General features: G+C 71.7%; 49 protein-coding genes and 5 pseudogenes (2 of these 54 running past the window's edge). 26 read left to right on the top strand and 28 right to left on the bottom strand.

Features of this window, described 5'->3' with window-relative positions:
* The 5 genes from AB0J21_RS15450 to AB0J21_RS15430 all read left to right on the top strand — a co-directional run.
* A protein-coding gene (locus AB0J21_RS15450) for an antibiotic biosynthesis monooxygenase family protein (RefSeq protein ID WP_363146435.1) crosses the window boundary here: on the top strand, window positions 1-242 show its 3' portion. The gene continues 136 nt to the left of window position 1, outside the view; 242 of the gene's 378 nt are visible here — the last part of the coding sequence; the start codon falls outside the window, past its left edge; the stop codon is at window positions 240-242.
* Window positions 243-246: 4 nt separating this feature from the next.
* Window positions 247-1,674: an FAD-dependent monooxygenase gene (locus tag AB0J21_RS15445; RefSeq protein WP_363146434.1), complete on the top strand. Its 1,428-nt coding sequence runs from the start codon at window positions 247-249 to the stop codon at window positions 1,672-1,674.
* 107 nt (window positions 1,675-1,781) lie between these two features.
* Entirely contained in the window at window positions 1,782-2,180 is a 399-nt protein-coding gene (locus AB0J21_RS15440) for a nuclear transport factor 2 family protein (RefSeq protein ID WP_363146433.1), read from the top strand.
* A gap of 66 nt (window positions 2,181-2,246) precedes the next feature.
* Complete coding sequence (locus AB0J21_RS15435; RefSeq protein WP_363146432.1) at window positions 2,247-3,425, top strand: hypothetical protein; 1,179 nt, start codon at window positions 2,247-2,249, stop codon at window positions 3,423-3,425.
* A 120-nt stretch (window positions 3,426-3,545) separates the two neighbouring features.
* A complete protein-coding gene (locus AB0J21_RS15430; protein ID WP_363146431.1) occupies window positions 3,546-4,592 on the top strand; it encodes a methyltransferase in 1,047 nt (348 codons plus the stop codon).
* A gap of 93 nt (window positions 4,593-4,685) precedes the next feature.
* Here AB0J21_RS15430 and AB0J21_RS15425 read toward each other — a convergent pair whose 3' ends face one another.
* Window positions 4,686-5,495, bottom strand: a complete 810-nt coding sequence (locus AB0J21_RS15425) for an SDR family oxidoreductase (RefSeq protein ID WP_363146430.1) — start codon at window positions 5,493-5,495, stop codon at window positions 4,686-4,688.
* A 120-nt stretch (window positions 5,496-5,615) separates the two neighbouring features.
* On the opposite strand from AB0J21_RS15425, the gene AB0J21_RS15420 reads away from it, so the two are divergent.
* The 6 genes from AB0J21_RS15420 to AB0J21_RS15395 all read left to right on the top strand — a co-directional run bounded on the left by AB0J21_RS15420 (window position 5,616) and on the right by AB0J21_RS15395 (window position 12,079).
* Window positions 5,616-7,205 (top strand): MDR family MFS transporter, encoded by a 1,590-nt coding sequence (locus tag AB0J21_RS15420; protein WP_363146429.1) that lies wholly within the window; start codon window positions 5,616-5,618, stop codon window positions 7,203-7,205.
* A gap of 211 nt (window positions 7,206-7,416) precedes the next feature.
* Window positions 7,417-8,343, top strand: a complete 927-nt coding sequence (locus AB0J21_RS15415; protein ID WP_363146428.1) for an NAD(P)-dependent oxidoreductase — start codon at window positions 7,417-7,419, stop codon at window positions 8,341-8,343.
* Window positions 8,344-8,453: 110 nt separating this feature from the next.
* Window positions 8,454-10,082 carry a PQQ-binding-like beta-propeller repeat protein gene (locus tag AB0J21_RS15410; RefSeq protein ID WP_363146426.1) on the top strand — a complete coding sequence of 543 codons (1,629 nt, stop codon included), beginning with the start codon at window positions 8,454-8,456 and terminating at the stop codon, window positions 10,080-10,082.
* 77 nt (window positions 10,083-10,159) lie between these two features.
* Window positions 10,160-10,789, top strand: a complete 630-nt coding sequence (locus tag AB0J21_RS15405; protein WP_363146425.1) for an NAD(P)-binding oxidoreductase — start codon at window positions 10,160-10,162, stop codon at window positions 10,787-10,789.
* A 31-nt stretch (window positions 10,790-10,820) separates the two neighbouring features.
* Complete coding sequence (locus tag AB0J21_RS15400; protein ID WP_363146424.1) at window positions 10,821-11,459, top strand: NAD(P)H-binding protein; 639 nt, start codon at window positions 10,821-10,823, stop codon at window positions 11,457-11,459.
* A gap of 41 nt (window positions 11,460-11,500) precedes the next feature.
* Window positions 11,501-12,079: a DUF2269 domain-containing protein gene (locus tag AB0J21_RS15395; RefSeq protein ID WP_363146423.1), complete on the top strand. Its 579-nt coding sequence runs from the start codon at window positions 11,501-11,503 to the stop codon at window positions 12,077-12,079.
* A gap of 100 nt (window positions 12,080-12,179) precedes the next feature.
* Here AB0J21_RS15395 and AB0J21_RS15390 read toward each other — a convergent pair.
* A pseudogene (locus tag AB0J21_RS15390) lies at window positions 12,180-12,266 on the bottom strand (DUF4389 domain-containing protein); the annotation flags it as partial.
* Window positions 12,267-12,595: 329 nt separating this feature from the next.
* Here AB0J21_RS15390 and AB0J21_RS15385 point away from each other — a divergent pair.
* Window positions 12,596-13,045 (top strand): ATP-binding protein, encoded by a 450-nt coding sequence (locus AB0J21_RS15385; RefSeq protein WP_363146422.1) that lies wholly within the window; start codon window positions 12,596-12,598, stop codon window positions 13,043-13,045.
* A gap of 72 nt (window positions 13,046-13,117) precedes the next feature.
* Here AB0J21_RS15385 and argF read toward each other — a convergent pair whose 3' ends face one another.
* The 3 genes and pseudogenes from argF to AB0J21_RS15370 form a co-directional block, all read right to left on the bottom strand.
* Window positions 13,118-14,161, bottom strand: a complete 1,044-nt coding sequence (argF, locus tag AB0J21_RS15380; protein WP_363146421.1) for an ornithine carbamoyltransferase — start codon at window positions 14,159-14,161, stop codon at window positions 13,118-13,120.
* Between the two features lie 264 nt (window positions 14,162-14,425).
* Window positions 14,426-15,658: an arginine deiminase gene (locus AB0J21_RS15375; RefSeq protein ID WP_363146420.1), complete on the bottom strand. Its 1,233-nt coding sequence runs from the start codon at window positions 15,656-15,658 to the stop codon at window positions 14,426-14,428.
* 244 nt (window positions 15,659-15,902) lie between these two features.
* A pseudogene (locus tag AB0J21_RS15370) lies at window positions 15,903-16,013 on the bottom strand (HAD family phosphatase); the annotation flags it as partial.
* 84 nt (window positions 16,014-16,097) lie between these two features.
* On the opposite strand from AB0J21_RS15370, the pseudogene AB0J21_RS15365 reads away from it, so the two are divergent.
* Window positions 16,098-16,466: pseudogene (locus tag AB0J21_RS15365) on the top strand (HAD-IA family hydrolase); the annotation flags it as partial.
* A gap of 282 nt (window positions 16,467-16,748) precedes the next feature.
* On the opposite strand, the gene AB0J21_RS15360 reads toward AB0J21_RS15365, so the two are convergent.
* Complete coding sequence (locus AB0J21_RS15360; protein ID WP_363146419.1) at window positions 16,749-17,546, bottom strand: SDR family oxidoreductase; 798 nt, start codon at window positions 17,544-17,546, stop codon at window positions 16,749-16,751.
* Between the two features lie 120 nt (window positions 17,547-17,666).
* Here AB0J21_RS15360 and AB0J21_RS15355 point away from each other — a divergent pair, with 120 nt between their 5' ends.
* A complete protein-coding gene (locus AB0J21_RS15355) occupies window positions 17,667-18,584 on the top strand; it encodes an AraC family transcriptional regulator (RefSeq protein ID WP_363146418.1) in 918 nt (305 codons plus the stop codon).
* Between the two features lie 36 nt (window positions 18,585-18,620).
* Here AB0J21_RS15355 and AB0J21_RS15350 read toward each other — a convergent pair whose 3' ends face one another.
* The 5 genes and pseudogenes from AB0J21_RS15350 to AB0J21_RS15330 form a co-directional block, all read right to left on the bottom strand.
* The gene (locus AB0J21_RS15350) at window positions 18,621-19,544 is read right to left on the bottom strand and encodes an LLM class F420-dependent oxidoreductase (RefSeq protein WP_363146417.1); all 924 of its coding nucleotides are present in this window, start codon (window positions 19,542-19,544) and stop codon (window positions 18,621-18,623) included.
* A 189-nt stretch (window positions 19,545-19,733) separates the two neighbouring features.
* Complete coding sequence (locus tag AB0J21_RS15345) at window positions 19,734-20,228, bottom strand: DUF6099 family protein (RefSeq protein WP_363146416.1); 495 nt, start codon at window positions 20,226-20,228, stop codon at window positions 19,734-19,736.
* Window positions 20,229-20,542: 314 nt separating this feature from the next.
* Window positions 20,543-20,857 carry a nucleotide pyrophosphohydrolase gene (locus AB0J21_RS15340; protein WP_363146727.1) on the bottom strand — a complete coding sequence of 105 codons (315 nt, stop codon included), beginning with the start codon at window positions 20,855-20,857 and terminating at the stop codon, window positions 20,543-20,545.
* A 657-nt stretch (window positions 20,858-21,514) separates the two neighbouring features.
* Window positions 21,515-22,663 (bottom strand): annotated as a pseudogene (locus AB0J21_RS15335) (hypothetical protein); the annotation flags it as partial.
* A gap of 139 nt (window positions 22,664-22,802) precedes the next feature.
* Window positions 22,803-23,207, bottom strand: coding sequence for a cell division protein SepF (locus AB0J21_RS15330; RefSeq protein WP_363146415.1), 405 nt, complete (start codon window positions 23,205-23,207; stop codon window positions 22,803-22,805).
* An 897-nt stretch (window positions 23,208-24,104) separates the two neighbouring features.
* Between AB0J21_RS15330 and AB0J21_RS15325 the strand changes: the two genes are divergently transcribed.
* The 7 genes from AB0J21_RS15325 to AB0J21_RS15295 all read left to right on the top strand — a co-directional run bounded on the left by AB0J21_RS15325 (window position 24,105) and on the right by AB0J21_RS15295 (window position 32,948).
* Window positions 24,105-24,983, top strand: coding sequence for a SigB/SigF/SigG family RNA polymerase sigma factor (locus AB0J21_RS15325; protein WP_363146726.1), 879 nt, complete (start codon window positions 24,105-24,107; stop codon window positions 24,981-24,983).
* Between the two features lie 265 nt (window positions 24,984-25,248).
* Window positions 25,249-26,025, top strand: a complete 777-nt coding sequence (locus AB0J21_RS15320; RefSeq protein WP_363146414.1) for an SDR family NAD(P)-dependent oxidoreductase — start codon at window positions 25,249-25,251, stop codon at window positions 26,023-26,025.
* A 61-nt stretch (window positions 26,026-26,086) separates the two neighbouring features.
* The gene (locus AB0J21_RS15315) at window positions 26,087-27,328 is read left to right on the top strand and encodes an NUDIX domain-containing protein (protein WP_363146413.1); all 1,242 of its coding nucleotides are present in this window, start codon (window positions 26,087-26,089) and stop codon (window positions 27,326-27,328) included.
* 220 nt (window positions 27,329-27,548) lie between these two features.
* Window positions 27,549-27,797, top strand: coding sequence for a hypothetical protein (locus AB0J21_RS15310; protein ID WP_363146412.1), 249 nt, complete (start codon window positions 27,549-27,551; stop codon window positions 27,795-27,797).
* A 337-nt stretch (window positions 27,798-28,134) separates the two neighbouring features.
* A complete protein-coding gene (locus tag AB0J21_RS15305; RefSeq protein ID WP_363146411.1) occupies window positions 28,135-31,104 on the top strand; it encodes a GH92 family glycosyl hydrolase in 2,970 nt (989 codons plus the stop codon).
* Between the two features lie 234 nt (window positions 31,105-31,338).
* Window positions 31,339-32,250: a zinc metalloprotease HtpX gene (gene htpX / locus AB0J21_RS15300; protein WP_363146410.1), complete on the top strand. Its 912-nt coding sequence runs from the start codon at window positions 31,339-31,341 to the stop codon at window positions 32,248-32,250.
* A gap of 113 nt (window positions 32,251-32,363) precedes the next feature.
* Window positions 32,364-32,948: a hypothetical protein gene (locus tag AB0J21_RS15295; protein ID WP_363146409.1), complete on the top strand. Its 585-nt coding sequence runs from the start codon at window positions 32,364-32,366 to the stop codon at window positions 32,946-32,948.
* Window positions 32,949-32,978: 30 nt separating this feature from the next.
* Here AB0J21_RS15295 and AB0J21_RS15290 read toward each other — a convergent pair whose 3' ends face one another.
* Window positions 32,979-33,650, bottom strand: a complete 672-nt coding sequence (locus AB0J21_RS15290) for a TetR-like C-terminal domain-containing protein (protein ID WP_363146408.1) — start codon at window positions 33,648-33,650, stop codon at window positions 32,979-32,981.
* 255 nt (window positions 33,651-33,905) lie between these two features.
* Here AB0J21_RS15290 and AB0J21_RS15285 point away from each other — a divergent pair, with 255 nt between their 5' ends.
* Window positions 33,906-34,994, top strand: coding sequence for an amidohydrolase family protein (locus AB0J21_RS15285; RefSeq protein ID WP_363146407.1), 1,089 nt, complete (start codon window positions 33,906-33,908; stop codon window positions 34,992-34,994).
* Between the two features lie 64 nt (window positions 34,995-35,058).
* Window positions 35,059-35,817, top strand: a complete 759-nt coding sequence (locus tag AB0J21_RS15280) for an SDR family NAD(P)-dependent oxidoreductase (protein WP_363146406.1) — start codon at window positions 35,059-35,061, stop codon at window positions 35,815-35,817.
* 56 nt (window positions 35,818-35,873) lie between these two features.
* Here AB0J21_RS15280 and AB0J21_RS15275 read toward each other — a convergent pair whose 3' ends face one another.
* The 3 genes from AB0J21_RS15275 to AB0J21_RS15265 all read right to left on the bottom strand — a co-directional run bounded on the left by AB0J21_RS15275 (window position 35,874) and on the right by AB0J21_RS15265 (window position 38,609).
* A complete protein-coding gene (locus AB0J21_RS15275) occupies window positions 35,874-36,563 on the bottom strand; it encodes a TetR family transcriptional regulator (protein ID WP_363146405.1) in 690 nt (229 codons plus the stop codon).
* Window positions 36,564-36,654: 91 nt separating this feature from the next.
* On the bottom strand, window positions 36,655-37,473 hold the full coding sequence (locus tag AB0J21_RS15270; RefSeq protein WP_363146404.1) for an oxidoreductase: 819 nt from the start codon (window positions 37,471-37,473) through the stop codon (window positions 36,655-36,657).
* A 62-nt stretch (window positions 37,474-37,535) separates the two neighbouring features.
* Window positions 37,536-38,609 carry an aldo/keto reductase gene (locus AB0J21_RS15265; RefSeq protein ID WP_363146403.1) on the bottom strand — a complete coding sequence of 358 codons (1,074 nt, stop codon included), beginning with the start codon at window positions 38,607-38,609 and terminating at the stop codon, window positions 37,536-37,538.
* Window positions 38,610-38,870: 261 nt separating this feature from the next.
* Here AB0J21_RS15265 and AB0J21_RS15260 point away from each other — a divergent pair, with 261 nt between their 5' ends.
* Window positions 38,871-39,959, top strand: a complete 1,089-nt coding sequence (locus AB0J21_RS15260; RefSeq protein ID WP_363146402.1) for an alanine racemase — start codon at window positions 38,871-38,873, stop codon at window positions 39,957-39,959.
* A gap of 90 nt (window positions 39,960-40,049) precedes the next feature.
* Here the strand turns inward: AB0J21_RS15260 and AB0J21_RS15255 are convergent, their stop codons facing one another.
* The 4 genes from AB0J21_RS15255 to AB0J21_RS15240 all read right to left on the bottom strand — a co-directional run bounded on the left by AB0J21_RS15255 (window position 40,050) and on the right by AB0J21_RS15240 (window position 44,618).
* A complete protein-coding gene (locus AB0J21_RS15255) occupies window positions 40,050-41,471 on the bottom strand; it encodes a lectin (protein ID WP_363146401.1) in 1,422 nt (473 codons plus the stop codon).
* On the bottom strand, window positions 41,468-42,736 hold the full coding sequence (locus AB0J21_RS15250; RefSeq protein ID WP_363146400.1) for a family 16 glycosylhydrolase: 1,269 nt from the start codon (window positions 42,734-42,736) through the stop codon (window positions 41,468-41,470). The genes AB0J21_RS15255 and AB0J21_RS15250 overlap by 4 nt, the downstream gene beginning before the upstream one ends.
* 238 nt (window positions 42,737-42,974) lie before the next feature.
* Window positions 42,975-44,150: a spore photoproduct lyase family protein gene (locus AB0J21_RS15245; RefSeq protein ID WP_363146399.1), complete on the bottom strand. Its 1,176-nt coding sequence runs from the start codon at window positions 44,148-44,150 to the stop codon at window positions 42,975-42,977.
* Window positions 44,151-44,276: 126 nt separating this feature from the next.
* A complete protein-coding gene (locus AB0J21_RS15240) occupies window positions 44,277-44,618 on the bottom strand; it encodes a DUF3140 domain-containing protein (protein WP_363146398.1) in 342 nt (113 codons plus the stop codon).
* Window positions 44,619-44,860: 242 nt separating this feature from the next.
* On the opposite strand from AB0J21_RS15240, the gene AB0J21_RS15235 reads away from it, so the two are divergent.
* A complete protein-coding gene (locus AB0J21_RS15235; RefSeq protein WP_363146397.1) occupies window positions 44,861-45,148 on the top strand; it encodes a hypothetical protein in 288 nt (95 codons plus the stop codon).
* Between the two features lie 150 nt (window positions 45,149-45,298).
* Here AB0J21_RS15235 and AB0J21_RS15230 read toward each other — a convergent pair whose 3' ends face one another.
* From AB0J21_RS15230 to AB0J21_RS15220, 3 genes are all read right to left on the bottom strand, one after another.
* Window positions 45,299-46,135, bottom strand: a complete 837-nt coding sequence (locus AB0J21_RS15230; RefSeq protein ID WP_363146396.1) for a hypothetical protein — start codon at window positions 46,133-46,135, stop codon at window positions 45,299-45,301.
* An 80-nt stretch (window positions 46,136-46,215) separates the two neighbouring features.
* Window positions 46,216-46,860: a sigma-70 family RNA polymerase sigma factor gene (locus AB0J21_RS15225; RefSeq protein ID WP_363146395.1), complete on the bottom strand. Its 645-nt coding sequence runs from the start codon at window positions 46,858-46,860 to the stop codon at window positions 46,216-46,218.
* Window positions 46,851-47,087, bottom strand: a complete 237-nt coding sequence (locus AB0J21_RS15220; RefSeq protein ID WP_363146743.1) for a hypothetical protein — start codon at window positions 47,085-47,087, stop codon at window positions 46,851-46,853. Before AB0J21_RS15220 ends, AB0J21_RS15225 begins: the two co-directional genes overlap by 10 nt.
* Here AB0J21_RS15220 and AB0J21_RS15215 point away from each other — a divergent pair.
* Window positions 47,080-47,423 (top strand): annotated as a pseudogene (locus AB0J21_RS15215) (transposase); the annotation flags it as partial. The gene AB0J21_RS15220 and the pseudogene AB0J21_RS15215 overlap by 8 nt on opposite strands.
* A 211-nt stretch (window positions 47,424-47,634) precedes the next feature.
* Here the strand turns inward: AB0J21_RS15215 and AB0J21_RS15210 are convergent.
* The 6 genes from AB0J21_RS15210 to AB0J21_RS15185 form a co-directional block, all read right to left on the bottom strand.
* Window positions 47,635-48,903, bottom strand: a complete 1,269-nt coding sequence (locus tag AB0J21_RS15210; protein ID WP_363146394.1) for a TIGR02679 family protein — start codon at window positions 48,901-48,903, stop codon at window positions 47,635-47,637.
* Complete coding sequence (locus AB0J21_RS15205) at window positions 48,894-53,009, bottom strand: TIGR02680 family protein (RefSeq protein WP_363146393.1); 4,116 nt, start codon at window positions 53,007-53,009, stop codon at window positions 48,894-48,896. Before AB0J21_RS15205 ends, AB0J21_RS15210 begins: the two co-directional genes overlap by 10 nt.
* A complete protein-coding gene (locus AB0J21_RS15200) occupies window positions 53,006-54,238 on the bottom strand; it encodes a TIGR02678 family protein (protein ID WP_363146391.1) in 1,233 nt (410 codons plus the stop codon). Before AB0J21_RS15200 ends, AB0J21_RS15205 begins: the two co-directional genes overlap by 4 nt.
* On the bottom strand, window positions 54,235-55,863 hold the full coding sequence (locus AB0J21_RS15195) for a TIGR02677 family protein (protein WP_363146390.1): 1,629 nt from the start codon (window positions 55,861-55,863) through the stop codon (window positions 54,235-54,237). Before AB0J21_RS15195 ends, AB0J21_RS15200 begins: the two co-directional genes overlap by 4 nt.
* A gap of 411 nt (window positions 55,864-56,274) precedes the next feature.
* Window positions 56,275-56,478 (bottom strand): DUF397 domain-containing protein, encoded by a 204-nt coding sequence (locus tag AB0J21_RS15190; RefSeq protein WP_363146389.1) that lies wholly within the window; start codon window positions 56,476-56,478, stop codon window positions 56,275-56,277.
* Window positions 56,475-56,479, bottom strand: partial view of a DUF5753 domain-containing protein gene (locus AB0J21_RS15185; protein WP_363146725.1) — the 3' end only. The gene runs 646 nt beyond the window's last position; 5 of the gene's 651 nt are visible here — the last part of the coding sequence; the start codon falls outside the window, past its right edge — the gene reads right to left on this strand; the stop codon is at window positions 56,475-56,477. Before AB0J21_RS15185 ends, AB0J21_RS15190 begins: the two co-directional genes overlap by 4 nt.

Below are 56,479 nucleotides of genomic sequence, written 5' to 3'. Positions count from 1 at the left end.
ACCAGGTGTGCCAGTCGGCCACCGATCGCGAGCAGTGGCTGATCACCAGTGAGTGGGAGTCTCTGGACGACTTCGAGGCATGGGAGCACACCCCGGAACACCGGGACCTGGTGCGGCCGATGCGTGAGTGCTTCTTCGAGGCGAGGTCGCTGCGGTTCAGCATCCTGGCCGAGACCTCACGGTCCACCGCCCCCTCTGCGGAGCCCGTCACCGCCCAAGCCACCATTTCCGACACAAGGTGAGGTCATGACCAGAACACTGATTATCGGAGGGAGCGTCGCCGGTCTGGTCGCGGCGCTGGCACTGGCGGACATCGGCCACGAGATCGTCGTCCTCGAGCGCGACGCTCAAGAGACGCCCGCCTCGGTCGACGCCGCGCACGAGTCGTGGCGCCGGCCCACGGTCCCCCAACTGCACCAGTCCCACGCCTTCGGCTCGCTGGGCACCAATCTGCTGCGTGACAGGCTGCCCGGCACCTACCGTGCCCTGGTGCAGGCAGGTGCCAGGGAGATCTCCCTCGGCGCCAATCTGCCTCCAGGCCTGAAAGACCGCACGCCGCACGCCGAGGACGCAGAACTGCGCATGCTCGGTAGCCGCCGCTCGGCATTCGAGCTGGTCCTGCGGCAGGAGGCCGCCCGCCGCCCCACCATCAGCTTCCTGGGCGGCGTCACCGCGCGCGGCTTGGAGCTGAGCCGGCACCCGGACATCCGCGTGACCGGCGTGACCACCGAGGAGGGGCGCACACTCACGGCCGATCTGGTCATCGACGCCTCCGGCCGTCGATCGCAGACCGCCGACTGGCTCGCCACGGCCGGCGCCCCGCAGCCGACCCAGACCAGCAGCAGCGCCGACATCGCCTACTACACCCGCTACTACCGGGCACGCTCCCCGCGACCGGCCGGGCCGCTCAACCGCGGATTCGGCGCCGGCGGCCTGTGGGACTTCTATACCGGCGTGATGTTCCTCGGCGACAGGGACACGTACAGCATCTCCCTGGGGGTGCTGCCCGACGACACGGAACTGAAGGCCCTGCGCAGGCCGGAGGTGTTCACCGCCGCCGTCCGGGCCACTGCGCTGCTGGCACCGTGGGTCTCGCCGGACGCCGCCGAGCCGATCTCACCGGTCCACCCGATGGGCGGCCTGGACAACTCCATCCGTCGGTGGGGGCAGGAGGACCCCCCGGTCCTGGGCTTCTTCCCCGTCGGCGACGCGGTGTGCACCACCAACCCGGCCTACGGGCGCGGCGTCTCGCTCGCCATCTCTCACGTCTTCGGCCTCGCCGACCTGCTGCGCGTCCACCCTCGGGTGGACGTCGAGCAGGCGCGCCGGGCGGCGAACCTGTCGGACACCACTTATTCGCCCTGGTTCGAAGACGCCGTCCGCAACGACACCGGCCGGGCCCGGATGTGGGGTGCCACGGTGGCCGGCCGGACACTTCCGCCGCCGCCTGCGGACGTCATCACCTTCGGCACGGTGGCCGAGGCCGCCGCGACCGATCCAGTGGTCTGGCGACGTCTGGTGCGCACCATGATGTCGCTGGACGATCCGGCCGCCCTCTACGAGGACGAGGACATCAGGCTGCGCGTCAAGCAGGCCGCAGCGAGCGCGCCCCCGCCCTTCCCGGCCCCCGCCCGCGCCGCATTCCTGGACGCGGTGCATCAGGCCGACCGCTGAATCCCGCCCCGGGCCCGGGCCGACCCGGCCCCGCCTCCGACCGCCCCGATCGCGCACCGCGGGTCCGCTCTGCTCCCACGCCCAACCTGTTCACAGATGGAGACGACATGAAGGTCCTCGACCACGCAAACGCCCGCCTCATGGAGGAGGTGTACGCCGCCTTCACCGTCGGCGACGTGCAGAAGGCCGCCGGCTACTGGACTCAGGACTGCGTCCACTACTACCCCGGCAAGAGCCGGCTGGCCGGCGCCCACGCAGGGATCGAGTCGGCGCTGGCCTTCGCCGGCGAGATGTTCGAGATCTGCCAGGGGCGCATCCAGATGGAGATCACAGAGATCGGCGCCAGCGAGAACTTGGCCTTCGCCACCGTGCTCACGCGCTACGAGCGCGAGGACCGGAAGCTGGAGATGCCGTTCATCAACGTGGCCCGCATCGAGAACGGTCTCATCGCGGAGTTCTGGACCTACCCCGACGACCAAGCCGCGGTCGACGACTTCTGGGCCTGATGCCCCATCACCGGCCATACCGGGCCGACCGGCCCGGGCAACGCACTGCACAGGGAGAAGAAGCAGATGACTGTCACAGTCAGCAGTTGGGGTGACAACGCCAACGGGCAGCTCGGCGACGGCACCACGATCAGCCGGTTCCCCTCCCAGGAGGTGAAGGGGCTGGACGCCGTGGTACGGCTGGCGGCCGGGTGCGGCCAGGTGCTGGCGGTCACCGGGGACGGGGCCCTGTGGGGATGGGGCCGCAATGCCTTCGGCCAGGTCGGCGACGGCACCACGGAAAACCCGTCCATGCCGGTGCGGGTGGCCGGGTTGCCCGGCCGGGTCCGCTCGGTCGGCGCCGGCGGCGGACACACCGTGGCCCTGCTGGAGGACGGCACCGTCTGGGCCTGGGGTGCGGGATTCTTCTGCGCCCTGGGGGAGAGCAACTTTGGAGTCCAGCCGACTCCGATCCGCGTGGACGGGCTGGAAGATGTCGTCGATATCGCCGTCGGTGGGGCGCACACGCTGGCCCTCAAGGCGGACGGCTCGGTGTGGTCCTGGGGCCGCGACGACCGCGGGCAGCTCGGTGACGGCACCGACAGCACGGTTCCAGGCCGGATCGAGCGGGCCTACATGGGCATCTCGTTCGCCTGCCGACCGCGCCCGGCCCAGGTCCGCGGCCTTGAACCTGCGGTCAAGGTCAGCGCCGGCGGCGGGCACAGCATGGTGGTGCACGCCGACGGCTCAGCCAGCGTCTGGGGATTCAACGACCGCGGCCAGCTCGGCGACGGCACCACCACCGACCGGCACGCCCCGCAGGCGGTCCCCGGTCTGACCGGCATCAGCCAGTTGGTGGGCGGCTATCACCACACGGTGGCGCTGCTCTCCGACTCCACGGTGTGGGCGTGGGGACTCAACGACGGGGGCCAACTCGGCGACGGCACGACCATCGACCGTGCCGTCCCGGCCCGGGTGCCCTCCGTAGCAGGTGCCAAGGCAGTCGCCGCCAACGGCGGCGGCACGGACGCGGCTCCCGGCAACGGCGGCTTCAGTCTGGCGCTGCTCGCGGACGGCACAGTGTCCGGCTGGGGCTGGAACAACGACGTTCAGCTCGCGGACGGTGACACCGAGTCCGTGCTGTCGCCCATCGCGCTGCCGCTCCCCCGGCGTGCGATCGCCCTCGCCGCCGGCGGTGAGGTGCCGTCGACGAACAAGTTCATGGCCGCTCCCGGCGGAGGCTTCGCCCTCGCTCTGCTGGGCTGACCGTAGTCCTGTCCGGTCGCGGCCGTGCGGCCGCAGTTGTCCGCCGCAACAGGCCGGGCACCGGTGCGGAGTTCTCCGCTCCCGTGCCCGGCCCACCACCTGTGAGGAGACGAGTTACTCATGACCACAACGGAAACGCTGCCGTCCTCGGACGGCGCGCTGACCCTCTCCGAGCTGATGTTCCCTTCGACCCCACGATGCCTCGCCCTGGCCGCGCAGTACGGCATTGCCGACCTCCTGACCCTCGGTCCGCTGCCTACGGACGACCTGGCCAAGCGGTCGGGCACCGCCCCGGGACCCTTGCACAAGGTGCTCTCCCTACTCGCCGAGGACGGGATCTTCGAGGAGGTCGAACCCGGGATCTTCGCCAACACAGCGCTGTCGGAGCTGTTGCGGCCCGAGGTGCCCGGGTCGATGCACGCCATGGCCCGGATGGTCGGCGCGCCGTGGCTGTGGGCGTCCTGGGGCGCCCTCGATCACAGTCTGACCACCGGCAAGCCGGGCTTCGAGAAGGTCTACAACACCGCGTTGTGGCCCTGGCTGCAGCGGCATCCTGAGGAGGCCATCACCTTCAACCAGGCGATGACCGACTTCACCGACGCACTGGCCGGGGCGCTGATCAGCCACTACCCGGACTATGCCGCGGCCAGGTCGATCTGTGACCTCGGCGGAGGCCAGGGCACCTACCTGGCCTCGATCCTCACCCGCTACCCCAGCATCGACCGGGGCGTCCTGGCCGATCTGCCACCCGTCATCGAGCAGGCGCGTACGCACGCCGACACCGCCCACCTAGCGGCCCAGGGCCGACTGGAGTTCGCGGGCGGGGATTTCTTCAGCAGGGTGCCCGGCGGTATCGATGTGTACGTCACCAAGCAGGTGATGCACTCGTGGCCGGACGCCGCGCTGGTCCAACTGCTGCGCCGCTGCCACGAGGCCTCACCGGGCGCGAAGTTCGTCGCGGCGGAACTGGTGCATCGCCCGGGCAGGTCGAAGTTCGTCAAGAACTTCGACCTGGTCATGCTGACTACCATGAGCGGCGAGGTCCGCACAGAGCGGCAGTTCGCCGACCTGTTCGCCGCCGCCGGCTACCGGCTGAACCGCATAGTGCCCACCGGAACGGCGTTCTCTCTCGTCGAGGCGGTTCCGGAGCCGGACCCCGCGCCCTGAGCGTGGCCCGGCACGCCCGGCCCGGCACCCGACCGGGCCGGGCCGCGGCCCCGGTCGGGTGCCGGACAGAACTCGCGGGAGAGGCTGCGTCGATCAGTTGCCGCCCGGCCTGCCACCGGGACGCTGCATGTCGCCCCGTGTCACGCCGGCGGTCATCCCGCCGTCGAGTTCGAAGAGCGAACCCGTGATGAACGCCGAGTCGTCGCCGCCGAGGAAGGTCACCGCGGACGCCACCTCGGCCTCGCCACAGATGCGGCCCAGGGCAGTGTGCGCACCAGCCGACTCAAGCGCGCCGGGCTGGTGGGAGATGCGCTGGCGGAATTCCTCGGTGTCCACCGGACCAGTGATGAGTGCGTTCACCCGGATGCCTGCCGAGCCGGCCTCCAGCGCGGCGGCCCGGGTCAGTCCGACCACACCATGCTTGGCGGCCGTGTACGCGCTGAGGCCGGTCGCGGTGCCCTGGACGCCGGCCGTGCTGGCGTTGTTGATGATGCTGCCGCCACCACCTGCGGCCCGCATCGCGGCGATCTGGTGTTTGAGGCAGAAGAAGGTTCCGGTGAGGTTGACGGCCAGCACACCGGCGAAGGTTTCCGCGTCCAACTGGTCCAGCGGACCGAAGCCGCCGCCACCACCGGCGTTGTTGAAGGCGATGTCCAGTCCTCCGTACCGCTCGACAGTGAGGCCGACGAGGCGTGCCACTTCTTCCTCGCGCGTGATGTCAGCGGCGATGAAACACGCCTCGCCGCCCTTGCCCTGGATCCGGGCCACCACCGCCTCGCCCCGCTCGGCCCGCCGGCCGGTCACCACGACGCGGGCACCCGCCTCGGCGAGACCCTCCGCAGTGACCGCGCCGATCCCGGACGTCGATCCCGTCACGATCGCGATCTTTCCGGAAAGCGTCATCAGAGTCCTTATCGCTTCACGGATCCCGCTCTTCAGGGGGTCCTGGAAACCGCTCTTTTAAATGTACAGTCTATACGAATAGAATCAGCGACTGCCTCTCGACACAGCGGAGGAGTACCCATGAGCGCGCCCAGTCAGGGGCAGCAGAGCCCCGCCATACCCCGTAGAGCCTTCCTCACGGTATTCGTGTCGCTCGTCCTGGCGATGTTCCTGGCCGCACTGGACCAGACGATCGTCGCGACGGCCCTGCCCACCATCGCGGGCGATCTGGGGGGCCTGACCCATCTGTCGTGGGTGGTGACGGCCTACATGCTCGCCTCGACCGCGGCCACGCCGCTGTGGGGCAAGCTCGGCGACCTCTACGGCCGCAAGCGGATGTTCCAGTCGGCCATCATTATCTTCCTGGCCGGTTCGGCCCTTTCGGGGCTGGCCCGGTCCATGGGGCAGCTCATCTCGTTCCGGGCCCTTCAAGGGCTGGGCGCAGGCGGCCTGATGGCGCTGGCCATGGCACTCGTGGCCGAACTGGTACCGCCGCGCGAGCGCGGTCGGTGGCAGGGGTATGCCCAGTCCGCCTTTGTCGTGGCAGGCGTGCTGGGCCCACTGACCGGCGGGCTGTTCGTGGACCACCTGTCCTGGCCATGGATCTTCTACGTCAACCTGCCGCTCGGCCTGCTGGCCCTCGTGGTGTTGAGCATCGTCCTCAAACTGCCTGTTCGCACCACTGACGTCACGCTGGACTACCTCGGCTCAGCGCTGCTGACCGCCGCCATCACCGACGTGCTGCTGGTATCGGTGTGGGGCGGATCGATGTACGCATGGGGCTCCTGGCAGATCATCTCCATGCTGGCGGGCGCGGTGCTGCTACTGGCGGCCTTCGTCACCCAGGAGCGGCACGCCCGCGAACCGGTGGTACCCCTGCGGTTGTTCAAGGACCCGGTGGTGTTGATCGCCACGCTCGGACTGTTCCTCGGATCGGTGGCGTTGTTCGTCGCGACCGTCTACACCCCGCTCTTCCTCCAGGTGGCATCCGGCGCGACGGCCACGACCGCCGGCCTGCTGCTGGTACCGATGATGCTGGGCACCGTCGTGTCGCTGAACGTCGCCGGCAAGGTGATCTCGGCCACCGGCCGGTACAAGTACTTCCCGGTGTGCGGCCTGGCCGTGATGGCCGGCGGGCTGTACCTGATGTCATCGCTGAATGAGAGCTCCTCGCGAGTGGAAGCAGGCTCGTATCTACTGGTGTTCGGCCTCGGGTTCGGCCTGGTGACGCAGGTTCTCATCGTGGCGGTGCAGAACGCGGTGGAGATGCGGCAACTCGGCACGGCGACCGCGGCGGCCAACTTCTTCCGCTCGTTCGGCGGTGCGATCGGAGTCACCGTCTTCGGCGCGGTGCTCAACGCCCGGCTGCGGCACTGGCTGCCGCTCAAGGTGCCCGCCACCGAACTGCGCCGCCTGGGGACCAATGGTGTCCTGGTGGAGCCTTCGCGTGTACGGGCCATGCCCGCGCCGATCCGTGACGGCATCGCCTCATCACTGGCCCACTCCCTGCACACCGTCTACCTGGCGGGAATGGGTGTAGCCGTCGCAGGCGCGGTGACGGTCCTGTTTCTCCAAGAGCGCCCCCTGCGCAGCGCACAAAGGACGCCCGGCGGCAAGCCGGGGGCCCCGTCGCAGCAGGTGACAGGCCGAAGTGCCGAGGGGTCACACTGAGCCGGTCGCACAGAATGCCCCAGGAGAGGCGGGTCGACCACGTCGACCGCTCGACCGAAAGAGTAGCGAAGTGAGTACTCACCCCGGTAGGCTGAGGCCATCTCCTGAGCCCCCAACAGGCCTGTGAGAGCACCGGTTACCTGGCTGAACACACGAGCGCCGGGCCGGACTACCTCCGCGCACCGCCACCGAGAAAGCGGGTCGACATCTCATGGCACATACACAGAACCCACCGGGCTCCGGCCTGCACGTCGGAGTGCTCGGAACCGGCGTCATGGGAGGCGGGATGGCTCACCGGCTCCTGGAGCAGGGCTATCGCGTCACCGTTTACAACCGTACGGCGAGCCGGGTAGGGCCCCTGGTCGAAGAAGGTGCCACGGCCGTCGGCTCAGCGGCGGAACTGGCCGCGGACTGCGATGTGGTCCTCATCAGCCTCGCCAACGAGGGCGTCGTCGACGCGATGCTCTTCGGCCCGGGCGGCGTCTTCGAGACGCTGCCGGAGCACGGCGTCGTGATGGACACCAGCACCGTCTCTCCGCAGTTCGCCCGATCGGAGTCCGAACGAGCCGCGGCCCGCGGCAGTGCGGCCGTGGATGCCTGCGTCATCGGGAACGGCGACCACGCCCGGGCCGGCGAGCTGCGGTTCATGGTCGGCGGCAGCGCCGAGGCGTTCGCAAGGGTGTCGCCCGTACTGGAAGCGCTGTCCAAGGAAGTGCGCCATCTCGGCGGGAGCGGACTGGGCGCCAGCGCCAAGGTGATGCTCAACCTGCTGATGGGTGCCGAGATGCAGATGGTCGCCGAAGCGGTCGTGCTCGCCAGACGGGCCGGGATAGACCGGGACCTGGCGCTGCAGATGATCGGCGACAGCGGCTACAGCTCGCCCGTGATGCGCTTCAAGACCTCGGTGATGCGCCGACGGGCCTACAGCGCACCTCAGTTCCGGCTCGACCTGATGCGCAAGGACCTCCAGCTCGCCGTCTCGGAGGCCGGCCGGCTCGATGTCGCGGCGCCGGTCACCACGGCCACTCTCGACCGACTGGTGCAAGCGGCCGAGGCGGGGTTGGGCGACCTCGACTGCGCCGCCGTGCTCGCCCACGCCGAGGCGCTCGCCGGCCTGGAACCGCGGCCCGTGGTGTAACGGCCCGGCCCGAGAACCGGAGCACCGGCCGGGCACCTTGACCACCCCGGCAGGCCACGCAGCGGCAACAGAGGGAGGAGCGGCACGTGCGCACTAAGAAGGTTTCGCGGATGAGAGGAAGAGCTCTTCTGACCGCCCTGACAACGGTGACCCTGCTGCTGACCGGGCTCGGGACGCCCTCCGGCGCCCAAGCCCCCGCCACTCGTCCGGACGCGCCTGCCGCTGACTGGCCGAGTTGGACCCACGACACGGCCGGGTCGCGCTTCAACGCCGCGGAGAAGACCCTCACCCCGGCGAACGTCGGTGGGCTGCGGGAGAAGTGGGCCTTCGGTCACGCATCCGTACCCGGCGTCTACCTCGGCAGCCAGCCTGCGGTGGTCGACGGAACGCTGTACACAGGGGGCGCGGACGCCACCTTCCACGCGCTGGACGCCAGGACCGGCGCGAAGAAGTGGACCTTCGACCTGACCACCGTGGTCGGCGACCTGTCGTCGGCCACCCCTGACCCGGTACGGTCGGGCGCCGCGGTCCATGGCGACGCCGTGTACTTCGGTGACAACCACGGCTACCTGTACGCGCTGGACCGCCGGACCGGCTCCCTGCGCTGGGATCTGCGGCTCGACAGTCATCCCAGCGCGCAGATCACCAGTTCGCCCGTGGTCCACCACGGCAACGTCTACGTCGGCGTCTCCAGCGCGGAGTCCGGCTACGTCTCCGATCTGACCTACTCCTGCTGCACCTTCCGCGGCTCGGTGGTCGCGGTGAACGCCGCCACCGGACAGCAGGTCTGGCGGCACTGGACGGTGCCCAAGCCCGTACGGTCCGACGCATGGCCCAACGGCGCGGCACGCTACGAGCCCTCCGGCGTCGGCGTGTGGAGCAGCCCGGTGGTGGATCCCACGACCGACACGGTCTACGTCGGAACCGGTCAGAACTACACCGGCTCTTCGGGTGACTACGACTCGGTGCTGGCGCTGGATGCCCGCGACGGCCGACTGCGCTGGAAGCAGCAGTCGCCGTTCCCCGACACCTACACGGTCGCTTGCGACCAGCCCGGTGCGGACGACTACTGCCCCGGCAAAGCCAACGGCTCCGTACACGACTGGGACTTCGGCGCCAGCGCCAACCTCTTCACCTCGGGCCACCGCCGGCTGCTGGGAATCGGCCGGAAGAACGGCACCTACTACGTCTACGACGCCCGCACGGGTGCGGAGGTGTGGCACAAGCAGCTCAATCCGGACAATGACGCGCAAGGCGGAAGCTCAGGCATCCAGTGGGGCAGCAGCTACGACGGAAAACGGCTGTACGTCGCCACCTGGTTCGCTCAGCCCGGCACACTCTTCGCGCTCGACCCGGCGACGGGCGACATCCTGTGGCGGACCCCCAACCCGTCCGACGGATGCCAGTGGGGCGGTGCCGCCCAGTATCCCGAGTACTGTCAGCTCGCGTTCACCCCTGCGGTGACGACGACCCCCGGGCTGGTCTACGAGGGGAGCGCCGACGGCAAGATGCGCATATTCTCCGCCGACACCGGTGCGGTGTTGTGGCAGTACGACACGGTACGCGACTACGACACGGTCAACGGCGTACCAGCCCACGGCACCGCGCTGTCGGGTGGCGGTGGCGCGACGGTGGCAGACGGAATGCTGTATGTCCAGGCCGCCTACTACCCGCAGTATCCGAGCGACGCAGGGGGCGTCCTGCTCGCGTTCTCGCTGAAAGACCTGGAACACACCTGACAGGCTGTTTATTCGAGCCTGTCGAACAGCGCGCCCGGAGGCCCACTGCCTCCGGCCGCCCAGCCAAGGAGGCTTACGTGGAACTCGTCGTCGTAGGAGCCGCCGGTCGTACCGGCCGATTGATCGTCGAACGCGCACTGGACGCCAAGCACACGGTCACCGCGGTAGTTCGCGATCCCGCCCGACTGCGGATCGCCCGCGACAAGCTGACGGTGGCAACGGCCGACGTGATGGACCCAGAGAGCCTGGCCGCACCGCTCGTCGGTAAGGACGCTGTGGCCGTAGTGCTGGGCGTTCCGGACCGCAGCACCACCACCGTCTTCTCGGACGGTGTGCGCAACATCCTGCTGGCGGCCGCGGCCGGCGGTGTGCGCCGCGTGGTGGTCATGTCCTCGGCCGGGCTGGAGACCAAACATCTGCCGGTGCTCCAGCGGGCGGTGGCCGAGTTCGTGGTCGACCGCGTCTTCCGCAACATCCACCTGGACCTCCACCGTATGGAGGACGTGATCGAGGCGAGTGACACCGACTGGACCATCGTGCGTGCGCCGATGCTCACGGACGGACCGGCCACGCCGGGGTACCAGGTGGTCGTCGGCGGGCATCTGCCGAGGGCGCGGAGGGTGGCGCGAGCCAATGTGGCGGACTGCATCGTCAGTCATCTGGAGGACCCGACGACATATCAGCAGCGGATCGAGGTGTCGGACTGATGCCGCCGTCATCGGGCTGCCAGGGCCCGCGATGAACGTCGTCGTGTTCGGCGCCACCGGCGGCACCGGGCGGACCGTGCTGCGGCTGGCCGGCGAGGCGGGGCACCGCGTCACCGCCTTCGCCCGGAATCCAGCCGCCGTCACCACACCCGGGGTGCGCGTGGCGCCCGGTGATGTGGAGGACGCGGGGGCCGTGGCTGATGCAGTCGAGGGGGCCGACGCGGTGGTGTCGGCACTGGGCATCGGCTACAGCCGAGCGGCCACCACTGTCTACTCGGTCGGCACCGCCCACATCGTGGCCGCCATGCGCGCTCATCGGGTGCGCCGGCTCCTGTGTGTTTCCACCACCAGCATGGCTCGGCCATCCTGGCGTGCCGCCCCCGCCCAGCGAGCGCTGACCGCCCTGCTTCTGAAACCGCTGCTGCGCCGGCCCTACCGGGACATGGCCCGCATGGAGAGCATCGTGCGCACCGCCGACGACCTGGACTGGACTCTGGTCCGCGCGGCCCGGCTCACCGCGGGACAGCTGACCGGTCGATACCGCATGAGCCCTCCCAACGGCCAGTTGCCGGGCGCCTGGTCCGTGTCCCGCGCCGACCTGGCGTGCTGTCTCGTCCAGAGCCTGGAGGAGAAGGCCGTGTACCGGTCCGTGGTCGAGATCGCCTACTGAAGTGTGCACCGGTGCCACCGACCGCCCACTTGAGGAGAGATGTGAGCACCAACGGCAGCAGTCCGGAAGGGGCGGCCCCAACGCAGAAAACCGCCGGCCCCCGCGGTTTCCCCCGGCTGCCCCGGCACGCGCGGCGCGTCTGGCTGGTGGTGCATGTGGTGACCTCGGTCGGCTGGCTCGGCCTGACGCTCGGGCTGCTCGCCCTGGGCATCAACGGCCTGTCAGGACCGCCAGACCAGGTTCACGCGTCGTACCTCGCGATGGCGCTGTTCACCGACTGGTTGCTCCCCGTCATCAGTCTCGCCTCGCTGATCAGCGGGGTGCTGCTGGCTCTGGGGACGCCCTGGGGCCTACTACGGCACCGCTGGGTCGCCGTCAAGTTCTGGGTGTCGATCGCCGCCACGACGGCGTCCCTCTTCGCCCTGCGCGTCATCGTCGACCACGCGGCAGATCAGGCCGCCACGCCTGGGTACCACGGACCCCACGCGTTGGTGACCGGGCCGTCGGTGGCGCTGGCAGCGTATCTACTCAACACCGTCCTCTCGGTTGTCAAACCCTGGGGCCTGACCGCCCGTGGCCGCCGGGCGCGGCGCCGAACCGCCGGTGACCGGGTGAGATGACCCGCGGCCGCCCCCGCCGCCTCCGCCCGGTTGCTTCACCAGGTGTGCGGCTGCCCGTCGCGCGCGGAGCGCAGTGCAGGAGTGCGGGACGGCGGGAGCCCGGCATCCGGCCCAGGACCAGCGTGATCAGCCACCACACGAGGCCCAGCGCCCACCAGCCCGCCGTCGCGAGCGACTCGATGATCGCCACCGTCGGCCTGTTCAGTGGCGGAACCGGCTCGACGCACACCTCGCCGCACGGCGGCGACAGCACCGGGGCGTGTCCGCACGGGGTGCGCGGGCAGCTTCCGACCGGTACCTCCGGGTGACGGGTCCCGTACGATCCCGATCGGCCGATGTGAGTCGCGTCACTCGTCGGGGCGGGGAGGCCGGGTCGTTCCGGGGTGGACCGGGGCGAAGTGCCCAGCGTGCGCGGGCCGGACGGGTGGCGGGGGCGGTTCACGCGGCCCCGGAGGTTCGCCGCGCGGCTCCGTAGGCTGGGGGAAGTCCCCCTGCCGTTCGAACGGACCTCGCCCCGTGCTCGACATCCCCGTCCCCCTCGGTTGCAGCCGACGGCTCACGCTGCCGCACAGCGTCCACGCCGTACCGATCGCCCGCGCCATGGTGCGCGACACCCTGGCCGACATCGGTTCGGGGGCCGACGGCGACACGGCGGAACTGCTCACCGCGGAACTCGTCGCCAACGCCGTCGAGCACACCACCGGCGGCGACCCCATCGAACTCGTGGTGGAGCTGCTGCCCTCGTACTGCCAGGTCGAGGTGCGCGACAGCGATCCGGCCCCGCCCGGCGGGCTGAGCGACCCCGGCCCGATCGCCCCGCCCGACCCGTTCGACGAGGGGGGCCGAGGGCTCCTGCTGATCCGCGCGCTGAGCGCCGACTGCGGGCACCGTACGACCGACTCGGGCAAGGCCGTGTGGTTCACCCTCCCCGCACAGCGCCGCCCCGCCGCCGGACCGGAGGCCTGAGAGGCTCCGGGCCGAGGGCCACCGGCCCGCCCTCGACCCTCGGTCCTCGGTCCTCGACGGAAGACCGCGGGTTCAGTCGCGCGGCTCGTCGGCGGCGACGCGGCCGGGACCGGCGAGGGTCGCGACGAGGACCGCCTTGATGGTGTGCAGCCGGTTCTCCGCCTCGTCGAACACCACGGAGTGCGCGGACTCGAACACCTCGTCGGTGACCTCCAGTGAGCTGAGCCCGTACTGGTCGTGGATCTGCCGCCCCACGGCGGTGCCCAGGTCATGGAAGGCCGGCAGGCAGTGCAGGAACCTGACGTCCGGGTTCCCGGTGGCGCGCAGGACGTCCATCGTCACCGCGTACGGCGTGAGCGCCTGGATGCGCTCACCCCAGATCTCCTTCGGCTCCCCCATGGACACCCACACGTCGGTCGCGACGAAGTCCGCGCCCCGCACCCCCTCCGCGACGTCCTCGGTGAGGGTGACACGCGCGCCGCTGACGGCGGCCAGTTCCCGGGCGCGGCTCACGATCTCCTCGGCCGGCCAATACGCCCTGGGCGCCACGATGCGCACGTCCATGCCGAGCAGCGCCCCGGTGACCAGGTAGGAGTTGCCCATGTTGAAGCGGGCGTCGCCGAGGTAGGCGAAGGCGATACCGGTGAGCGGCTTCGCGCTGTGCTCGGTCATCGTGAGCACGTCGGCCAGCATCTGCGTGGGGTGCCAGTCGTCCGTCAGTCCGTTGTAAACGGGCACACCGCCGTACTGCGCGAGCTCCTCGACGGTGGACTGGGCGTCGCCGCGGTACTCGATGGCGTCGAACATGCGGCCGAGGACGCGCGCGGTGTCGCGCGGCGACTCCTTGTGCCCGATCTGGGAGCCCGAGGGGTCGAGGTAGGTCGTCGCGGCGCCCTGGTCGGCGGCGGCCACCTCGAAGGCGCAGCGGGTACGGGTCGAGGTCTTCTCGAAGATCAGGGCGATGTTGCGGCCCTTGAGACGCGGCACCTCGGTACCGGCGCGCTTCGCGGCCTTGAGGCGCGCGGCCAGATCGACCAGCGCGCGGAACTCGTCCGCGCTGAAGTCCAGCTCCTTGAGGAAGTGGCGGCCGGTGAGGTCTGTCGCGTCTGTCGCCATGAGGGCGCTCCTGGGCTCCTGGTACGGATACGGATACGGTCATTCAAGAAGAATGGAAGTGTATACGGTATCAGGAATTTCTATACGCCCACAGGGTGAACATCGTCCGCGTGCCCGCCTTTCCGCCGCAGCGTGCACCGCCCCGCGAGGTCGGGCGGGCGCGACGGGAAGAAGCCGCTGGGGGCAGCACGGGCCCCGGACCGGAACGGTCGGCCCCCGACCCGGACCCGGACGTATCTGTCGTACGGCCGCCTGGGGCCGCGCTCAGGCCGGGTCGCGTTCGACGGGGCAGCTCATGCAGCGCGGTCCGCCTCGCCCCCGGCCGAGTTCGCTGCCGCGGATCTCGATGACCTCGATGCCCTGCCGGCGCAGGTACGCGTTGGTCGTGGCGTTGCGCTCGTAGGCGATCACGACGCCCGGTTCGACGGCCAGTACGTTGCAGCCGTCGTCCCACTGCTCCCGCTCGGCGGCGTGCACGTCCTGCGTCGCGGTGAGGACCCGGACCGAGTCGAGGCCGAGCGCCGCGGCGATCGCCCGGTGCATGTGCTCCGGCGGGTGGTCGGTCACCTTCAGGTCACGCTCCCCCGCCCCCGGTTCGATGGTGTAGGAGCGGAGCATGCCGAGGCCCGCGTACTGCGTGAAGGCGTCCGCGTCGACCATCGTCATCACCGTGTCGAGATGCATGAAGGCACGGCGCTTGGGCATGTCGAGCGCGACGATGGTGCGCGCCGACCCGGCCGCGAACAGTTTCGTGGCGAGCATCTCCACGGCCTGCGCAGTCGTGCGCTCGCTCATGCCGATGAGAACGGCCCCGTTGCCGATGACCAGGACGTCACCGCCCTCGATCGTCGACGGATAGTCGTCCTGCCCCTCCGACCAGATGTGGAAGGGCTCGGCCGGATCGCCGTGGAACAGCGGATGGTGGCGGTAGATCGCCTCGAAGTGGACCGTCTCGCGCTGCCGGGCGGGCCAGCGCATCGCGTTGATCGACACCCCGTCGTAGATCCACGCCGAGGTGTCCCGGGTGAACAGGTGGTTGGGCAGCGGGCCGAGCAGGAAGTCGTCGGGCTCCATGACGTGGAAGCGCACCGAGACGGGCTCCGGACTGCGCTCCAGGTACTCCCGCTTCGTCACACCCCCGATGAGCGCCTCGGCCAGCTCCGCCGCGCTCAGCTCGTCGAAGGCCGCGCGCAGCACGTCGGTCGCGAGCGGACCGTACTCCTTCTCGTCGAAGACGCGGTCGAGTACCAGCCCGCGCGCCACGGGCAGCTCCAGCGTCTCGCGCAGCAGCTCGTCGAAGAGGTGGACGGCCACGCCGCGCCCGCGCAGCACGTCCGCGAAACCGTCGTGCTCCTGTTTGGCGCGGCGCACCCACAGCACGTCGTCGAAGAGGAGCGCGTCCTTGTTGCTCGGTGTGAGCCGCTTCAGTTCCAGCCCGGGTCGGTGGAGTATGACGCGGCGCAGCCGCCCGGTCTCGGAGTCGACATGGAAGCCCATGCTGACCATCTTCTCCGCACGGCCGCGTCCTCACCCGTTTTCCCCACCCGGACGACCGAAGCGGGCCTCCGGCGGGCGGACCACCGACGCTGCCGGAGGGGGCCGGCGAACGGAGGGGCCGGCGAACCGGAGAGAGCCGGTGAAGGGGGCGGCGACGCTGTCAACTTCAGCCACCCGTCGTGCGGCAGACCGGTCGGCGTACGTGGCCGCCGCCCGGTGCGCGTCCGCGGCCTGCCCGGTGGTGGACAGCACCGGCCAGAATGCCGAGCCGTTGCTCCCAGCGTCCAACCCACCCCGTCTCGGGGGTGAACTCCAACACGCCACTGCGATCGAGAATGACGCAACGCGAGTCCAAGGGATTCCCCTCGTTCCTTCGCGTGATCGAGTCACCGGCACGCACTCTGTGCGGCTCAGTGGTCCAGCACACGGTCGGCCTTCACGGGCGGGGAGCGTGGGGGCGGTCAGTGAGCGTCAGGTGCACGCTCAGGTGACCGCCGCACTCCGTCTCGACGCGGCGGAGGTGGAAGCCTTCATGGCCGATCTGTGGGCCGAGTACCTGGGAACGCCGAATGACGAACTGATCACGTACGTGCGGCGACTACGGTCGCGCTGCAGGCTGGGCATCCTGAGCAACAGCTTCGTCGGTGCCCGTGAGCGGGAGACGGCCGGGTACCACTTCGACGAACTCGTCGATCTCATCGTCTACTCCCACGAGATCGGGGTCTGCAAGCCCGAACCGCGCGCCTTCGCCGTGACATGTGCCCGACTGCGCGTGCGCCCGGAGGACTGTCTCTTCGTCGATGACCTCGCGGGCCGGGTACCTGTCGCTCGTGTCGCCGTCGCGCACGGCCCGCGGGTCCGAGCCGCACAACGCCGCAGTAGGTGGCCCCGTACGGCGCTGTCGTCGTCGCGCAGGTCTTGGCGGCCGAAGGGCCGTGGAGCGAGCGGGCCGCCGGACCGCCCGGGACGGCCCGGCCGGTGGCGGAGCGCGTGGTTCGTGATCACCTTTCGTCGTGCGTGGCTCGCGGGCGCGGGTCGCCCAGTTCTGGAGTCGCTCCCGCATGCGGCCCCGTTGGTGCTGGGGCGCCCGTCAGCGCAGGCGGGTGGCTGCGATCCCGCCGTCCACGTCGAGCGTTGCCCCGTGGATGAACGTCGCCTCGTCGGAGACGAGGAAGCGGACCGCGTACGCGACGTCGACGGGGCGTACGGGCGAGCCCGCGGGGGTCCCCTTGGTCATCTCGGCGAGCTGATCCGCGCTCGTGGAGGTGCCTCGCGTGGCGGTCGCCCCGGGAGCGACGGTGTTCACACGGACACCACGCGGGCCGTACTCGGCCGCCCACGCCCGGGTCAGCTGCTCGACAGCCGCCTTGGTCGCCGGGTAGAGCGCCTTGTAGGGGACGCCCACTCGGGCCATCCACGAGCCGATGTTCACGATGCAGCCCGATTGCCGTTCCGCCATGTGGGGGGCGAGGCCGGCGACCAGGACGTGCGGGGCACGGATGTTGGTCGCCCAGAGCGCCTGCATCTCCTCATCGGTGACGCTCTCGGTGAGGAAGCCCGGATAGACACCCGCGTTGTTGACGAGGATGTCGACGTTGCCGCCGAGTGTTTCCCTGGCCCGCTGGGCGAAGGCACGGATCTCGCCCGGTTCGGCGCCGAGGTCGGCGGTGAGCGCGTGTGCCCGGCCTCCGGCGTCCACGATCGCGTCCACGACACCCTGCGCCCGGCCGGAGTCCCGGCCGCTGACGACCACCTCGGCCCCCGAGGCAGCGAGCACCCGGGCGACGGCCTCACCGATTCCGCCCGAGGACCCGGTGACCAGCGCCGTGCGCCCGAGCAGCGAGGTGTCGGCGGAGAGGGAGGACAGAAGCTCTTCATTCGTTCGCATACCTCCATCGTCGGGGTGCGGGTCAGCTCACTTCTTGCCTGACACGATCATTCCTTTGCCGGATCCTCTACCGGGTCCTGTCCTGAGGGCTGTCCGGATGCGGTGAGGTTGGATGGGTGCATGGACGAAGCCACCGCCCGGAACCTCGCGCGAGCGGCCGACGTCGTGTCACGACGGGTGGACGACAAGGCCTCGACAGAGGCGCTCGGACTCCGGCTCAGCCACGTCGCCGTCCCGACCGGGCTCGCCTACCAGCACTACACGCCGTCTCTGTCCTGCGTTCTCACGGGACGCAAACGCACGATCATCGGCGATGACGACCAGGTCTGGGGCCGTGAGCGGTTCATCATCACGCCGGTCGGGCTCCCGCTCGTCTCAGGCGTCGTCGACACCGACGGACGGCGCGGCTTCCTGGCGGCCAGATGGCAGCTCGCCCCGGCACTCGTCGCAGAGGTGGCCGCCGCGATGCCGCGCAGTGATCAGCCGGCCGGGGCGATGAACCGGCTCGGCACCTGGTCACCCGCCCTGGCCGACGCATTCGCCCGCCTGATCGGCCTTCTCGACGAAGCCGAACACATCCCGGTCCTCGCCCCACTGATCGCACGGGAGATCGTGCTGCGCCTCCTGCAGACCGATCAGGCGCCCCGGGTCCTCGCCGCCGTCGACGACGGGGACCCCGCCGTGCCCCGGGCTGCTCGCCTCCTCACCGACCGGCTGGCCGACCCCTGGTCGATGAGCGATCTCGCTGCGGCCGTCGGGATCAGCCAGCCGACCCTGTTCAGGCGCTTCAAAGAGGCGACGTCCATGACGCCCGGGCAGTACCTCAAGCGCCTACGGCTCGGCGAGGCCCAGCACCGTATGGTCGTGCTCGGCGAGACCGCGGCCCAGGCTGCCTCCGCGGTCGGCTACCGAAGCGCCCCCCACTTCTCTCGCGATTACCGTCAGCTCTACGGACGAACGCCCGCGGCAGACGCTTCGCGCCTGCGGGAACAACTGCGGCAGCGAGGAAGTGAAGGCCGGTTCAGTCCGGACCGGTGACGCGTAGGGCGAAGACCGGCTCCGGTGGCGAAGCGCTCAGGACAGTTGGGACAGCACCTGGGAGGAGATCAGCTCCAGGTGGTCGAGGTCGTCCAGGTCGAGCACCTGCAGGTAGATCCGCTGGGAGCCGATGGCCGCGAACTGGCCGATGCGGTCCACGACCTCGGCCGGGGTGCCGGTCAGGCCGTTGGCCTTCAGGTCGTCGACCTCACGTCCGATGACGGCGGCTCGACGTGCGACCTCCGCGTCGTCCTTCCCCACGCACACGACCAGGGCGTTGGAGTAGACCAGATCGTCCGCCTGACGTCCGGCCTCCACCGCTGCGGCTTTCACCCGGGCGAACTGTCGCTCGCTGTCCTCGATCGAGGCGAACGGGATGTTGAACTCGTCGGCGTAACGGGCGGCCATCCTCGGTGTCCTGGTCGCGCCGTGTCCGCCGACGAGGATCGGCACCCGGGACTGGGCGGGCTTCGGCAGGGCCGGCGAGTCGGACAGCTGGTAGTAGGTGCCGTCGAAGTCGAAGGTCTCGCCGGCCTTCGTCTCCCACAGGCCGGTGACGATGGCGAGCTGTTCCTCCAGGCGCCCGAACTTCTCCTTCGGGAAGGGGATGCCGTACGCCTTGTGCTCCTCCTCGAACCAGCCCGCTCCGAGGCCGAGTTCGATGCGTCCACCGGACATCTGGTCCACCTGCGCGACCTCGATCGCGAGGACACCGGGGAGCCGGAAGGTGCCGGCCGTCATCAGGGTGCCGAGACGGATGCGCTTCGTTTCGCGGGCGAGCCCCGCCAGCGTGATCCAGGCGTCGGTGGGGCCGGGCAGCCCGTCCACCGCTCCCATCTTGAGGTAGTGATCGGAGCGAAAAAAGGCCTCGAAGCCGAGGTCCTCCGTTGCCTTGGCGACGGTCAGCAGCGTGTCGTAGGTGGCCCCCTGCTGGGGCTCTGTGAAGATGCGAAGATCCATGGGTCCATCCTGCACGGTCGTACCGCCACGGCCCGCATCGCTCGCCGCGCGGTGTCGCCGTCCTGACCCGGTGAGTTCTCCTGTCCCCGGACCGAAGCCCGCACGCGAGCTTCGGCCCCGGCCCCGGCCTGAACCGCAGGACCGGCCCGCCGCGTGCGGCCGGAGGCGCGCGGTGTGGCCGCACTCGTCTCACGACTGTCCCGCCCGGGACCCGCGCATGGGGTCCGCGCCGTCCCGTCCCGTCGGCCCGCGGTGTATCCGCCGCAGGTCCAGCACCTGGTCGCGCAGTTCGTCCGTCGCGTCGACCATCTCCATGCACTGCCAGTAGGCAGTGCCTTCCTGCGCAGAGGAGGCCACCGCCACCAGGGCCACCGCGGCCTGGTCCAGGAGCCGCTCCAGCGCTTCGAGCGCCGCGGACGGATCGGCGACCGTCGTCAGGCGCGCCGCTCGCACCCCCTCGGACACCCCCTGCGGGCCCGGCGGCGCCCCGTCGTGCCCGCCATCGCCCGCTTCCGAGAAGGCCAGTGTCTCCCCGTGCGGGCCGGGAGGGCCGTGTGCCGTCAGTCTTCCGCCGATGGCCCGGGCGAGCGTCTGCGCCTGCCAGGACTCGGTCATGATGCGTGTCTCGTCCTTGGCCCGGGCGAGCGCCCGTGCCGTCACCTCGATGAGCCGCACCGCGTCCATCGTTTCCGCCCCCGTTCCCGCTTCCGTTCATCGCTCTCCCGCCCCGACGCCTCGTCGTCTTCCCGCCCGTTCTCTTTCCGATACTCAGAGTGACTGAATCGTCGGGAGATCGCGAGAGGTAAAGCCACATCTGTGGATAACCAGGAGAAGTTGCTCAGCCTCGCCACTCCATAGAGTGATCACGACGGCTGGAGAGAACGGCGCGGTGAACGAGTTCCCGTCCAGGGACGGTCTGGTTCACGGCCGCGTGGAACGCCCGGCGTGGGGCCACGGCCTCTCGGCGCCTCGCTCACCGGCGCCGACCGCCCTGAGCGTCACGCAGGGTCGGCCGGGCCGGCCGGGAATCGCTGTTCGTTGCGGTCGATCTTGGCGCTGAGCGCGGCGAGCGGGTCGATGTCGAGGACCGCGCAGAACTGGAGGAGGTAGGCCAGGACATCGGCCACCTCGTCGCGCACCCGGTGGGCGGACTCCGGGGAGGTCATGACGTCGGCGGATTGCTGCGGTGTCAGCCACTGGAAGATCTCCAGCAGCTCCGAGGCCTCGACGCTGAGCGCGGCGGCCACGTTCTTCGGGGTGTGGAACCGGCCCCAGTCCCGGGCCGCCGCGAAGTCCACGAGCCGCTCTCGCAGCTCGTCGAGGCCGGGAGCGGCGGGCTCCTGCGCGACCGAAGCCGCCCCCGGCGCCGCTCCACCACCCCCCGTCGATGCGGTAGGTGCTGCGGGCGTCGTGGGAGCGGCTTCGTTCTCGTCAGTCACACACCAGGTGTATCACCGCAGCCGAGGGGCGAACGCCGTCCCCGCTCAGCGCTCGGCACGCCCAACGGGGCCCGTTCCGCGGCCCGGCCTCCCGGGCGACCGGCCCTCACCACCGCGCCGCCCCAAGGACTCGCAGTCCCCGCTCGGCCGGGGGGCCGGCACACGATCGCGCTCGGTGCCCGGGCCTACGTCGCGCCGGTGAGGACCGGGCTGTTCGGCCCCCGCCGAACCCGTCTGCTCCGCAGGGCCTGACCGCCCCTCAGGGCGCTGCGCTTCCTCGGTACCCGACCGCGTCTCAGGCTCCAGCCGTTCGACCGCCCCCGGCCGTACCGCCGCATCCGTCCCACTCCCCGGATCAAGCCCCGGGGCCGCACCGTGCTCGGTTCCCGCATCAGGTTCCGATCCCGGACCACGCCCCGACCCCGGACCCGATTCCCGCACCTGCCTCGGCACCAGCCCCGATCCACAGTCCGGCGTCAGGTCCGCCGCCTCGCCGGGCCCGGCCGGATCGTCAGGTCCGGTCCCTTCGCGGCCGAGGTCCACGACGGTGATGCCCTCGACGGTCGAGGCCCACTGCGCGTCGCCGGCCGTCGCGAGCAGGCGGACGTGGCCGCGGGCGCACATCCCGGCGGCCAGGGACAGCAGGTGACGGCTCTGGTGCGCGTCGAGGCCGCGGTCGATTCCGTCGGCCAACACTGTGAGGGTCTGGAGGGCGCCGGGGACTTCCACGACCGGGTCCACGTCGAGGACGCCGGGGCCGGTGAGCAGGACCAGGGAGAGCGCCAGGTGGCGCAGCTCGCCGTCGGCGAGGCGGCTGAGCGGGGTGGTCCGGCCCTCCGCGCGTTCCAGGTGGGCGAGGACTCTCCCGTCCTCCAGGCATCGGGCACCAAGGGCGTGGACCGGCCCGGTGCAGCCCTCGCGGGCGGCGGCCTCCAGCAGGCCGTACCGGTGCGGGCACTCCGCGGCGGCGCGCAGCACGATCTCGGCGAGGTTGTCGCAGCCGCTGAGCAGTCGGCCGCCCCGCGGGGTGGCCGGGGGCCGCATGGCGGAGGGGTCAGGATCGCAGCGGAAGGTGGAGCGCAGGGCGAGCACCATCTGTTCGGCGGCCGCGAGGACCTGACGCTGTCCTTCCGTCCGGCCCGAGACGCGCAGCGGAAGCAGGGCGGTGCCGAGTTGGTCGTCGGGCAGCGGGGCGCGGGTGACGGGTGTGGAACCGGCGGTGTGCCAGGCGGCCTGCACGGAGGGCCGGCCGGGGTCGCGCAGCGCGGTTTCGAGATAGGTGATGCCCTCGCCGCTCAGGCGTTCCCCGACGATGCGCAGTTCCGGTTCGGCCTGGACGGCGAGATCGAGGCGGACGGGGCCGACGGGGCCGTCCGCCGTGCAGCCGATCCGGAAGCCCCTGCGGCCCTGGGAGTCGGGGCGGGCGTTCTCGGGCACCACGTCGAGGGGTTCGGGGAAGACCTCCTCAAGCGTCGCCCCCGCGCCGAGGGCGGCCAGGGCGGAGCAGGCGGCGAGGGCGGTGGACTTGCCGCTGCCGCTGGGCCCGGTGAACAGGGTCGCCGGGCCCAGCGTGTGAACGGCGGAGCGGTGACCCGCGTAGGCGGACAGGCGCAGTTCGGTCAGCTCGGGACGCATCGGCCGCCGGGGCGGCCGGGTGGGAGCCGGTGGTGGGGGGAACATGCCCGGAACATAGGGGCCGTCCGGACAGGGGAACCGTTTTGTCGCCGAGTTCTTCCCCCCATCGGGGGACTTTCGGAGTGCGCGGCTTCCGCCCGGGCAACGCGGAGAGGGGTGAGGCCGCCGGGGAGTGTGGACGGCCTCACACGCTGCCCGCGCTGCCCCTGACTCCTTCGACGAGGCTCTTGACCTCGGTTCCGGGCGGGGCGAGGAGGAACACGTTGCGGTCGACCCGGTGCATGCCGCTGCCGAGGCCGAAGACGACTCCGCTGCTGAAGTCGAGGACGCGTTTGGCGACGTCGGTCTCCGCTCCGCTCAGGTCGAGCAGGACGGGGACCTGGGTCATGAGGGTCTCGGCCACCTCGCGGGCGTCCGCGAAGACGTTGACGCGCAGGACCACGAAACGGCGTCGCGCCTCGGCCTCCCGGTCGGCTTCGGGCGGGAGGGAGCGGTGCCCCGTCCAGGAGGGCCAGGCGTCGCTGCTGCGCAGCGGCACGACCTGGGCGAGCCCTTCCCACTGTTCATCAGTGACGTCGTGGCTGTTCACTGCCCCACCCCGTCCGGGCTCGTACGATTGTCTGCATCGGTCAATTCTCGCCTGGTTCGCCCGTTCGGCCTACCAGCGACACGCCTGCCCCGTCGCCGCCGTTCCACCTGTGCTCCCTCGGCCCCGTGCCGACGGAGACTGCCGACTGTGTGCCGGCGGTGCCGCGCCGTCCGGGGACGGCGGCGTGGTCACGGTGGTGTCCCCGCCGAGGAGTGACGGCGTGCGGGCCGCCGTTCGGTTTCCCCGGCCAAACGGTATCGAACGCCGGGAACGGGTCAGGACAAGCATCCAGCACGTACCCGTCGACGCCCCGGCAGGCCGGTCTCCGTCCGTTCCCGCTCCCCGTCCTCGTCTCCGTAGCGTATCCGCAGAGGCGGCAGCTGACACGGACACCGGCAAGGACGGACGGCGCACAGGCGGGCCCGCAGGCCCGCGTGCGCCCGGACCTGGCTGTCGGCCGGACCCCACGCCCCCGGCAGCGGGCCGCAAGGAGAGCCTGCTTCTTTCCGTATTCCAGAAAAGCACCAGTACCCGCGTTCCCGCATATTTCACGGCCAATCACAGAAGCGTTCCAGATTTTTCTGAGCAATCCGTACGGCCGCGCCCGGCAGGCGACTTCCACGCCGTGTGTGCATTCCCCCTCGGCGTCGGTGCGCTGAATTGACTGCCCGTCAAGCCGGTTGTGCCCGTATGGGAACTCTTTGTCATTCGATGTGTGTGAGCGCGCCGTGCACGGGCAGGCGGGCCCGTAGCCAAGGTGTACGACCGCATTCGACTGCAAAGGTGCTTCACGTGACGATCCCCACGCACTCCGCAGGAACGTCCGGCCGGTCGGCGGCCGGGGTCACCGGTGTCAACAACGCTCTCCACCAGGGCACTCCGGCGAACTGCGCGGCGGTGGCGCACTCCGCCACCGCGGTCGCACCGGCCCGCACCGCCCCGGAGGAGACGGCGGACCTGCCGTGGATCGAGGACGCGGGAAAGATCGCGCCGAAGGACGCCAGGGCCCTGTCGAAATTGTTCTTCGACCAGCTGCAGACCCTGGAGGAGGGCACCCGCGAGTACCAGTACGCGCGGAACACGCTGATCGAGATGAACCAGTCGCTGGTCCGTTTCGCCGCCCGGCGCTTCCGTAATCGCGGCAACGGCGAGATGGAGGACATCTTCCAGGTCGGCACGATCGGGCTCATCAAGGCGATCGACCGCTTCGACCTCTCCCGCGAGGCGGAGTTCACGTCGTTCGCCATTCCGTACATCGTCGGTGAGATCAAGCGGTATTTCCGGGACAGCACGTGGGCGGTGCACGTGCCGCGTCGCCTCCAGGAGCTGCGGGTCGAACTGGCGCGGGCCAAGGAGCGGCTCGCTACCGATCTGGACCGCGATCCGACGATCAAGGAGCTGGCGGAGGACCTGAAGCTCAGCGAGGACGAGGTCATCGACGGGCTCATCGCGGCCAACGGCTACATGTCGGACTCCCTGGACCTGCCGGCCGACAACAGCACGGGCACCAAGCCCGACCAGAAGAACGCGACGACGTACGCCGACTTCCTGGGCTCGTGCGACCCGGCGATGGAACTCGTCGAGGACTTCACTTCGCTCGCCCCGCTGCTGGAGGGCCTGGACGACCGCGAACGCCACATCCTGGAACTGCGGTTCGGCGCCGAGATGACGCAGTCGCAGATCGGCGCGGAGCTGGGTGTCTCCCAGATGCACGTGTCGCGACTGCTGAGCCGCACCCTGAGCAAGCTGCGGACGGGAATGCTCTCCGAACGCTGAGACGCGGCGCCGAAGACGACGCACACGGACGGGCACCCCTGCCGGCCACGCCCCGCGCACCGCCCGGCCACCCCGCTGGTGACCCCACCCCCGGCCCCCGCCACTTCGCGGGGGCCCCTTCCGTGGGCGGGTACGGTGCCGACCGGCGGGTCGGCGGGTGGCACTCTCCCGGAGCAGTGCGGCGTGATGTCCCGCCCGGTCCGGGTACAGGTCCCGGCAGCACGTGCGTCGAGGCGCGGGCACCAGGACCGGGGAGCTGACGAGGATGACGGAACGGCACAGCGGGAGTCCGGGGCGGGAACTGGCCGGGAGCACCGCTCTCGTGACGGGCGCCTCCAGCGGGATCGGTGAGGAGACCGCGCGGGCCCTCGCGGACCGGGGCGCCCGGGTGGCCCTCGTGGCGCGCCGCGCGGACCGGCTCACGGACCTCGTGACGCGCATCGAGGAGGACGGCGGGACGGCGTTCGCGATCCCGGCCGACCTGAGCGATCCCGAGGGCGCCGCGGCGGCCGTGGCCCGGGGCGCGGAGCACTTCGGCGCGCTGGACGTCGTGGTGAACAACGCCGGTTACGGAGCGCGCCGTTCGGTCGAGGAGTCCGACCCGGCCGACTGGGAGCGGATGATCGCCGTCAATCTGGGGGCGGTCCTGCACGTCTCGCGCGCCGCGCTCCCCCACCTCCTGCGGGCGGCCGACGAGGGCCCGCGCGGTGTGGCCGACCTCGTGAACGTCGCGTCCGTCGCGGGCCGGGTGCCCCGCAAGAACAACAGCGTCTACTCGGCGACCAAGCACGCCGTGGTGTCGTTCAGCGAGTCCCTGCGGCAGGAGGTCACCACGCGCCGGGTGCGGGTGGGCCTGGTGGAGCCCGGTATGACGCAGACGGAGATGACGCGCGGCGGGCAGTCGGCCGCCGGCCGGGGCATGCCCCCGCAGGACTGGCTGCACGCGCGGGACGTGGCACGCGCGATCGTCTTCATGGTGACGCAGCCGCCACGCGCCGCCGTCAACGAACTGATGGTGCGCCCGACGGCACAAGAGCACTGACCGGCTTCGCCGACTACCCGGCTCGGGCATGGCGGATCGTGTGCCCGGGTAGGGTCCGCGCGTGACCGAAGCGGGCGCCTGGGACGCGCACTACCTGGCCGGAGGGCGCTTCCGCCCCCTCACCGGCTCCGAACGCCGGTTGCTGGCCGAGCACGTACCCACGCCGCCCGGCGGTCTCGCGCTGGACGTGGGGTGCGGCACGGGAGAGCTCGCCCGCCACCTCGCCGACACCGGATGGACGGTGGACGCCGTCGACCTCTCCGCGACCGCCCTCGCCGAGGCGCGCTCGGCGGAACCGGAACCGGAACCGGAACCGAGGCCGGGAAGCGGGCCGGAGCCGCCGCGGCGGTCGCCGCAGTCGCCGCAGCCGCGGACGAGTGGCCCGCCCGCCCGTGGCACGCCGGCCCGCCCGGCACGCGTCCCCGTCCGCTACCTCCGGTACGACATCACCCGGGCCGACGGATGGAGCGGGGGGCCACCACTGCACCGGGCCGGGGAGGCGGCCGGGGGGCCGGGCGGCGGGACGGAGCCGGGCCGGCTTCCCCACGGCGCGTACGACCTCGTCGTCCTGCGGCTCAGCATCGCCTTCCTGCCCGACCGCACGCGGCTCGTGAACCGGCTGGCGCGGCTGCTGCGGCCGGGCGGAACCGTATGCGTCGTCACTGCGCGCGCCGAGTCCGCCCCGGCCGGGCGGCGGCACTCCGCCCTCGACGCGGAGGAGATCGAGGCGCTGCGCGCGGGCTGGTCCCGGACCGCCCTGTACGACGCGGAGGGGCTCGCCTTCCTCGTCCTGCGCGGCCTCGATCCCGGCCCCGTGCGCTACGGCGAGAAGGGCGCGCCCGCGCCGTGGGCGATGGCGGGGGCCGGCGTGGTCGTGACCGACGACCACGGCCGCGTCCTGCTGGGCCGGACCACCGGCGGCGTGTGGGAGTGCCCTGGCGGGAAGCGCGAGGAGGGCGAGAGCTGGGAGCAGGCCGCCGTGCGGGAACTCGCCGAGGAGACCGGGCTGCGGGCCGTGACCAGGAACGCGCGGGTGCACGCGTTCCTCACCGACAGCGCGCACGGCATCACCCGCGTCACCGCCGCCGTCCGTGTGCTTCGGCACCGTGGCAGCCCCTCCGTGCGGGAACCGCACCACATCCGCCGCTGGGAATGGCACGAGCCGGCCGAACTGGCCCACCTTCCCCAGCCGTTGTTCACTCCCAGCGCGCAGGTCCTGGAGTCCGTGTGGCCGGGACTGCTGCCCGGTCTGCCGCCCGTGGACCGAAGGCTGCTCGTGCCCGAGGAACCGGACGGGCGATAGCCCTCCGCGACACGGAAGAGGTGTCGCGCCGGCGGGGGCGGCGGGGCCGTCTGCGGTATGTCGTTCGATGGTCAACCAACGCGCCGCATCCCCGCAGGGCGAACCCCCCGCAAGACGTACCTGTGCCGCCATTCGGACGAATGCGGGGAGGAAAGGGGATATGGGCGGTGGCCAGGGGCACAGATGCGGTGAACCACCCCCCTCACCACAGGAGTTCCGTATGCGCATCCGCACCGCGTTCGCCGCCGTCGCTCTCGCCGCCACCGCCGTGATGGGCGGCGCCGGTCTGGCAGCCGCGGGCGAGGGCCCGCACGAAGTCCACGGCGTCGCCGCCGAGGGCGAGTTCTCGCACACGGCCGCCCGCGCCGACTACCTGAACCTCGGTGGCCCGTACGGCATCACCAAGGGTTCCATCGCCGGCACGCACACCGAGGGCGAGTTCGAGTACGCCGAGTTCTGGGCCCGCTGAGAGAGGCCGGCGATCCGCCGGCCGTTTCGCAGCACCCTCGAAGCCCCGGCCGGGCCACGCGCCCGGCCGGGGCTTCGGTCTGTCCTGAGCCCACCGCCGAACGGCCCGCTCCGCGGCACCCGCTTCCGCCGAACCGGCTTCCGTTGGCCGAATGTTCGACGCGACGTCTCCTCAAGCGCACCGCGAGACACCAGACTGATCGCGCGCGGACGACCGCTGTCCGGCCGCTGTCCGATCCCGGTCAGGCCCCTGTCCGACCGCGGTCCGGCCGCTGTCCGACAACGTTGTCGGCCGCGCGCGCCCAGTCGACACACCACCCGTCCCGAAGGAACCCGCGATGCGTGACCCCTCTTCCGTACCGTCCCCCCGGTGGCACAGACCCCGGCACGGCCGGCGAGGCACCCTGGCTCTGGTCGCCCTGACGGTCGGGGCGCTCCTCGCCGGCTCGGTCCCGGCCCTCGCCGCCGGCCCCGCGCACCACGGCGCCGCGAAGGAGGTGAGCGCCTTCGACGCCGTGGACCCGTTCATCGGCACCGAGTTGGACACCACCCAGAACAAGGGCAACAGCGCCTACGGGAACACCTATCCGGGAGCGACCGTGCCGTTCGGCATGGTGCAGTCGAGTCCGACGACGTACCGCACGAGCGACGGGGACCAGAAGGGCGGCTACGAGTACACCGCCGACCGCATACGCGGCTTCGGCATGACCCGGCTGTCCGGGACCGGCTGCGAGGGCCGGTTCAGCGGCTTCGACTTCCCCGTCCTGCCGTACACCGGTGAACTGCCCGGCGGAGCGCTGCCGCGCAGCCCGGCCTCCGACATCGCGTCCTACTACCTGGACTTCGACCACGCGGACGAGTCGGCGCAGCCCGGCTCCTACACGGTGGGCCTGAAGAACGGGGTGCGCACCTCCCTGACGGCCACCACCCGTACCGCGGTCAACCACTACTCCTTCCCCGCCGACCGCGGGAGTTCGGCGCTGCTGGTGGACGTGGCGGGGTCGAACAACCGCGTGTACGACAGTGAGGTCACCGTCGAGGGCCGCACCGTCAGCGGCTGGGTCGAGGCGGCCTCGGTGTGCGAGGGCGGCGGCCACTACCGGGCCTACTTCTCCTCCACCTTCGACCGGCCGTTCACGGCGTACGGCACCTGGGAGGGCGGTCGGGTCACGGCCGGCGCCGCGCACGCGAAGAGCGGCGAGGCCAAGCACGGAGCGGGCGCCTACCTGGTGTTCCCCCGGGGCGCCGAGGTCACGGCCAGGACCGGTCTGAGCTACGTGAGCGTGGACGGCGCGGCACGCAACGCGGAGCAGGAGACGGCGGGCCACTCCTTCGAGGCGGTCCGGGCCGAGGCCGCCCGGACCTGGAAGGACGCCCTCGCCACCGTCGACGCGGGCGGCGGCACCCGGGAGCGGCGGGTGAAGTTCTACACCGCGCTCTACCACGCCCTGCTGCACCCGAACATCATGGACGACGTGGACGGCCGCTACCCGGGCTACGACGGCGCGGTGCACCGCGCGGAGCGGGGGCGGCACGTCTACGCGACCTACTCCGGCTGGGACACCTACCGGGGGCAGGCGCAGCTGATCGCGCTGCTGTTCCCGAAGGTCGGGAGCGATATCAACCAGTCCCTCGTGGACCTCGTGGAGCAGACCGGCTCGTGGCCCAACTGGCCGCATCTGAACCAGTCCCAGCAGAAGATGACGGGCGACTCGCTCCAGGCGCTGGTCTCCGCCGTCGACGCGTTCGGCAGTACGGACTACGACCGCAAGGCCGCCCTCGACTCGATGGTGCGCACCCAGTCGCTGCCCGCCGGCTCCAGCAAACGCACCAACGCCCAGCAGTACTTCAGCACGGGTTTCGTGGAGAGTTCCACGGGTGACTCGGCGACCTCGAAGACGCTGGAGTACGCGATCGACGACTTCGCGATCGCCCGGCTCGCGGACCGCCTCGGGGACAGCGCGGACCGTGCGAAGTTCATGGCGCGCGCCCAGAACTGGCAGAACGTGTTCGACGCGGACACCCGGCAGATCCGTCCGCGGGACCGCGACGGTTTCGACCGCGGCTTCAACCTCGGTGAGCGCGGCGACCAGTTCGACCAGGCGACCGGCTACCAGTACGGCTGGATGGTGCCGCACAACGTGGCCGCCCTGGTGGAGAAGCGGGGTGGCCGCGAGGTCGTCGCCGAGGAACTCGACCGTCACACGCGGTCCCTGGACGCGGGGGTGTACGACACCGAGGGCGCGTACCTGAGCAACCAGCCCAGCTTCTCCATGCCCTACGTCTACAACTGGCTGCGACAGCCGGGGAAGACGGGCGAGGTGCTGCGGCGCGCCGTCGACGAGATGTACGACACCTCGCCGAAGGGGCTGCCGGGCAATGACGACCTCGGGGCGCTCAGCGCGTGGTACGTGTGGGCGAACCTCGGGATGAGCCCGTCGGTCTACGGCACCGCGAACCTCGTGCTCAGCGCCCCGCTGTTCGACCGGGTCACGATCGACAGCGCGGACAGCGCACGCACCATCCGCGTCACGGCCCCCGGGGCGGGCGGGGACCAGCGGTACGTGTCGGGGCTGAAGGCCGACGGCCGGGCGAGCACGAAGTCCTGGGTGGGCGAGGACTTCGCGCGGCGCGGCGGCACCCTCGACTTCCGCATGGGCACCGCTGCGGGCACCTGGGGTACGGGTGCGGACGATGTCCCGCCCTCGTACACCGAGGGTTCCGACAGCCGCAACGAGACCGGCACCACGCCGGACGGGAAGGGCGGGCTCGGCTCGCTCGACATGAGCGGCCACTCGCTGTCCCGGGAGAAGCTCGCGGCGGCCGGGGCCTCGCCGGGGGCGCGGCTGCCGTTCGGGGACACCGGGGTGACGTTCACGTGGCCAAAGGCGGCGCCCGGCGAGCCGGACAACTGGGTGCCGCACGGCCAGCGGGTCGACCTGTCGGGTGGCGACGCGCGCGGGGCCCGGGCGAGCGGGATCTCGTTCCTCGGTCTGGCGACCAACGGCCCCGCGCAGGGCACGGCGGTCGTCGAGTACGCCGACGGGTCCCGCCAGGACGTGGACGTGCGGCTCACGGACTGGACTCCCGGGACGGACTACCGGTTCGGCAACGTCCCGCTGGTCACCACGGAGGGGCGCAACCTCGCGGACGGGACGGCGGACACCGCCAGGACCGTCGTCCTCGCGACGGCCGTCCAGGCGCTCGACCCGTCGAAGCGGGTGCGCTCGGTGGTGCTGCCCCAGGGCACCGACCGGGGCGTCATGCACGTGTTCGACGTCGCGCTGGCGGGGGTACCCGGGGCGTGACGAAGCGGCGCCCCGGCCCCGGCACGCGCCGGGTCCGGGGCGGCGCGGCGGGGCGCGGGCAGGCGGCCCGGCCCGCTGCCACGCAGGCATGACCCCCTGAGCGATATCGAACATCTGTTTATGCACGTTCAACAGGGAAAGAGGCACTATGGAAGGAGCGACGGGGGCCGAAGACGTGCGTCGGCGAGGGCCGTGATGCCCGACGTGCCCGGCGGGGGCTGACTGGAGGCGACCATGAGCCGAGGCGGTACGAGGTACGCGTCCGACCGGGGACTCACCACCCGCATGGTGACGACGATGTTCCTGATCGGTCTTCTCTACGTGGTGCTCGTGGGTGTGCTGGTGGCGGTGCTGCACGGCGCCTGGCCGATCATCCTGATCCTCGCGGGTGCGATGTTCGTCGCGCAGTTCTGGTTCAGCGACCGCATCGCCGCCTTCTCGATGGGGGCCCGCGAGGTCTCCCCGGAGGAGGCCCCCGAACTGCACGGGGCGATCGACAGGATCTGCGCGCTCGCCGACATGCCCAAACCCAAGGTGGCCATCGCGCGCAGCGACGTGCCCAACGCCTTCGCGACCGGCCGCAGCGAACGCACGGCCCTCGTGTGCGCCACTTCGGGTCTGCTGCGCCGGCTGGAGCCGGAGGAGCTGGAGGGGGTCCTCGCCCACGAGATGTCCCACGTCGCGCACCGGGACGTGGCGGTGATGACCATCGCGTCCTTCCTCGGTGTCCTGGCCGGTCTCATCACGCGGATAGCCCTGTGGGGCGGGCTGAGCCGCAACAGCCGCAGCAATGACCCGGTCGGCGTCGCGCTGCTGCTGATCCCCCTGGTCAGCGCGGTGGTGTACGCGGTCGGCTTCCTGCTGACGCGGCTGCTGTCCCGCTACCGGGAGCTGTCCGCGGACCGTACGGCCGCTCTGCTCACCGGCCGCCCCTCGGCGCTCGCCTCGGCCCTGACGAAGGTCAGTGGCCAGATGGCGCGCATCCCGACCGAGGACCTGCGCAAGGCGGAGCCGTACAACGCCTTCTACTTCGTGCCCGCGTTCTCCTCGAAGCAGAGCCTGGGCAGGCTGTTCTCCTCGCATCCGACCCTGGAGCAGCGCCTCGACCAGCTCGGCCGTATAGCCGCGAACCTGTCCCGTCCCTGACCGGACCCGAGTACCCGAGTACCGGAGACGACCGGGTGCCCCCCGGGGAAGCCACATCCACGACGGACGCGGCGCACCGACCAGTCCGACCCCCCGCAAGGAGAGGAGTCCGCGTGGGCTTCCTGGACACGATCCTGGGCCGCAGCAAGCCGGTCCGCCCCGATCTCGACCAGCTCTTCGCGGTGCCCTCGGCCGCCCTCACCCTGGAGGCCGCGACCGGCTTCCGGCCGACCGGGCGGGGATCGGTGTGTTTCGCGGGGGTCGAGGGCGGGACCTTCGCCCGCCTCCAGCAGGACGTGCGGGAGCTGCTGGACGCCGACACCGGGCGCGGCGGCGTCCCCGTGGAGTTCAGCCAGGACGGGTACGGGTACACCTGGCTGCTGGCCCGGCAGGCACCTGAGGACACCGCGGGGCTGGTCAACGACCTGCACGCGGTCAACACGCTCCTCCAGGACGGCGGCTTCGGCCCCCAGCTCCTGTGTTCGCTGGTCGCCTTCGAGGACGAGCGGCAGCGCCCGCTCGCCCTCGTGTACCTCTACAAGCGCGGCACCTTCTACCCGTTCGCTCCTGTGCAAGGGGACCGGGAGAAGCGGGACAACTCGCTGGAGCTTCAGGTCAGGGCCGCGCTCGGCGCCGACCTGCGGATCGAGAAGGACCTGACCCGCTGGTTCCCGGTGTGGGGTGCCCCGGGGCTGTGAGCCCCGGCGGGCGAGACCGTCCCGCGTGCGTCAGGCCGGTCCGGTCCCGGTTTCTGCTCCGGGGGCGCGCAGCAGGGGCAGCAGGACCTCGTCCACGAGTGTCTCCAGATCGGCGCGGGAGACGGTGTCGTTCTCCATGTGCACGGAGATGATCAGCCGCGGCCCGACCCCGGCGACCGTGCGGGTGAGGGCCTGCGGCCGGGCCTCGCCGCGCTCGACGGCGTCCCGCACGATCGAGAGCAGGATCTCCTTGTGCGGCTGGATGATCAGCCGGTCCACCTGTGCGTACAGCTCCGGGTGGCGGGTGCGGTGCGCGAGCAGGGGGCGCAGGGCGCGGCCGTGCGGCTGGTCCAGGGCGCGGGTGAACCCGCCGAGCAGTTCGAGGAGGTCGGACCGCAGAGCCCCGGTGTGCGGCTGGGGAGCGGTCTCGCCGAAGCCGGAGACCGGGTCGGTGAGGGCTTCGAGGAGCAGTTCGGCCGGCGTGGACCAGCGGCGGTAGAGCGATGCCTTCCCGGCGCCGGCGGCCGCGGCGATCTTGTCGAAGCCGAGTTCCTCGAAACTGGTCTCCGCGAGCTGGGTGAGGGCGGCCCGGTAGATCGCCCGGGTCAGATTGGCCCCGTGGCGGCGCGGAGGACGGGCCGGAACGGGGTGGCTCGGCGCACGGGGGGCGGCGGGGGCCACGGGATCCGGGACGGAGGTCATGGGTTCTGTATATCCGCCGATCCGCCGACGGGCACCACCGCACCCTCCGGTCGCCCCCGCGACCGGGGCCCCTCACCCCCTCCCGGTCGCCCCCGTTCCCGGGCCGCCCCCGTTCCCGGGTCACGCCGGATTGCCGGTCCCCGCCCGGGCGGGTCGCGCCGGAAACCCGTAGTCTGGATTCAGTGAACAATTCTGTCTCTTGAACGCGAGGTCCGTCCCGGGCCGACCGCTCAGCCGTTTCCTTCTGGAGGGCGCATGTCCACGAGTACGACCACAGCCCTGACCAACGTGCGGGTCTTCGACGGCGAGCGGCTGCGCGAGCCGGGCACCGTCGTCGTGGACGGCGCCCTGATCGGTGAGGACCCCACCGGCGCCCGGGTGGTGGACTGCGAGGGCGCCACGCTCCTGCCGGGCCTGATCGACGCGCACGTCCACCTGCACGCGACCGCCGACCTGGAGCGCATGGCCGATCACGGGGTGACCACCGCCCTGGACATGGGTACGTGGCCGCCCGAGCTGGTCGGTTCGCTGCGTAACGCCGTCGGGGCGACCGACATCCGCAGTTCCGGTGGCTCGGCCGCCGCCCCCGGCAGCGTCCAGTCGAAGATGCCGGCCTTCCCGCAGGACGGCATCCTCTCGGGGCCGAAGGACGCGGGCCCGTACGTCGCGGAGCGCGTGGCGCAGGGCGTGGACTACATCAAGATCATCGTGGAGCGGCCGGGGCCGACCGCCCTGGACGAGGCCACGATCGACGCCCTCGTGGGAGCCGCGCGCGCCCACGGCCTGCGCACGGTCGCCCATGTCGCGGACACCGCGGGCTTCGGCACGGCGCTGCGCGCGGGTGTCGACGTGCTCACCCACGTGCCCCTGAACGACACGCTCGACGAGAGGACGGCGTCGCTGACGGCCACCGGGGGCCGGGTGTCGGTGCCGACCCTCGCGATGATGCGGGGCGTCGCCACCAACCTCGCGCCCCTCGGTCTCGGTCTGGACTACGGCCACGCGCGGGCGAACGTAACCGCCCTTCACTCGGCCGGGGTGCCGATACTGGCGGGGACCGACGCGAACTACTCCCCCGGCGCCCCCGCCGCCGTCCCCCACGGCAGCGGTCTGCACCAGGAACTCGCGCTGCTCGTGGAGGCGGGCCTGAGCCCGCTCGACGCGCTGCGCGCCGCGACCGTGCTGCCCGCGCGGCACTTCGGTCTCGCCGACCGTGGCGTCATCGCGCCGGGTCTGCGGGCGGACCTCGTGCTGGTGGACGGTGACCCGCTGTCCGACATCACCGCGTCGGCGCGGGTCCTGCGGGTGTGGTGCGCGGGCGTCGAACGGGAACGGACCGCCTGACGCGCCGCGCACGCGACGGCGGGGACGGGGAACGCGAGCAGCACCTGGCGAAGGGAGACCCGAAGTGAGTGAGTCCGGGACGAACGCGGTGGTGGACCTGCGCGACCGCACGGTGATCGTGACCGGCGCGTCCTCCGGCATCGGTGCTGCCACGGCCCGCGCCCTGTACGCGGCGGGGGCCAACCCGGTGCTGGCGGCCCGCAGGCTGGACCGCATCGAGGAACTCGGCGCGGAGCTGGGCGGCGCGCTGAGCGTGCGGACGGACGTGACCGACGAGGCCGACGTCGTCCACCTCGTGACGGCCACGGTCGAACGGCACGGGCGCGTGGACGGGCTGGTCAACAACGCCGGGGCGAGCCTGCACGGCGCCTCGGTCGAGGAGCTGGACCTGGACGCGTTCCGGCAGGCCGTGGAGCTCAACGTGTTCGGGGTGGTGCGCTGCATGCAGGCGGTGCTGCCGGCGATGCGGGCCCGGGGCTTCGGCCGGATCGTCAACATCAGCTCCGGCACGACCGGGATGGTGCTGCCGACCGTCGGCGCCTACACGGCCACCAAATCGGCGCTGAACACCCTCTCCGTCATCGCCCGCGAGGAGCTGGCGGGCACCGGGATCGACGTGGGGCTCGTCCTGCCGTCGACGACGGCGACCGAGTTCGGCGGGGGCCGCTACCAGGCCGGTGAGGAGACCGTCCCGGGGCTTGTCGCGCACAGCTCCGCGTACGTGGCGGACGTGATCCTGCGGGCCCTGCGCACCGGCGAGGAGCGGATCGACATCCCGCACGGTCCGGAGCGCCCCGAGGTCACGGCCGTACCCGCCGGCTGACGACGTCCTGGGGGCCGGCGGGCGGCGGCCCGCCGGCCTCGCGCACCCGCCGCGGCTCAGGCCCCGGGGGCGGGCCCGCGGGAGGAGAGCGCCAGCAGCCCGGTGACGGCGACGTGCAGGCTGCGCCCGAGACGCTGCGCGAAGTCGACGCGGTGGTGGGCCAGCTCCGGGGCGCGCACGGCCTCGGCCACGGCCGGGAACGGATGGGCGAAGGGCCAGAGGCCGGCCGTGCACACGATCGACAGGGAGACGAGTTCGCGCGCGGCGGACTCCGTGAGGTCCGGTATGTGGCCCCGCACGAGGTGGGCGAGCCTGAGCTGCGCGTCCTGGTGGACGAGCTTGAAGGAGCGCACCGCCTCGGCCGAGATGTTCCGTTCGAGTTCGGTGCCCAGCGAGCTGAGCAGTTCGCACAGCGACCGGCGGGCGGCGAGCGACCGGGCCCACACGTCCACCACCTCCTTCGCCGAGGCGGGCGCGCAGGACCGCAGCTCCTCGGCGAGCCCGGCCAGCCAGGAGTCGAACTCCCGGTTGAGCAGTTCGAAGTAGACCGCCTCGCGGGTCTCGAAGTAGCGCACGACGTTCGTCTTCGACAGGCCGACCCGCCGGCTCAGTTCGCGCAGGCTGATCTCGCTCAGCGGCAGCTCGTCCAGCAGTTGCGCGGCGACCGCGAGAATGGCCAGCTTCCGCGCCTCGCGCTGCTCGGCGCTGCGCGCACGCTGGAAGTTCACCTGCGGGCCGCTGGTCATGACGGGTACCTCTGCACACTGTCGTGGCGCACGTGCCGCGCCCCATCCGGTGACCCTACGCCGACCGGGGGACGCGCGCACGGGCCGGCCGTCACACCGACTCACTGACCTCCCGCCACTGGGCGTCGGTGGCGGCGAGGGTCTCGGCGGCGGACCGTGCGACGGCCACCGCGTCCCGGCCGAGCAGCAGTCGTACCGGCGGGTTGTCGGTCTCCGTGACGTCCAGGAGGATCCGGGCGATCACCGCCGGGTCGCCGGGCTGCTTGCCGTCCGCCTGGCGCATGCGCTCCACGACGGGCTCGATGACCTGCCGGTAGGGCTCGCTGACCGGGGGTGTGCTCATCGAGGAGCCGGCCCAGTCGGTGCGCATCGCCCCGGGTTCGGCGACGGTGACCTTGATCCCGAGCGGCGCCACCTCCTTGGCGAGCACCTCCGAGAAACCGCCCACCGCCCACTTGGCCGCCTGGTACGCGCCGAGTCCGGGACCGCCGACCCGGCCGCCGATGGAGGAGATCTGGAGGATGTGGCCGAAGCCCTGTTCCCGCAGGACGGGCAGGGCGGCCCGGGTCACGTTGACCACCCCGTGGAAGTTCGCGTCGATCTGCGCGCGGAAGACGTCCTCGGGCATGTCCTCGATCGCGGCGAGGTCCGCGTAACCGGCGTTGTTCACGAGGACGTCCAGCCGTCCGAAGGCCGCGACCGCCGCGCCGACCGCCGCGCGGGCCGCCGCGGGATCGGTCACGTCGAGCGGGACGACCCGGACCCGGTCCCCGTACACCGACACGAGGTCGCTCACGGTGTCGGTGCGCCGGGCGGTGGCCACCACGTTGTGGCCCGCCGCAAGGACGGTCTCGGCGAGGGCGCGGCCCAGACCGCGCGAGGTTCCCGTGATCAGCCAGGTCTTGCTCATGATGGTGCCTCTTTCCGGTGGGAGGGGTGTGTGTCCGGGGAGCCGGCCGGGCCCGCCGCCGGTCACGACGTGGTGCCGGCCGGGCCCCCGTGCAGGGCGCCGTACCGGCCGCCCCTGACGTGGGCGGGGTCGAAGAGCGCCCCGAGGTGGGCGACGTCGTCGGCGCTGAGCGGGACCGAGGTGGCCCCCAGGTTCTCCCGTACGTTCGCGAGGCGCTTGGTGCCGGGGACGGGGACGACGTCGTGGGGCTGGGCGAGCAGCCAGGCGAGCGCGACCTGCCCGGGTGTGTGGCCGCCGCGGGCGGCGAAGTCACCGAGCGCGTCCACCAGCCGCAGGTTGTGGTGGAAGTTCTCCCCCCGGAACTTGGGGAGGGTGGAGCGGAAGTCCTCGCGGCCGAAGACGACGGAGCGGTCGAAGCCACCCGTGAGCATGCCGCGGCCGAGCGGGCTGTAGGGCACGAACGTGATCCCCAGCCGACGGCACTCCGGCAGGATCTCGGCCTCCACCCCGCGCTCCCACAGCGAGTACTCGCTCTGCAGGGCGGCGACGGGGTGGACGGCCGAGGCGCGCCGCAGGACGTCGGGCCCCACCTCGCTGAGGCCGAGCGCCCCGACCTTGCCCTCGGCGACGAGTTCGGCCATCGCCCCCACGGTCTCCTCGACGGGGACGCGCGGATCGAGCCGGTGGTAGTAGTACAGGTCGATCCGGTCGGTGCCCAGGCGCCGCAGACTGGCCTCGCACGCGGCCCGCACGTACGCGGGGCTCCCGTCGAAGACGCTGCGCCCCTCGGGGGTGGGCCGCGCGGAGAACTTGGTCGCGAGGACCACCTGGTCGCGCCGGCCGGCCAGAGCGCTTCCGAGCAGGCTCTCGTTGTGGCCGAAGCCCGCGACCGGCCGCCCCGGTTCGGCGCTGCTCGCGCCGTAGTAGTCCGAGGTGTCGAGCAGTTCGACGCCCGCGTCGATCGCGCCGCGGATCGTGGCGACCGATTCCTCCGGGTCAGCGGCGCCGTAGAACTGCGACATCCCCATGAGCCCGAGCCCGACCGGCCGCACCGCGAGCCCGGAGCTCCCGAGCCCTACGCGGGCGAGTCCGCCCGGCGCCGTCCCCCCGTCGGGCCGCACCGTCTCCGCTCCCATATCGGCCTCACCTTCCCGCCCTCTCGTCGCCGAGGTTTCGGCGGGCGTTTTAGAGGCCACTGGAACCTTATGGCTTCCAGCCTAACAGACCACTGGCCTCTTAATGCTCGTACGGCCTCAGCGGACCGCCGCCGGGCCCCCGGATCGCCCCGTACCGGCAGCTGACACGCCGCGGGGACGGAGCCGGTGCCGAGGCGCGGGGCGGCGCCTGGCAGGCTCGCGGTGCAGCACAGCGGAAGACTCCGCGGAAGGGATTGCCCCGTGACACTCACGCTCGCCGTCGACACCGTCCGCTGGGAGGAGCACCAGCGCCGCGTCCACGCCCAGTTCCCCGACCTCGTGCCGGTCTGCAAGGGGAACGGCTACGGCTTCGGCCACCAGCGGCTGCTGCGCCAGGCGAGCCGGCTCGGCATGGACCTCGTGGCGGTCGGCACCACTCAGGAAGCCGCCCGCGCGGAACACCTCCACGCGGGGGACCTGCTGGTCCTGACGCCCTACCGGACCTGGGAGGCCCCCGTCGCCCTGTCGGACCGCACCATCCGCGTCGTCTCCTCGCCGAACGACCTCACGGGGCTCAAGGGCCGCAGGGTCGTGGTGGAGCTCATGACCTCCATGAAGCGGCACGGCCTCACCCAGGCCCAACTGCCGGTGCTGCGTGAGGCGATGGGCGCGTGGCAGTTCGAGGGCTTCACCCTGCACCTCCCCCTGAAGCGGGTGGACGGACTCGGCGGGGCCGAGGAGGTGGCCTCCTGGGTACGGCACTTGCGCGAGGCCCGGCTGCCGATCCACCAGATCTTCGTCAGCCACCTCACCCCCGGTGAACTGGACGGCCTGAGAGCGGAGTTCCCCCACAGCGCCTTCCGGCTGCGTACGGGGACGAAGCTCTGGCTCGGCGATCCGGAGGCCACGCGCTACCGCAGCCGGGTGCTGGACGTCGTCCACCTGCGCCGGGGCGATCACTCAGGCGCGGGTGGGTGGCGGGTCTCCTCCGACCGCTACCACGTCCTCGTCTCGGGTGGCACCTCGCACGGCATCGGACTGCGCGCCCCCGCCCTGCTGAGCGGCTTCCGGGCGCGGAAACGGCACCTCGCCGGGATCGGCTACACGGCGCTCAACCGCCACCTGTCGCCGTTCGTGTGGGACGGGGAACGCCGCAGGTTCGCCCGGCCGCCCGAACTCCAGCACTCCGTCCTGGAGATCCCGGCGACCGCCCGGCCGCCGCTGGCCGGCGCCGAACTGGCCGTACAGCTGCGGTACACCACCACCCGGCCGGACCGGGTGGTGGAGGACCCGGAGATCGCTCCGGTGGCGGACGCGGGCGGGGCGGAGCAGAGCCGTACGCGGAAGTGAGAGCCGGGACCGACGGCCGCCCCGGGCGGGAGAAGGCGCCCGGCCGGGGCCGTGCTCTCCCGCCCGGGGCGGCCCGGTCCTTCGCCGGGGTCAGCCGGTGTACGCCGCGAGGGCGCGGGTGAAGTCCCAGTCTCCCTGCGGGACCCCCGAGCAGGTGTCCGCGCCGCCACCGGTGCAGGGCCGGTCCCGGTTGGCCGACCAGAAGGTCAGCCGGGCGAGGTGGTGCTGCTGGGCGTAGGCGGTCATGGTGCGGAAGTCGGCGACGGTGATGGTCTCGCCGGCGTCGGTGATCCCGTTCATCGAGGAGATCCCCATGTGCCGGTACGCCTGGTCGTCGCTGTAGCCGTAGGCGTTCTTCACGGCCGTCTTGAGCCCCTCGGCGGCCCGGGTGGTGAGGGTCCCCATGTTCTGCCCGTTGCCACCGAAGTTGAACGGCATGATGGTCCAGGCGTCGACGGTGAGGCCGGCCTGCGCGGCACGGTTGACGAGGCTCGCGTCGGGGCCGTTCTGGCCGGTACCGAAGGTGACGTACACCTGGAGGCCCGGGTTGGCGGCCTTGACGGTGCGCAGGGCGTCCACGGTGCGCTGCTGGACGGTGGCGCTGTCGTAGGCCTCGGCCTCGATGTCGATGTCGATGGCCTTGAGCCCGTAGGCGTCGACGACCTTCTGGTAGGCGGCGGCGAGGGCGCCCGCGCTGGTGCAGGAGCTCTCCAGCTTGTTGCCGCTCCAGCCGCCGAAGGAGGGGACGACGTCGCCGCCGGCCCCGCGCACGGTGTTGACCGTCCGCTGGTCCACTCCCCCGGTGAGCGGGCGGCTGCCGTCCCACTGGGGGTTGCAGGTGCCGTTGCTGAGCACGAAGGCGAGGGTGAACCACTTGACGCCCGTGGCGTTCATGACGGTGGTGGGGCTGGGCGGGCTGCCCCAGCCGTTGTAGAGGTAGGGCGCGACGGCCGCGGGGGCGCCGGTGCCCGGGTCCCCGGGGGTGCCGCCGCCCGCGGCCGGCGCGGTCCACTTCTGGTTGCTCGCGCCGGTGCAGGTCCACAGCTGGACGCGCGCGCCGTTGGCGGTGCTGCGGTCGGTGACGTCGAGGCACTTGTCCGCCTGCGGGTTGACGATGTCACCGGCCGCGGACACGGTCCACTTCTGGTTGGCGCCGCCCCCGCAGTCCCACAGCTGGAGCTTGGCCCCGTTCGCCGTGCTGTTCCCGGTCACGTCCAGGCACTTGCCCAGCGCCCGCACCGTACCGTCGGCTCCCACGTTCCACTGCTGCGCGGCCGTCCCGTTGCAGTCGTACAGCTGCACGGCCGCGCCGTTCGCGGAACTCGCCCCCGCCACGTCGAGACACTTCCCGCCCAGCCCCTTGACGGCCCCGGTCCCGGCCGAGGCGCCGGGAGCCTGGATCACGCCCAGGGCGAGGACGGGTGCAAGGGCCACGGGCAGCAGCCGGGCCGCACGGGAGGCGCGGAGGCGTCTGAGACGGGACCGGCGGCCGGTGGGGGGTACGGCGGTCATGAGACGGTCCACTTCTGGTTGGCGCCACCCGTGCACGTCCACAACTGGGCCCGGGCGCCGTTCGCGGAGGAGTTGTCGGTGACGTCCAGGCACTTGTCCGCCTGGGGATTGACGATGTCGCGGGCGGCGGTGACCGTCCACTTCTGGTTGGCGCCGCCCCCGCAGTCCCACAGCTGGAGCTTGGCCCCGTTCGCCGTGCTGTTCCCGGTCACGTCCAGGCACTTGCCCAGCGCCCGCAGCGTCCCGTCACTGTTCACGTTCCACTGCTGCGCGGGCGTCCCGTTGCAGTCGTACAGCTGCACGGCCGCACCGTTCGCGGAACTCGCCCCCGCCACGTCCAGGCACTTCCCGCCCAGCCCCTTGACGGTCTTGGCGCCGCCGCCGGGGTTGGAGCCGCCGCCGTCAGTGGTGACGTGCACGTAGTCGACCACCAGTTGCTGCGGGAAGGTGGTGGAGCCGTTCGGGTCGCCGGGCCAGTAGCCGCCGACGGCCAGGTTGAGGATGACGAAGAAGGGCTTGTTGAAGACCCACTGCTTGCCGCCGAGATCGGCGGGGGTGCGCCGCTGGTAGACGGTGCCGTCCACGGACCAGCTGATGGAGTCCGGGCTCCAGTCGATCGCGAAGGTGTGGAAGGCGTCGGCGAAGGCGGCACCCCCGGGCAGGGTGTAGCCGGCGCCGATACCGCCGGAACCGGAGTAGCCCGGCCCGTGGATCGTCCCGTGCACGCTGGAGGGCTCGAAGCCGACGTTCTCCATGATGTCGATCTCACCGGAGTTGGGCCAGCCGACCGAACCGAGGTCGTTGCCGAGCATCCAGAACGCGGGCCACATGCCCTGCCCGCGCGGGAGCTTCATCCTCGCCTCGACGTGCCCGTACTGCGTGGTGAACTTCCCCGCCGTGTTGAGCCGGGCCGAGGTGTACTCACATCTCCCGTACCAGCACTGGTAGTTGTTCGGGTTCTCCTTGCGGGCGGTGATGACGAGGTGCCCCTGCCCGTCGAGCGCGGCGTTGCTGTTGCCCGCGGTGTAGTACTGCCGCTCGTGGTTGTCGACGTTGTCGCCGGTCTCGATCTGCCACCTGGAACTGTTGACGGAGGCACCCGCCGGGCCGTCGAAGTCGTCGGTGAAGGCCGCGGCAGCGGCGGCGGAGGGGGCGGCCACCGGCGCCTGGGCGGCCTGGGCGGCCACGGGGGTGAGCGCGGCCGCGCCGAGACAGACGGCGGCAGCCAGCCAGGTCAGCGGCCTGCGCCGCCAGGACGTGTGCATGGAGCATCACATCGCTTTCGTGGGGGTGGCATGTTCATGACAGAACGCACCATGAAGTGAAGCCACGACGGAAACCGGGGGCGCGCTTCGTTCAACTGTTGACGCAGAACTGATTGAAGAGCGAGCGCATGTGCCCGTCAAGACATTCGTCTGGACCAATTCGGGAGGCGAGCGGGCGGACGAGGCGGCGCGCCGGCTTTGCGAAGCCGGCACCACGGCCCCGACGGGAGAGAACCGGTCAGAAGGCGTACCTGATACGCAGCCACGGGGCGTGATCCGCGATCAACTGCCTTAAACGCTCCAGGGAATGCCGTTTGATCTCACGGTCGTAGCGCACGTTGAGGGCGCCGTTGAGAGAGCGTTTGGTCTCCTGCGCGGCCGGCTGCCACAGCACCTCCTCGGCACGCGGGTGCCAGCCCAGGTTCACCTCGTGCAGCGACTGGTTGTGCGTCAGCATGATGACCTCGGCGGCGGCCTGCGCCTTCACGCGGGCGGGCAGGACGTCGTCGAGGTGCGTGAGCAGCTCGGCCCAGTCCCGCTGCCAGCCCGGGCGCAGCACGACGGGTGAGAGGTTGAAGTGGACCTCGTAGCCGGCGTCGAGGAAGTCGGCGGCCGCGGCGATCCGTTCGGCGACGGGACTGGTACGGATGTCCAGCAGCCGGGAGTCCTCGGCCGGCATGAGGGAGAAGCGCACCCGGGTACGCCCTCGGGGGTCGAGAGCGAGCAGGTCGGGATTGACGAACTTGGTGGCGAAGGACGCCTTCGCCGTCGGCAGGCCGCGGAACGCGGCGACGAGATCGGCCGTGTTGTCGCACACCAGGGCGTCGACGGAGCAGTCACCGTTCTCGCCGATGTCGTAGACCCATGCCTGAGGATCGCACTGGTTGGGAGCCGGTTTGGGCCCTTGAGCCCGTACGTGACGCCGCACGTGGGCCACGATCGCCTCGATGTTGGTGAACAGGGTGATCGGGTTGGCATAGCCCTTGCGACGGGGGACGTAGCAGTAGGCACAGGCCATCGCGCAGCCGTTCGAGGCGCCGGGTGCGATCCAGTCGGCGGACCTGCCGTTGGGGCGCGTCACCAGTGTGTGCTTGACCCCGAGGACGAGCGTCTCGGTCTTGACGCGGACCCAGCGGGAGATGTTGCCGTCGTTGCCGTGGAGGGAGGGAATGCCCCAGTGACCGGCGACCTCGGTCACGCGCACCCCCGGCAGCCGGGCCATGATCTGCCGGCCGCGCGGGGAGTCGAGGGCCGCTGGCTCCGCGTACACCTCGCGCACGTCGAGCAGCCGACGCGCCTGCGGGCTGTCCCGGAACGCGGCGTGCGCGGCCCGGTCCGGCGGGCGCTCCGGCCACGCGAAGAGCGCTTGCTGCCCGGGCTCCTGCGAGGCGGGTCCGGTCACCGGCTGCTCCACGTGCTGTCCCTTTCCACCCGCCCGCGCCCCCACGGTGCGTTGCTCCTTCTCCCCGCCTGCCCGTGTTCCGCGCGCGTCCCGCTCGTCCGTCCACTGCAGTGGGGGGACGTACCACCGCCAGGCGCGTCACGAGGCCGGGTCGTGCCCCCAGTTCATGAGGGAATACCGCCATCGGCTTTCCGTGATGTCCCCGGCGGGCCGCTGCTTGAGGTGCCGATGTACATAACCGACCACCTTCCGCATATGCGCGAGATCGCCATCGGTGAGTTCGCTCTTCTTCTTCCCCAGCAGCTCCACGATACGGCGCCCCGACGCATGTCCGACGCTCTCAGCAGCACCGTCGGACTGACCCACGCTCTGCGATTCTTCGGTGGCCAGCCATTCCCCGAGACTTCGGGGACTCATGTTGACGGCGTCGTGGAACTCCTCAATGGCTTCTTCGCGGCTCATGCCGCTTTCCTTGTTCATGAGCCGCTACCCTCCTGATCGCGCCCGCAGAATTCGCCCCGGCCAGGTTTTTTACCCTTCCCATGACCCCGCCCCCGATCCCGCATCCGCATACTTCCTCCGCTCCGGGGTGAGGGATCGCGCCGTTCCCCATGGTCCCGCCCCTCAGGGCTCGACGCATTCCGGGCGGCGTGACCCGGCCGAGGGCCGCATGGCGCTGGATGACCTGACGGGGATCGGAGGCCGCGAGGCGGCGCGAGGAGGTGAAGCCCCCGGCCGGCACGCGCACGGCGGAGGCCGGCACGCGCACGGCGGACAAGAAGGTCGCCACGGGCCGCACCACCCGGGAGGAGCAGAAGGAGAAGCTACGTGGGGCCCTGCGCACCCACCCCGCCGACCGCCGCGGCTATATCGAGGTGGCCCCCGAGGACCACCCGGCGACGAGCCGCCCGGATCGCCTGGGAGGTGGGCCTGCGCGCGCGGAGGCCGCCGGCAATCAGGGTTCCTGGCGCTTCAAGGAGACCGTGATCGAGAAGGTCCCGCACGACTGAGCGGGGCGACGAGAGGCTTGGAGCCACGCACTGCCCGCCCCTACGGCTCATCCCCGCCGCGGCCCGGTCACACGTGCCCTCGGTGTCAGGGCACCGCCCCTCACGCGTACACACAGGTCCACGGCCGCAGGTCGACAAGGGGCGCCCGGCCTACTCCTCGCTGGTGAACTTCGGGTCCTCGGCCTGGTCGTAGATCTCCTTGCCCGACGCGTCGTAGGCGTGGACGAAGGGGCTCGGGCCCGTGTAGTGCGGGCCCGGAGGCGTGTCCGGGGAGAGCGCGGCCCCGTAGACGAACGCGCCGCCCGCCATACGAGCCGGGTACTGCTTCGGGTCGTCGCCGTAGCTGACGGTGATCTTGGCGACGTCGGACGTGTAGTGTCCGGCCCCCAGCACGAGGTACTTCCCCTTGCCGGCGGGCGCGAGCACGGAGTCGAAGTACTCGACCGTACGGCCGGTGCCCCACAGCCGGTTGTTGATGAACGTCGGCGGGGAGTCCGGGCTCCTGCCCTTGTCGCCCTTCGCCTGGCACTGCACGTACTGGCCGGCGGAGTCGACGGCGACGACCACGCCGTCCCAGTCCTGCAAGGCCAGAGGCGTACGGACCGCGATCACGGCGTGGTACCGCGACGCGTCCGGCCCCAGGCAGGAGGAAAGGATCCTGGTGACGGTCGCGGCGTCGATCGGGGTCGTCGTCCCGTCGGTGATGGTGAAGGGAACCTCGCGTGCGGTCCCCGCGCTGGACGAGGACGGCACCGAACCGGCTCCCCCCGGCGTGGCACCGCGTGATGTGCTCGGGCTCGGTGCCGGAGTGGGGTGCGTGGGCCCTCCGCCGCTGCGCGCGGGACCGGCGACGCTCGGCCCGGCCTCCCCTGTCCCGCCGAGGACGCATACGGCCGCGACGCTCACCGCCGTCACACCGGTGGCGACGCTGAGCGGCACCCCCCATCTGCGACGCAGCGAGTTCTTGTCGCCCTGTGGACCGATCATGTTCAGTAGTTCCTCTCGGGTCCGCCGATGGTTCGGCAGATCACGATCGGAAGGAGCCGCGGGAACGCCCTGCGTGTCATTCATCGTGCGACCTCCTTCGCGTTGACGGGATGCCTGGAACTGAACGGCGCGGGACCCGCGGCTCCGCCGAGGTCGGCCCCCAGCCTCCGCCGCGCCCGGTGCAGCCGGGACTTCACGGTTCCCACCGCCACATCGAGCACCGCCGCGGCCGCCTGCTGGTCGAGGCCCGACCAGACGCACAGCTCGACGACCTCGCGCTCGTGACGCGGCAGCCGGGCCAGCGCCCGGTGGATCTGCGACATACGGCGTTCGTCGTCGATCTGGACGGCGACGCGGTCCGCGTGGTCGCCCACCGACTCGTCGTGCGAGACAAGCCGGTGCAGCAAGGCCTCGGCCCGTCTCAGCCGTCGTCTGGTATTGGACAACTGGCCGTTGGCGATGCCCAGCAGCCACGGCAGAGCCGAATCGCGGTCGAGCACCGTCTCCGATCGCCGTCGCCAGGCGTGCAGAAACACGGTCGACGTGAGGTCCTCGGCCTCGGACCAGTCGGCCGTCCGCCGGAACAGGTGGTTGTAGACGGCCTTCCCGTGACGGTCGAAGATCCGGCCGAAGGCCTCGCGATCGCCGTCGACGGCCCTCGCCCACAGCTCCCGGTCAGACATCCCGCCGCCCGGTGCGGCAGGACCAGCGTCGTTCAGTCCCATGCTCTGTCCGTGTCCGGCACCCGGCCGAAGGTTCCCACGAGGGCACGTCCGCTTTCACGGATGGTGTCCCGTGGGGTGGTATAGCCGATCTTGGCGGGGATGTGCGCCTGTTTTGAGCTGTCGTCTGCGTCGGCTGCCTGCGAGCGCTCCGTGAGAACGAGGTCGGCCATCGTGTAACCGCCCTTGCCGAAGAGGAAGTTCGGCCCAAGGGGGACCAGGGCTGGCATATCGAAGAGCGAGGTCGCCCGGATCTGCGGCGATCTCGACGAACAGTTCGACGCGTTCCGCTCCCGCCCGCTGGACCACGTCCGATTCCCTTACGTGTATCTCGACGCGCCCTACGTCAAGGCCCGCGGGGACCACCGGATCGTCTCCCAGGCCGTGGTCATCGCCAAGGTGCTACCGAGGACGGTGGCCACGAGGTCCTGGGCGTCATGGTCGGCGACAGCGAGACCGAGGTCTTCCGGGCCACGTTCCTGCGCTCGTTGCGGGAGCGATGCCTGAGCGGGGTCCGCCTGGTCATCTCCGACAGCCACAGCGGCCTGGTCAAGGCCATCCGGGCGACGGGGGTGCGAGCCGTCACCGTCCCCTGGACGGGCATGAGGGAGCCGGCCCTGCAACGAGCGCTGCCTCGGTGCAGTGCCCCGCGAGGTCGTGGAGCCGGCCGAGCTGGAGACGGCGGCGGACATCATCTGTACCGTCACCTCCGGGCGGCCAGATCGGTGCCGCCGCGACAGCGGACGCTCGCTCCCTTGCCCCTGACCAGCCGAGCGGTCACGATCCTCGCGTGAGATCGGACAACAGCAGCTCCAGTTCCCTCTCCTCCTCGACAAGAACACCTAGTTCGGAGAGGGCCGCGGCGAGAGCGGGTTCCCAGGGGGTCTGCGTCGGGGTACTGACGAGCGGTGACAGCGGGGGTGAGGCGCTGCGGAGCACGGCGGCACGGTAGTCCGCGGCCGTGTAGCGCCAGGGCAGCCACGGGACGCGGCGGCGAAGGGCGCCGGCGATCCGGAGCCCGCCCCAGTCGAAGTCCCCGTGGTAGAGCAGGGTCGCTCCGTGGTCGTGCAGCGCCCGCAGCAGGGTGAGGGCGGCGGCGGACGGCTGGCCCTGGAGGCAGACCAGGGGCGGGCAGTGCGGACCGAGCGTGTCGGCCGCCGCCGCGAGGACGGTCGGGTTCTCGCAGACCCGCACCAGGGCAGGGGCGACGGCCAAAGGCTTGCGGGTGAGCCGGCGAAGGGTGAGCACGCAGGGTTCGCCCTCTTCGGCCAGGTGGTCCAGGGCCGGGGTGCCGCGCAGGTTCAGGGTCAGGACGGTCGAGGACAGTTCGTCCCGCAGCAGTCCCACCGAGGCCCAGGCCTCGCGCCGCCATTCGGCGCCCTGGCCCTCGGGGAATCCGGTCAGCGCGCGGGCCCCGGACAGGGTGAGGGTGGCCGGCGGGGTGCCGTCGTCGAGGGCGTGAGCCCCGCCGAGGACCCGGGCGGCGAAGGCAGGGAGCGAGACGGCCGGGACGGCGGGGAGTGCGCGCAGGGCGGTACACACCCCGGTGAGCAGGCCGTACGTGCCGTCCGGAGTGCGCCCCAGGCGCCGCGCCAGGCCCTCGGCGCGTATCCGGGCTGCCCACTGCGCAAGCGCGGGGACCGTAGCGGCAAGCTCGTCGAGCGGCGTGTGCGCCCGCTTCCAGGCGTCCTCCTCCTCTCGGCGGCCTTGGGCGAGCGAGGTGACCGGCCCGGTGAGCACCGCGACCGCGGCGGCGAGGCCCTGCGGGCTTGCGCCCGAACGGCGCAGTACGGCGTCGACCGCTTCCAGCCGTACGGTCAGGGACCTGCCGCCGCCGGGGGCCCGGGCGAGAAGCCGTTCGGCCGCCGCTCGCTGGGCCGGGGTGGGATCGGCCAGCGACACGGGACCAGTCAGGGGCTGTCCGGCCACCAGTCGTCGGCGCGCTCGTTCGACGAGCCAGGAGAGGTCGGGTGTGCCGAGCAGCCTGGCGAGCCGCGGGCTGTCGACTGCCTCGGTGCCGGGTTCGGGCCCGTGTTTCAGTTCCACAGCGGTTCGGGCTCCTCCACGCCGGGCGCGTCCTGGGGCGCGTGCCGTACGGGGTCCTCGCGGCGCTGCCGTCGTGTGCCGTCCCATTCCCAGCGGGTGACGAGGACCGCTGCCACCTCGTCGATCCGGGACAGTTGGGCGATGGCGATGCCGGGGACCTGTGGATAGCAGGCCCACTCCCGTTCGCTGGTCATGACCACATCGAGGTCAAAGGCGCTCAGGAGGCCGAGGCACTTGGCGCGGGAGTCGTCGTCCACGCCGGCGAACGCCTCGTCCAGGGTGACCAGGCGGGGCGCGTGCGGGCTGCCCGCACTGGCGTAGTGCGAGGAGGCGGCGGCGAACAGCGGTACGGACACGGCGAGGACGCGTTCGCCGCCGGAGGCGGGGCCGGTGGCCGGGACCCAGCGGCCGTGCTGGTGACGTTCGACGCCGAATTCGTGCCAGGTGCGGTAGTCGAGCGCGGCAGTGAGGTGTTCGAGCCGGCTGCCCGCGCCGTCGTCGGACTGCTGGCGGGCGATCTGGGCCTGGAGGAACTCGCCCACGGCCGCGCGGTCCTGCGCGGTCCAGGCGTCCGCGGACTGGCGCAGCCTCTCGCGGGCCTGGGCCAGTCCGGGCGGGGCCTTGCGCGAGGCCCGCCAGATCAGCCGGAGTCTCATTCCGGTGGAGGTGGGCCGGTTCTCCAGTTCGGTGTTCATGTCCCGCACCTGTCGTTCGGCGGCACCGATGAGTTCCTGGAGAGTGCCGGCGACCTCGGTGATCAGGTGGGTTTCGAGGATCTCGCGTTCGTGCGCCGACAGGATGCGGGTGAGCTCGCCCACCTCCGTGGCGAGCGCTTCGGCGAGTTCGGGTACGGCACGCTCACGGCCCTGGTAGACGATGTCGACGACCATGCCGTCCTCGACCATGCGGGCGGACGCGCTGTGTCCGTGCCGGGACAGGGTGTCCTGCAAGGTCTTGAGTTCCTCGCTGAGCCGGCGCTGGACGCGTTCCCAGGCGGCGTCCGTGTCGTCGACGGACGACAGGCCGGAGTCGATGGCGCGGGCGAACGCGATGGCCGGGGTCGCGGCCCAGTGGCCGTCGTCCGAGGCGGGGACGGTGACCTCGGGCAGCGCGACCGCGACCAGGCCGGTGGTCGTGAAGCGCTGGAGCGCGGCGATGGCCTGCGCACGTGCGTCGACGGCTTCGGCGAGGTCGTTCTCCAACTGCTCGATCCGCCCCTCGGCCCGGCTGGCCTCCCGGTCCGCCTGGGCGTGACGCTGCTGGGCGTTCTTCCGGTCGGTCTCACAGATCCGCTGTGCCTCGGCGGTCTCGGCGAGTCGCCGTTGAAGTTCGGCGACGGCGGCGCCGACGGTGGAGCGCAGCGTCCGGTGCCGCTCGTCGGCCGCCGCCGCCTCGTGCGCCGTCTCTTCGGCCCGCCGGGCGAGGTCGGCGACCCGCTGCTGCGCCTCGGCCGCCTCGGCACGCTCCTCGTCCACCTGCCGTGCGGCCTCCCCCTGTTCGCGCAGCGCGGGCCACAGAGCCGCCAGCGCGGTGGCGAGGGAGCCGAGGGCGTGACGCACGGCGGCGAGCCCGGCCCGGTCGGCGGGCAACCCCAGATCGGCGGCGGCCTCGGCGAGCTCAGCGGCGGCCCGCTCGGCGAGCTCGGCCGCCTCGATGGCCTCGGTGGCTCGCCCTTCGTACCGGGCACGGGCCTTGCGTACGGTCTCGGCGGCGGCGCTCACGAGCGCGTGTGCCCTGGTCAGCGACGACTCGTCAGGGACGTCGGCGAGCTCGGCGTCGAGCGTGCGCCGGCGGGCCGCGATCGCCGCGGACCGAGCCGCGAGATTCTCCGACTCCTCGCGCAGGGAGGCGAGTTCGATGCCGAGCGCCGCGACACGGGCCCGACGCGCGGCCTCGCGCGCGCCCTCGCCGATGTACGTGGCGGCGGGCTTGGCCCACCTGCCGGTGAGCGCACCGATCCGGAAGCGCCCGTCGGGTGCCGCCCATGTCGCGGCCCCTCCCCCGCCGTCGAGGCCGATGGCGACGAGCAGTCGGGTCACCGTCGTCTCGTCCAGGACAGCGGCCAGTCCGTCGCCGTGGTCCACGGCCGGGCGCAGCACGTCTGCCAGCGAGGGGCCGCTCACCGGTCCGTTCGACGGGGAGAGGAGGACATCGTGTCCGTCGACGGCGAGGGCGGAGCCGTCGGGCAGCACCCAGGCGTCGAGGAGGCCGGAGGCTTCGAGCGCCGCTTCGAGCCCGGCGCGGTCGGCCTCGGGCAGTTCGTCCGCGAAGTCGACCAGGCGCCAGAGCGGCGCGCCCGGCAGCGTTTCGCGCAAGCCGGGGGTGCGCGTCGCCGGGGGCTGGGGTTCGCGTCCGGTGCCGGCTTCCAGTGCGGCGAGCTCGCGACGGGCCGCATCGGTGCGCTCTGCCAGCTCCGTGGTCTCGCGGGCGGCTTCGGCCGCCTGGTCGGCGAGGTCCACCGAGCGCGCGGTGTGCGCCCGGGTGGCATGGACCCGCGCCGGGTAGGGGCCGTCGAGGTGGCGGGTCCACTCCTGGAGCTCGTCCAGGAGGCCCGTCGCGTCGGAGTAGGTCAGCTCCTGCCAGGCGCGGGCGCGCTCGCGTACGTCGTCCAGGAGGGCCCGGCCCACCCGCGCCGCGCTCTCCTCCGCCTCGCCGAGCGTCTCGGCGGCCACCGCGAGGTCACTCTCCGCCTCGTCGAGGCGTCCCGACGCCCGACGGTGCGCGGCAGCGGCCCGCTCGGACGCTTCGAGGCGGCCCTCGATGTGGTCGAGCGCCCGCTGGGCGCGGTCCGTGGCCTCCTCGACGGCCCGCCGCAATGCGGGCTCGGGCAGCAGATCGTCCGCCGGCAGGGCGACGTGCCCGGCGGCTGCCTGCTCCCGCACGTGGGCGTAGGTCTCCGAGACGCGGCCCCGCGCGGCACGCAGCCGGTTGTCGGCGGTGCCGCGCCGCCCGAGCGCCTTGGTGTGGAGGGCTTCCGCCTGCTGCCGGTCCTCCCGCGCCCGGTCCGCGGCCTGCACGGTTCGCGTCACGGCCTGGGCGGCGTGCTCCAGCTCTCGGGCGTCGCGCATCTCGGGCGCCTCGCGCAGCGCTGTTTCCTGGGCCCTCAGGCGTTCCCCCGTCTCGCCAAGGGAGCTGATCTCCTCTTCGGCCGCCGCTCGCTTCTCCTCGGCGCGGGTTCGGCGCTCCTGCACCTCGGCCAGGTCTCGCTGAACGCGCTCATAGCGGGAGTGCTCGGCGCGCGGGAGCCGGGCGCGGCGCCGGGTGGCGATCCGGGCGTACCGCCGGTAGTGCTCCAGGAAGGCGGAGGCGGCCCGCTCGGCGGCGGACGCGGCGGCCAGTTCGTCCTTCTCCTCGTCCAGGGAGCGGAACGCCTCGGCCACGTCGGCGATGACGGCCTGGTCCACGGGCGGCAGCGCCTCGGTGAGGGCGCGGGAGAGAGCGGCTTCGTTGGGCCGCTTGGAGAGCTGGGGCTGGCGCAGTTGGATGAGCAGGTCGACCAGGGCGGCGTAGCGCTGCTCCCCGAGGCCGAAGAGTGCCTCGTCGACTGCCCTGCGGTACGTCTTGGCCTGGTCGTAGACCATGCCGTGCCCAGTGACGGCCTCGGCGAGCCGGTCCCGGGACAGGGCCGTGCCGGTGGCGTCGAGGAGCCGGAGGGTCTCCTCCGTGCGTGCGGTGGAGCCGTGGTCGATGCGCTGGCGGGTGACGGCGTACCAGTGCCGCGCGACACCCCGCCCGCTGACGGCCTTGAGCCCGCACAGCAGCGTACGGAAGTGCTGTTCGCCGGTCGCGTCGTCGAGCCTGCCGAACTCGATCCAGGTGTAGCCGAGCCGTTCGGAGTGCGGGTGCTCGCCACCGAGGAGCAGGTTCCACTCCATCCGCTTGCCCGGGTCGCCGTCGGGTTCGACACGACGCGGACCGAGGTCACCGTCGAGCAGGAACGGCAGGGTCAGCGCGAGCACCTTGGATTTACCGGTGCCGTTGTTGCCGCGCAGCAACAGGCGCCCGTCCCGGAAGTGGAACTCCTCCACGTCGTAGTGGAACAGGTCGACGAGCCCGATGCGCAGGGGTTGCCAGCGGGAACGCCGCGGGGTGGGGAGGCGGGTCACGAGGTGGCCTTTCGCTGCGGAGGCACAGGGGCGGAGCCGGGTTCACGGATGACGGTCTCGCCGACCGCGTACCGGGCGAGGGCGGGTCGCACCACGACCGCGCGGGGAGTTCGGGAGACCAGGCCGAGCGCGGCGAGCCGGGCGACGGCCTGTTCGACGAGCTCGGTCTCCATACCTGGCTCCCGGGCCGACTTCGCCCAGAATCCGCCGTGCTGGGAGGCGAGTTCACGGACTCGGAGGGCGAGCTCGTCGAGGTCGACGGGGCCCTCGGCGGCGGCCAGGTGCTCGGCGAGCAGCAGGGTGACGTGGCCGTAGGTGCCCTGTTCGGGCATGCGGAGGTCGGTGAGGTCGTCCTCGGGGTCGACCATGGCGATCCCCTCGGCCCGCACCTCGGCGACCAGCCCGGTCAGCTCGGTGATCCGGGCGGTGAGGAAGCCGCGCTGCCGGGTGAGGTAGGCGAGTTCGGCGTCGGTCAGGTCGTCGTAGTAGAGCACCGGGTCGTCGAGGAGCCTGCGGGTGAGTGAGCGGCGCATGGCGCGGAAGCGCAGTTCCTCGCTGTCCAGGGCGGTTTCGGCGACGAGTTCGGCGAGCCGGTCGCCGAAGGCTTCGGCGTGGACGGTGGAGGGGCCGCGGCGGGTGGCCAGGAGCCCGGCGAGGACCCGGCGTTCGACGTCGTACAGGACGTCGCCCGCCCCACTGACGTAGGCCTCTTCCTCACCCGCGACCCGCCGCAGCACGCCGAGGTCGAGCAGCAGCCGTACGACGGCGGCGAGATCGAGGCGCTCGTCGCGGCGTTCCAGGGCGAACTCGATCCCCGTCGCGGCGAGCCGGGGATCGGCGGCGTCGAGGACGATCTGGTCGGCGAGGCGCCCGAGGGCGATCTGGGCCTCGCCGCGTTCGAGGGCGGCGAGCGCGAGACAGAGCAGGACGTAGCGGCGGCGGGTGAAGGGGGCGGCACCGCGGGTCGTGTCCCGCGCAGGGTGGGTGGGGTCGGTGAGGACACCGGGACTCTTGCGCAGCCGGGCGGCTTCGGTGTCCGCCTGGAGCGCCCAGCCGGTGTTGCGGTCGAACCACTCCCGGAGCTCCGAGGCGTGCCGGCGGGCGAGGCGGAACTCGTCGGCCTGCCGTCCGCGCGCGAGCAGAAGTGGCCGCTTGAGCAGGGCGCGTGCCGCCTTGCGCAGCTCGGCGGCGTGCTGGCCGTCCAGTACCTCGGCGAGTGGTGTGGTCATCGTCCGGGTTCTCCGTCCGTCAGGCCGTCTCCGCCCGTCAGGCCGTCTCCGTCCGTCAGGTCGACGATCTCGATGAGGTGGTCCGGGCCGCTGAAGACTCCGCCGGGGGTGCGGACCTGGGCGGTCGTGCCGTCGGCGAGTGCGGTGAGTCTGATCTCCATGGAGCCGTCGTTGCTGGTGGCCGTGGTGTGCCGCATGCCGGGCCGCCACGTGGCCAGGGCGTCCCCGAGCAGTTGGAGGAACAGACCGAAGGAGGCGGGGTCGAGCTCGCCGAGACCGGACAGGCGCGTGACGCCGTGGGTGACGAGCCGGGCCTGGGCGGCGGCCGTTTCAGCGGCCTGCTTGGCGGCGGTCTCGGCGAGCAGGCGTCGCCGCTCCTGCCGGTCCTCGACCTTGCGGGGCTTGCCGCGCCGCTCGTAGCTGCCGGTGCGGCGCAGCTGTGGGCTGATGCGCAAGGGCTCGGCCTCGGCCCACGGGGTGGCGGCCGGGACGGGCTTCGCCGCGCGGGCGGCGAGGGTGTCGGCGTCGACGGTGAGGTGCCGGGCCGGATAGAGGCCGAATGCGGTACGCCACAGCTGGTGCCGGGCGTCGTCGTCGGGTGCCTCGGCAAACCAGCACGCCAGCGTACGGAAGTCGGCCGACCGGTCGGAGCGGCCGGCCCGGCGCTCGTTCAGCGCGCGTACGACGGCAAGGAGCTGGGGGATCGCGCCGAGTGCCCGGCCACGCAGGAGCCTGGCCTGCGACTCGCGCCCGTCCCTGCTGATGAACCACGTGCCGAGCCCTGACCAGCGGGCGGCCCACCGCTCGTACATCTCCCGCTCCGCATGCGCGGCCTCCTCCGGCGAGGCGTCGGCGGCCTCCCGCCCGGCGGCTGCCCGGAGCAGGGGCTCCACCCTCCCGTCCCTCTCCAACTCCTGGATCAGCCGCGCGATCCGCCCGCCCAGCGTGATCAGATCCTGGATGAACCGCTCCAGGTACTGGATGAGCCGGTCCTTGTACGCGAGGAAGACCGCTTCCTCGACCTCGTGCAGGTCGATGGTCTGCTGGAGCGATCCCATGAAGGCCCGGGCGTTGTCGGCGAGCGCGGCGAACCGGCTGGCCAGCGCGTCGAGCGCCAGATGCGTCTTGGCCGGATCCGGTTCCTGTTCGGCAGCCAGGACGAGAAGGGCGCGAAGCTGGGTGACGATGTCGTGCAGGGCCACGGCCTGGAGGGCGCCGCGCCGCCCGAGTGCCTCGTCATAGGCGGACAACGCCTCCTCGGCTGCCTCCCCCTCCCTCGTGAGCTGGTAGATGAACCGCTTCCGGTAGAAGTCTTCGACCGCGGTCACCCGGGCGGTGTCGGGATCCGCCCGCAGATTGCCCCAGCCGACAAGCTTGTCGAGCGCGCCTGCGACGGCGTCCAGCTCGGCGGGACGGATGTCCGCCGGCAGCGCGGCGTGCACGTCCTCGGGCCGCAGGTGGACCGCGAACCGTTCCTTGGCCGTCAGGAACGCCCGCATCACGTGGCGGTAGAGCGGGGTGTTCGGCACGGTGAGGTGAGCGAAGGGGCCGAAGCCCGACGGCTCGGGAGGCGGGCCGGTGGAGGCGCTGGGGGCGCTGCCGGCGCTGGGGGCGGTCACGTTCATCGCCGCAATTGTCCCTGAGGCGCGGCGACTGCGGAGACAGACCGGCGTACCCGACTGAATCACCCCGTCCTGACCGACCCGGAAGGGCGGGACGAAGTATCACAAAAGGGGCGCTCCTCGATCACCTGCGGCCGCATCCAGCCGGGCATGGGCGGCCGGGCCCGAACGGAGGGCCTGTTCCCGACCCGGCGGCGAACCGTGACCCGCAGCAGCACTCGGCCAAGGACATCAAGCGCCTGTTCGTCCGCCGCACCAAGGTCAGCGCCGAGGTACGGGAGAAGGTGTCCGGCCAGTGGGCCGACCAGGGTCCTTCCGCATCAGTGTTCACTGCCCGGCGCCCGGCCGAGGAGAAGATCTTCGAGAGGCGGGCCGCGCCCACCTCGGCTGGCGTGGTTCGCGGTGTCGTGCAGGTCAGTGCGAGGCGAAGGCGATGAACGTCGCCCGCTGCTCCGCGTCAAAGCTCAGCATGGCCCCAGCCTTGTTCTTCGGGTCCCGGACGTGGGCCGAACCGACGGCGTTCGCCACCTCCACGCACTCGCCTCCCGACCCGGTGCTGTAAGTGCTCTTGCACCAGGCCGACTCAGGCACGGTTCCGGCGGACTCTTCGGTGTTCATG

Origin of the sequence: Streptomyces sp. NPDC049954 (assembly GCF_040656295.1) — a bacterium.
Taxonomy (GTDB): domain Bacteria; phylum Actinomycetota; class Actinomycetes; order Streptomycetales; family Streptomycetaceae; genus Streptomyces.
The sequence above is the reverse complement of the archived record's forward strand: the minus strand, read 5'-3'. Positions and strand labels throughout refer to the sequence as shown.

Coding starts and splice junctions, on each gene's coding strand:
- AB0J21_RS15275 (WP_363146405.1), bottom strand. CDS start 36,563: ATGACCAGCGGCCCGCAGGTGAACTTCCAGCGTGCGCGCAGCGCCGAG.
- AB0J21_RS15355 (WP_363146418.1), top strand. CDS start 17,667: ATGGACGAAGCCACCGCCCGGAACCTCGCGCGAGCGGCCGACGTCGTG.
- AB0J21_RS15195 (WP_363146390.1), bottom strand. CDS start 55,863: ATGAACGTGACCGCCCCCAGCGCCGGCAGCGCCCCCAGCGCCTCCACC.
- AB0J21_RS15420 (WP_363146429.1), top strand. CDS start 5,616: ATGAGCGCGCCCAGTCAGGGGCAGCAGAGCCCCGCCATACCCCGTAGA.
- AB0J21_RS15200 (WP_363146391.1), bottom strand. CDS start 54,238: ATGACCACACCACTCGCCGAGGTACTGGACGGCCAGCACGCCGCCGAG.
- AB0J21_RS15425 (WP_363146430.1), bottom strand. CDS start 5,495: ATGACGCTTTCCGGAAAGATCGCGATCGTGACGGGATCGACGTCCGGG.
- AB0J21_RS15255 (WP_363146401.1), bottom strand. CDS start 41,471: ATGACCGCCGTACCCCCCACCGGCCGCCGGTCCCGTCTCAGACGCCTC.
- AB0J21_RS15415 (WP_363146428.1), top strand. CDS start 7,417: ATGGCACATACACAGAACCCACCGGGCTCCGGCCTGCACGTCGGAGTG.
- AB0J21_RS15320 (WP_363146414.1), top strand. CDS start 25,249: ATGACGGAACGGCACAGCGGGAGTCCGGGGCGGGAACTGGCCGGGAGC.
- AB0J21_RS15265 (WP_363146403.1), bottom strand. CDS start 38,609: ATGGGAGCGGAGACGGTGCGGCCCGACGGGGGGACGGCGCCGGGCGGA.
- AB0J21_RS15290 (WP_363146408.1), bottom strand. CDS start 33,650: ATGACCTCCGTCCCGGATCCCGTGGCCCCCGCCGCCCCCCGTGCGCCG.
- AB0J21_RS15230 (WP_363146396.1), bottom strand. CDS start 46,135: ATGATCGGTCCACAGGGCGACAAGAACTCGCTGCGTCGCAGATGGGGG.
- AB0J21_RS15400 (WP_363146424.1), top strand. CDS start 10,821: ATGAACGTCGTCGTGTTCGGCGCCACCGGCGGCACCGGGCGGACCGTG.
- AB0J21_RS15440 (WP_363146433.1), top strand. CDS start 1,782: ATGAAGGTCCTCGACCACGCAAACGCCCGCCTCATGGAGGAGGTGTAC.
- AB0J21_RS15445 (WP_363146434.1), top strand. CDS start 247: ATGACCAGAACACTGATTATCGGAGGGAGCGTCGCCGGTCTGGTCGCG.
- AB0J21_RS15240 (WP_363146398.1), bottom strand. CDS start 44,618: ATGAACAAGGAAAGCGGCATGAGCCGCGAAGAAGCCATTGAGGAGTTC.
- AB0J21_RS15220 (WP_363146743.1), bottom strand. CDS start 47,087: ATGCCAGCCCTGGTCCCCCTTGGGCCGAACTTCCTCTTCGGCAAGGGC.
- AB0J21_RS15250 (WP_363146400.1), bottom strand. CDS start 42,736: ATGCACACGTCCTGGCGGCGCAGGCCGCTGACCTGGCTGGCTGCCGCC.
- AB0J21_RS15270 (WP_363146404.1), bottom strand. CDS start 37,473: ATGAGCAAGACCTGGCTGATCACGGGAACCTCGCGCGGTCTGGGCCGC.
- AB0J21_RS15360 (WP_363146419.1), bottom strand. CDS start 17,546: ATGCGAACGAATGAAGAGCTTCTGTCCTCCCTCTCCGCCGACACCTCG.
- AB0J21_RS15305 (WP_363146411.1), top strand. CDS start 28,135: ATGCGTGACCCCTCTTCCGTACCGTCCCCCCGGTGGCACAGACCCCGG.
- AB0J21_RS15435 (WP_363146432.1), top strand. CDS start 2,247: ATGACTGTCACAGTCAGCAGTTGGGGTGACAACGCCAACGGGCAGCTC.
- AB0J21_RS15430 (WP_363146431.1), top strand. CDS start 3,546: ATGACCACAACGGAAACGCTGCCGTCCTCGGACGGCGCGCTGACCCTC.
- AB0J21_RS15350 (WP_363146417.1), bottom strand. CDS start 19,544: ATGGATCTTCGCATCTTCACAGAGCCCCAGCAGGGGGCCACCTACGAC.
- argF (WP_363146421.1), bottom strand. CDS start 14,161: ATGGCGACAGACGCGACAGACCTCACCGGCCGCCACTTCCTCAAGGAG.
- AB0J21_RS15285 (WP_363146407.1), top strand. CDS start 33,906: ATGTCCACGAGTACGACCACAGCCCTGACCAACGTGCGGGTCTTCGAC.
- AB0J21_RS15345 (WP_363146416.1), bottom strand. CDS start 20,228: ATGGACGCGGTGCGGCTCATCGAGGTGACGGCACGGGCGCTCGCCCGG.
- htpX (WP_363146410.1), top strand. CDS start 31,339: ATGAGCCGAGGCGGTACGAGGTACGCGTCCGACCGGGGACTCACCACC.
- AB0J21_RS15225 (WP_363146395.1), bottom strand. CDS start 46,860: ATGGGACTGAACGACGCTGGTCCTGCCGCACCGGGCGGCGGGATGTCT.
- AB0J21_RS15375 (WP_363146420.1), bottom strand. CDS start 15,658: ATGGGCTTCCATGTCGACTCCGAGACCGGGCGGCTGCGCCGCGTCATA.
- AB0J21_RS15410 (WP_363146426.1), top strand. CDS start 8,454: ATGAGAGGAAGAGCTCTTCTGACCGCCCTGACAACGGTGACCCTGCTG.
- AB0J21_RS15310 (WP_363146412.1), top strand. CDS start 27,549: ATGCGCATCCGCACCGCGTTCGCCGCCGTCGCTCTCGCCGCCACCGCC.
- AB0J21_RS15190 (WP_363146389.1), bottom strand. CDS start 56,478: ATGAACACCGAAGAGTCCGCCGGAACCGTGCCTGAGTCGGCCTGGTGC.